A 57,081-nucleotide genomic window follows, 5' to 3' on the forward strand; every position below is an offset into this window, starting at 1 on the left:
CCGGTGGCCTGCGCGGCCGGCCGGCCGGCATCCGCCGCGGCACACCCGGCAACGGTGCGCGCCTGAACCTGATCGAAACGCTGCGTGCGGCCGCGCCCTGGCAGCCGCTGCGCCGCGCCGCCCGCGAGTCTGCGCCGTCGAACTGCCTGGTCGATGTACGGCCGGATGACTTCCGCATCACCCGCTTCGCACAGCGCTCGGAAACCACGACCATCTTCCTGGTCGACGCCTCCGGTTCGTCCGCGCTGAACCGGCTGGCCGAAGCCAAGGGTGCGGTCGAACTGCTGCTGGCGGACTGCTATGTGCGGCGCGACCGCGTGGCCTTGATCGCCTTCCGGGGCAGCGGCGCCGAGGTGCTGCTGCCGCCGACCCGTTCGCTGGTGCGCGCCAAGCGCAGTCTGGCCGGTCTGCCCGGCGGTGGCGGCACGCCGCTGGCCGCCGGCATCGATGCCGGCTGGCTGCTGGCCGATGCGGTGCAGCGCCGTGGCGACACGCCGACGCTGGTGCTGCTGACCGACGGTCGTGCCAATGTGGCGCGCGACGGCGCCGGCGGCCGCGCCCGCGCCGAGGAGGATGCGCGATCGGCCGCGCGCCGGGTGCGCGCCAGCGCCTTCCGCGCGCTGTTCATCGACACGTCGCCGCGGCCGCAGCCGGCGGCACGAGAACTCGCAGCCGACATGGCAGCAATGTACATGCCGCTGTCGGCGGCCGACGCGGTCAGCATTTCGAAGATCGTCCGCGCGATCGCCTGAGCCGGCGACCGGGCGCTACACCCGAGCGCGCTCACCTGTGCTGACCAGTGTCAATCTGACGAGAAATTTATTGTCAATTTAAATTGACATATCTATACTCGATCCACGATGCTGCCGCCCACCGCCCTGTCAGGATTCGCCCCTCCGCACGTCGATTCGCCTATCGATCCGCACGCCGATTGGCACGGCTTTCGCCATTGCCGTTGCATGTCGCAGTGTGCGATCGCCGCGACACTGGCGATCCCTTGCAGTGCGCCGCCGCGTGATCTGCATGGCTGAACCGACGCACGCAGAGGACATGCGGGCCTGTCGCGCATTGCTGCGCAACGGCTCGAAATCCTTCTTCGCGGCATCGCTGCTGCTGCCGCGCGCCGTGCGCGAGCCAGCCTGCTCGCTGTATGCCTTCTGCCGCATCGCCGACGATCTGGTCGATGACAGCCAGGCCGATGAGAACGCGGTCGCGCACCTGCGCTGGCGGGTCGAACAGGCCTGCGCCGGACAGCCGCATCCTGAACCGGCCGACCGCACGCTGGCGCGTGTCGTGGCCCGCTTCAACATTCCTGCATCGCTGCTGCTGGCGCTGATCGAAGGCTTCGAGTGGGACGCGCGTGGCCGTCAGTACATGACGCAGTCCGAACTGTTCGAGTACTGCGCCCGCGTCGCCGGCACGGTCGGCGCGATGATGGCGCTGCTGATGGGCGTGCGCGACCGTGAAATCGCGGCGCGCGCCTGCGATCTGGGTCTGGCGATGCAGCTCACCAACATCGCGCGCGATGTCGGCGAAGACGCCCGGCGCGGCCGGCTCTATCTGCCGCATGACTGGATGGTCGAAGCGGGGCTCGATCCGGCGGGCTGGCTGGCCGAACCGGTGTTCGATGACCGGCTCGCGCAGGTGGTGCGCCGCCTGCTGCAGTGTGCCGACCTGCTGTACGCGCGTGCCGCGCCCGGCATCGAAAAGCTTCCGTCAGGCTGCCGACCGGGCATCCGTGCGGCGCGCAGTGTCTATGCCGAAATCGGCCGCGGTGTCGAACGCCGCGGCTACGACTCCGTGTCGTCGCGCAGCATCGTGTCGCCCTGGCGCAAGAGCGTGCTGCTGGCCGAAGCGCTGAGCGGCGCGCCGACCCTGTCCGCCACGGCGCATTACCACGTGCTCGATGAGGTGTCGGCGCTGGCTGACGCGGTGGCCGCTGCGCCGACCGTCGACATGTCGGCACTGATCGGCATTCCGCGGCGCACGCCGCAGCAGCGCATCGAGTGGCTGATCGACCTGTTCGAGCGGCTCGAGCGCGAAGAACGCAATCGCGGCACGCAGGGCACGCCCAGCTGAATTCCAGCTGAAAACTTCGGCCGACCGCTTGCCACGCTCGCGTCCTGCCGGACACCCTGTCAGCCTTGCCTCCCGTACTTCACCACGCGCCGACCAAGCGAGGTTTTCAGGTTATCGGCGGTGCGCCGCGTCGCAGCTTCCATCCGCTTCGAAGATGTGCCGTGCGGCGAGTGCGGGCGCTTCTTCATGCGCCAGATGACCCAGACCCTCCAGTTCCACCAGACGCGAGCCCGGCACCATGCGGTGCACCCGGCGCGATTCCTCCGGCGACACGGTTTCGTCGCCCCTGCCGACCACCAGCGTCAGCGGTGCGCGCAGCGACGGCAGGTCGCGCACCAGTGGCGCCACATCCCAGTTCGCCATCATGGCCAGTGCGCCGGCGACGTGGGCGGGTGTGCTGACCAGCTTGTGATACAGCGCCACGCCGGCCGGGTCGAGCGCCGATCCGGTGCTGCGGATCAAGCGCTCGACCGCGTCGCGCTGCGTGGCACGCCAGGCGAATGCCTGCGGCGCGAAGGGCAGGGCGGACAGCAGACGTGCTGCCGGCGGGAACAGCAGCCCGGCCAGCCCGGGCAATGGCAGCATCGCGCCATTCNTGCGTGGCACGCCAGGCGAATGCCTGCGGCGCGAAGGGCAGGGCGGACAGCAGACGTGCTGCCGGCGGGAACAGCAGCCCGGCCAGCCCGGGCAATGGCAGCATCGCGCCATTCAGGCTGATCAGCGCGCGTGCCGGCAGCAGCCCGTCGATATTCATGCGCAGCATGATGGCCGCACCGGCCGAATGCCCGGCGACCACTTGTGGCTCCGCTTGCAACGCCGCCAGCAGTCCGCCGAGCGCGCGCGCGATGCCCTGCAACGTCAGCCGGTGCGACGCAGGTGTGCCGCTGAATCCGTGTCCGGGCAGATCGGGCGCGACTACTGTGTAGCGTGTCGCCAGCTCGGGCAGCAACGCACGCCACGAATGCGTTGCCGCGCCGGTGCCATGCAGCAGCAACAGGACCGGTCCGTCGCCGGCCACCTGCACATGCCAGCGCAGCCCGCCCGCCTCGACGAAGCGGCTGGCCGTGCGGTTGGGCCAGTCGCCGCCGTCGCGTGTCCAGTCGAGCGCCCTCATGACGTCGCGGCGGCAGAACCTGTGCCGAGGGGCGGGGTCAGCATCACCGGAAGAGGCACCGCAAGTGAGTGGCCGAAGGAGGGCAGGACATGAGTTCCACGATGCTGAAACTGATCGAAGCGTTGCTGGTGATCGGTGGCGTGCTCGGATTCGCCGTGTATCAACTGGTATCGGTGCGTCGCCAGATCAAGGCGGACCGCGCTCAGGCCGATGCGACCGACGAGGACAACGGCGCCGCGCACTGAGCTTACAGCGCCGCGCACACCCGCGTACCGCTGCGGCGCGGCATGCGGAAGGGCAGCAGGGTCTGCACCCAGCGGCTGCGGAAGCGGTCGAGGTCCAGGCTTTCGTGCATGCTGCCGACCGATTCGCCGAGCAGCTGTGTGCGCACCATCGACCGGGCGTAGAACGGTGTGTCTTCCAGCGTTTGCGCCTGCGGCGACGCATGCTCGCTGCGCGTCGCCCGGTCGACGCGCCACATCGTGGTCGGCAGCGTCTGCTCGGGCGGCGGGTCGAAGGTGCTGAAGCCGCCGTCGGCATCGAAGCGCAGCGCGAGCGACGCGCTCGACGCATCGCGTCGCATCACGTCATAGAGCACGGCCGTGTCGCCGCCGTGCAGGCTGGCGCGCGACCAGTGCCAGCGAACGAAAGCTTCCTCGAGTGATGTTTCGCCGGCGTTGCTGTCGAGATAGCCATCACCCTGCCAGTTCAGCGAGGGCTGATCGAGCTGCACGCTGACCCGTGCGCAGGGCGCGATCGGCGACCACAGGTGCCGCCCTTCGGCATCGAGCGCAAAGGCGTTGCGCGACAGCACCGGTGACTGCACGCGAACCTGTCCACGCAGGCGTTGCGGCAGTGGCGTGGACACTTCATCGAGATCGATCACCAGCGCGTCACCCTCCCAGTGCAGGCGGCTCGGGCCGATCGCCAGTTCGTGGGCCGAACGGCGCAGCGCGCCGACGCCCCGTTCGGTCATCGCCCAGCGCCGGCAGTCGCCGTACAGCGCGACATTGACCGAACAGAAATCCTGCGGATCGGCCCGGCCCGGCGCGCGCCGCCGCGCCGCGGCGTAGTACGGCGAAAACACGCTGCCGACGAAGGCAATGATGGTCAGGCCGTAGCGGCCGTCGTCACTCATCGCATCGACATACCACCATTGATAGCCGCCCGGCGGCACGCGGGCCGAGAAGTCGCGCGCGTTCATCGCCTGGCTGTCGTGGTGCAGGCCCACGGGCCTGTTGCACATCGGCAGCGCTCCGCATCCTGCCCGTTCCGAACCTTGTCATGCGCGTTCACGGAAGCTCCTGTAAATCGTGATTGACGTTGTTGTGTGTAATGTCTACATTACATGACGCTACTACGCGACAAGCAAGCTTGACAGTCGCGACGACAACAACAGGAGACGGACATGGACGGCATGAAGCGTATCGAGCAGGCCCTGAGTGCTGCAGTCGAACAGTCGCTGGAAGCCGCACTGTCGCATGCCGACGGTCCGACCTGCCCGCCGCTGCTGGCATCGGCGATCCGTTATGCCGTGTTTCCGGGGGGTGCGCGCATCCGCCCGCGCCTGTGTCTGGCCGCCGCCTGCGCCTGCGGCGAAGACGACACCTCGGTGGCAGACCACGCCGCCGCCGCCATCGAACTGCTGCACTGTGCTTCGCTGGTGCATGACGATCTGCCCTGCTTCGATGATGCACCGATGCGCCGCGGCAAACCTTCGGTGCACAGTGCCTACGGCGAACGCATCGCAGTGCTGGCCGGCGATGCGCTGATCGTGCTCGCCTTCCAGACCCTGGCGCGTGGGGGGGCGAATGCGCCCTACCGCCTGGTGCCGCTGCTGTCCATCATCGGTCGCGGGGTCGGCGTGCCGTCGGGCATCGTGGCCGGTCAGGCCTGGGAATGCGAGTCGGACGTCAATCTGCGCGAGTACCAGCAGGCCAAGACCGGTTCGCTGTTTGCGTCGGCCACGATGGCGGGTGCCGCGGCTGCCGGCGCGGATCCCGGCCCCTGGCGTGCGCTCGGCGACTGCATGGGTGAAGCGTTCCAGGTCGCCGACGACATCCTCGATGCGGCGTCCGATGCGTCCAAGATCGGCAAGCCGGTCGGTCGCGACGTGGCGCTCGGCCGTCCGAGCGCTGTGCGCGAACTGGGCCTGCACGGTGCGATCCGTCGCCTCAACCTGCTGGTGGCCGAAGCCATCGATTCGGTGCCTGTGTGTTCGGGTGCAGACGGTCTGCGCGCGGTCATCGCGATGGAAGCATCGCGGCTGATTCCGCGCGAACTTGCCGACAGCGTTCTCTGAAGCCGGCCCTGCCCGCTTCCTGACCGCGCACAGACGGAATGAGTACCCCGTTCAGCATGGATTCGTCGGCCTTCGACGGCGAGCGCAAGCCCGGTCTCGCCGATCGCCTGCGCAACGCCGCCGATCGCCTGCTCAGCAGCCCGCGCTTTCATCACTGGGCGTCCGCGTTTCCGCTGACGCGCTGGAAAGCCCGGCGCGAGGCGCGTGCGCTGTTCGATCTGTGTGGCGGCTTCGTCTATTCGCAGATCCTGCTGGCCTGCGTGCGGGTCGACCTGTTCCGGCTGCTGGCCGGCGGACCGTTGGCGGCACATCGGATTGCAACGCGCATCGGCATGTCGGACGAAGCGGCCACCCGTCTGCTCGACGCCGCAGTCGCGCTGCGCCTGGTGGCCCGTCGTTCAGGTGGCCGGTACGGTCTGGGCATGCTGGGCACGGCGATGGTCGCCAACCCGGGCATCGCGGCGATGGTGGAACACCATGGCCGCATCTATCGTGATTTCGAAGATCCGCTGGCGCTGCTGCGCGGCCTGTCGCAGCGCACGGCGCTGTCGCAATACTGGCCGTATGCCGGCAACGAGCAGGCGTCGGCGCTGGAAGGCGAACGCATCCGCGACTACACCGCGCTGATGGCGGCATCGCAGCCGATGGTGGCGTCCGAGGTGCTCGACGCCTATCCGGTCGCCATGCATCGCTGCCTGCTCGACATCGGTGGTGGTGACGGCAGCTTCCTCGCCGCGGCGGCGCAGCGCGCGCCCGATCTGAAACTTCAATTGTTTGATCTGCCGGCGGTCGCCGAGCGCGCACGCATGCGTTTCGATGCGGCCGGTCTTGCCGCGCGTGCCACGGCCTTCGGCGGTTCCTTCCAGTCTGGCGAACTGCCGACCGGTGCCGATCTGATGTCGCTGGTGCGCGTGCTGCACGACCACGACGACGAAGATGTCATGGCGCTGCTGCGGGCTATCCATCGTGCGCTGCCGGACGACGGCGTTCTGCTGATTGCCGAACAGATGTCCGGGGTGCGCGGCGCCGAACCTGTGGGCGATGCCTACTTCGGCTTCTACCTGATGGCGATGGGCCGCGGCCGTCCGCGCTCCGAAGGCCGCCTGACCGAAATGCTGCGTGCCGCCGGTTTCTGCCAGATCGGCCTGATTCCGACCCGTATTCCTTTGCAGACGTGCGTGCTGGTTGCGCGTCCGAAACATTTACAGACATAAATGTAATGATTAGTTGACACTAATCAGAGTAAGCCTAGAATGACACTCAAGGTGACAAGCCGTCGCGACACATGAACGACGGGTCCTCAACGCGGAGGCGCGATGAACAGTATTGCCGTAGTACTGAAGCAGCCGGAGCAGTTGGAGCTGAGCCAGCTCGAACTGACGCCGGCAGGCGATGCCGACGTCGTGGTCGACGTCGAGTGGAGCGGCATCAGTACCGGCACCGAGCGCCTGTTGTGGTCCGGCCGCATGCCGCCGTTCCCCGGCATGGGTTATCCGCTGGTGCCGGGCTACGAATCGGTGGGGCGCGTCAGCGCCGCCGGTGCCATGTCCGGTCTGAATGTCGGTGATCACGTATTCGTGCCGGGTGCACGCTGCTTCGGCGAAGTGCGCGGCCTGTTCGGCGGTGCGGCCTCCCGCCTGGTGGTGCCGGCTGCCCGCACTGTCACGCTGGACGACAGCTTCGGCGAACGCGGCATCCTGCTGGCGCTTGCGGCGACCGGGCAGCATGCGATCGCCGACGGCGATCACCTGCCCGACCTGATCATCGGCCACGGCGTTCTGGGTCGCATGATCGCCCGCCTGACCGTTGCCGCAGGTGGCGACCCGATCGTGTGGGAACGCAATCCGGCACGCGCCGACGGCGCAGAGGGCTATCGCGTCATCGACCCCGCCACCGACGAGCGCCGCAATTACCGCTGCATCTGCGATGTCAGTGGCGACGGCAGCCTGCTCGACGCACTCATTGCCCGGCTGGCCCCGCACGGAGAGATTGTGCTGGCCGGTTTTTACGAAGACGCACTGTCCTTCAACTTCCCGCCGGCCTTCATGCGTGAAGCCCGCCTGCGCATTGCCGCGCAGTGGCAGGAAAGCGATCTGGTGACGGTGCGGGACATGGCAGCCGACGGACGGCTGTCGCTCGAAGGTCTGATTACCCACCGGCAGATTGCGACCGATGCGGATGCGGCTTACCGCACGGCGTTCTCCGATCCGGCCTGCCTGAAAATGATTCTCGACTGGAGATCCATGTCATGAGCGACGCCTGCGGAACATCGTCCGGCACTTCGCCGATCAAGTTCGACCTGAACAAGGTGCTGCGTGCCGAAGCCGCCATCGATCCGGATCCGGTCCCGACCGGTGAAGCGACGAAGACGACGCAGATCATCGCGATCTACGGCAAGGGCGGCATCGGCAAGAGCTTCACGCTCGCCAACCTCAGCTACATGATGGCGCAGCAGGGCAAGAAGGTGTTGCTGATCGGCTGCGACCCGAAGAGCGACACCACCAGCCTGCTGTTCGGTGGCAAGGCCTGCCCGACCATCATCGAAACGAGCAGCAAGAAGAAGCTCGCCGGTGAGGAAGTCAAGATCGGCGATGTCTGCTTCATCCGCGATGGCGTGTTCGCCATGGAACTGGGCGGACCGGAAGTCGGTCGCGGCTGCGGCGGTCGCGGCATCATCCACGGCTTCGAAACGCTCGAAAAGCTGGGCTTCCACGACTGGGGCTTCGACTACGTGCTGCTCGACTTCCTGGGCGACGTGGTGTGCGGCGGCTTCGGACTGCCGATCGCCCGCGACATGTGCCAGAAGGTCATCGTCGTCGCCAGCAACGACCTGCAGAGTCTGTACGTCGCCAACAACGTGTGCAGTGCGGTTGAATACTTCCGCAAGCTCGGTGGCAACGTTGGCGTGGCCGGCGTGGTGATCAACCGCGACGACGGCACCGGCGAGGCGGCGCAATTTGCCGAAGCCGCCGGCATACCGGTACTGGCGACGATTCCGGCCAACGACGACATCCGTCGCAAGAGCGCCAGCTACGAAATCATCGGCCGGCCCGGCTCGCAGTGGGCGCCGCTGTTCGAGGAACTGGCGATGAATGTGGCCGAAGCGCCGCCGGTACGGCCGAAACCGATGACGCAGGACGGCCTGCTGGGACTGTTCGCCGCCGATGTCACGGGGCGTGACTATGTGATGACGCCTGCCACCGTGGCCGACATGCTGGGCAAGGATGAAGTGATCAAGCCCACGCTCGAAGTGGTGTACGACACCGTTTGAGGTGGCCACCATGTCCAACATTTCCGACATCAAGGTCATCAACGCCGATGCGCTGAAAGGCGACGGTCTGGGCTGCCATGCCGGTCGCGACCAGCTGGAGGGCGCGGCCCGCGCTGCCGGCAAGAGCGATGTGCTGGATCAGTATGCAGCGGATTATCCGAAGGGGCCGCATGACCAGCCGCAGTCGATGTGTCCGGCCTTCGGCTCGCTGCGTGTCGGCCTGCGCATGCGCCGCACCGCGACCGTGCTGTCGGGTTCGGCCTGCTGCGTATATGGACTGACGTTCACCTCGCACTTCTACGGTGCGCGTCGCAGTGTGGGTTACGTGCCGTTCAACAGCGAATCGCTGGTGACCGGCAAGCTGTTCGAAGACATCCGCGAAGCGGTGTTCAAGCTGGCGGATCCGGCGCAGTACGACGCGGTGGTGATCATCAACCTGTGCGTGCCGACCGCCAGTGGTGTGCCGTTGCAGCTGCTGCCCAAGGACATCAACGGCGTGCGCATCATCGGCATCGACGTGCCGGGTTTCGGCGTGCCGACCCATGCCGAGGCGAAGGACGTACTGGCCGGCGCGATGCTGCGCTACGCACGCACCGAAGCCGAGCAGGGCCCGGTGCAGGCGCCGCGCAACGGCATCAGCGACAAACCCACGGTCGCCCTGGTGGGCGAAATGTTTCCGGTGGATCCGGTCGGCATCGGTGCAATGCTGGAACCCCTTGGCCTGGCGGCTGGTCCGGTGGTCCCGACGCGAGAGTGGCGCGAGCTGTATGCAGCCCTCGATTGCGCCGTGGTGGCGGGGATCCATCCTTTCTACACCGCGAGTTTCCGTGAATTCGAAACCGCAGGGCGCGCCATCGTCGGTTCGGCGCCGGTCGGACACGACGGCACCGATGCCTGGCTGCAGGCCATCGGCAACGCATGCAATGTCGGACAGGCTCAGATCGATGCGGCCAGAAACCGCTTCCTGCCTGCCATCCGTGGCGCGCTGTCGGCCAATCCGATCAAGGGTCGCATCACGCTCAGCGGCTATGAAGGGTCCGAACTGCTGGTCGCCCGCCTGCTGGTCGAAAGCGGCGCCGACCTGCGCTACGTCGGCACGGCCTGCCCGCAGACGGTGCATAGCGCGGCTGACCTCGACTGGCTGAACGCGCACGGCGTCCATGTGCAGTACCGCGCATCGCTGGAGCAGGATCTGGCGGCAATGCACGAATTCAAGCCCGACCTCGCGATCGGCACGACGCCCATCGTGCAGGCGGCGAAGGAAGCCCGCATTCCGGGTCTTTACTTCACGAACCTGATTTCCGCGCGCCCGCTGATGGGACCGGCCGGTGCCGGCTCGCTGGCGACGGTGGTCAACACCGCCATCGCCAACAAGGCGCGCTTCGACACCATGAGTGACTTCTTCGAAGGCGTCGGCACCGGGCACACCGCCGGTGTCTGGCAGGAATCTCCGAAGGACCATCCCGAGTTCCGCACCGCCTACAGGGCGAAAATGGCCAAGCTGGCCAAGGCGCGCAGCGTGGAGGAGGCCATATGAGGCCGAATCGGAGCCCCTGCGCCAACCATCGGCTGCCCGCCGATTGGGCGATCGCCCTCCTTCGGACGGCCGGGCGGAGGACGACATGCTAGTCCTCGATCACGATCGCGCAGGCGGCTACTGGGGTGCGGTGTATGTGTTCACCGCCGTCAAGGGTCTGCAGGTGGTCATCGATGGTCCGGTCGGTTGCGAAAACCTGCCGGTCACCTCGGTGCTGCACTACACCGACGGCCTGCCGCCGCATGAACTGCCCATCGTGGTGACCGGACTGGCCGAAGAGCAACTCGGGCGCGAAGGCACCGAAGGGGCGATGAAGCGCGCGCACGCGGTGCTCGATCCCGACATGCCGGCCGTGGTGGTCACCGGCTCCATCGCCGAAATGATCGGTGGCGGCGTGACGCCCGAAGGCACGAACATTCAGCGCTTCCTGCCGCGCACCATCGACGAGGACCAGTGGCAGTGCGCGAATCGCGCCATCAACTGGCTCTGGACACAGTACGGCACGAAGAAGATACCGGAGCGCAAGCCGCGCGCCGAGGGCGCAAAGCCGCGGGTGAATATCATCGGGCCGATATACGGCACCTTCAACACGCCGAGTGATCTGGCCGAAATCCGCCGCCTGGTCGAAGGCATCGGCTGCGAAATCAATATGGTGTTCCCGCTCGGGAGTCACCTGGCCGACGTACCGAAGCTGGTCAATGCCGACGTCAATGTCTGCATGTACCGGGAATTCGGTCGCCTGCTGTGCGAAACGCTGGAACGTCCCTACCTGCAGGCGCCGATCGGCCTGCACAGCACAACACTTTTCCTGCGCAAGCTGGGCGAGCTGACCGGTGTCGATCCGGAGCCCTTCATCGAGCGCGAGAAGCACACGACGATCAAGCCGATCTGGGACCTGTGGCGCTCGGTCACCCAGGACTTCTTCGGTACCGCCAGCTTCGCCGTCGTCGCCAACGAAACCTACGCGCGCGGCCTGCGCCACTTCCTAGAGGAAGACATGGGCCTGCCGTGCAACTTCGCGGTGTCGCGCTGCCCCGGGCAGAAGACCGATAACGCGGACGTGCGCCGTCTGGTGCGCGAGAAGACGCCGCTGGTGATGTTCGGCAGTTACAACGAACGCATGTATATGGCCGAATGCGGCGCCCGTGCCAGCTATATCCCGTCGTCCTTCCCGGGTGCCATCATCCGCCGCCACACGGGTACGCCCTTCATGGGCTACGCCGGTGCGACGTATGTCGTGCAGGAAGTGTGCAACGCGCTGTTCGACGCGCTGTTCCACATCCTGCCGCTGGCCACCGACATGGACCGGGTGGATCCGACACCTGCGCGCATCTCGCGCGCCGATACGCGTCCTTGGGACGACGAGGCGCAGCGCCTGCTCGACCAGTACGTGAATGAAAAGCCCTTCCTGGTCCGCATTTCGGCAGCCAAGCGCCTGCGTGACCGGGCGGAAGAAGATGCCCGCCGCGCCGATGAAGCGCGCATCACGGCGGAACGCGTAATGAATGCGCGCCTTGCGCTCGAGCCGACATGAATCCGGCCGGCCGCGAAGGCACAGAGACAGAAAACGAAAATGCGTCCGGTCTGACCGGAACACGATCTTCCGGGGTGCGGCCTGCCCCGAAAGTCCCTGCCGCGCGGGGTTTGCGCGGTGGTAACACGGCCGAAAGGCCCATCAGGAGGTAAATGTTATGGCTGATGCCAACAGCGGATCCCTGTCAGGACTGACAGCTTCCGAGGCGCGGGAATTCCACGCCATTTTCATGACCAGCTTCATCGTCTTCACAGTCATCGCAATCATCGCGCACATCCTCGTGTGGAACTGGCGTCCCTGGTTCCCCGGTTCCGAGGGTTATGCGTCGCTGTTCGAAGGCATCAAGGCGGCGACGTACTCGGTCATTCCCTACATCTACCAGGCATAGGAGCAAGAATATGTGGCGTATATGGATGTTGTTCGATCCGCGCAGATCACTGGTGGCTCTGGCCGTCTTTCTGTTTGTGCTCGCGATCGTGATTCATTTCATTCTTCTCAGTACCGATCGCTTCAACTGGATCGAAGGACCGAGCAAGAAGCCGATGGCTGCGGCAAGTGTCGCAATGCCGGCACCGGTTGCACTGAATCAGGTGCAGTAAAGAGGAAGGCGCAAGTCTGGCGAGGACCGGGCCTGCCCGGCCTCGCTTGTTGCGAAGCCAAGTTTGAAAAGTGGAGGCCCGAAGGCTTCCCAAAAGGGGGTTGGCATGTCCATGCTCAGTTTTGAAAGAAAGTACCGCGTCCGCGGTGGCACGCTGATAGGCGGAGACCTGTTCGATTTCTGGGTAGGCCCCTTCTATGTAGGATTCTTCGGCGTCACCACGATGTTCTTTTCCCTCGTGGGAACGCTGCTCATCGTCTGGAGTGCCTCGCAGGGGCCGACCTGGAATCTGTGGCAGATCAACGTTGCGCCGCCCGACCTGAGTTACGGGCTTGGCATGGCACCGCTGATGGAAGGCGGGCTCTGGCAGTTGATCACGGTGTGCGCAATCGGGGCCTTCGTGTCATGGGCACTCCGGGAAGTCGAGATATGTCGCAAGCTCGGCATCGGTTATCACGTTCCCGTGGCATTCGGTTTCGCGATTCTGGCTTACGTGACCCTGGTCGTCTTCCGGCCCATCCTGATGGGTGCATGGGGGCACGGGTTCCCGTACGGCATCATGAGTCACCTGGACTGGGTTTCGAATACCGGTTACCAGTATCTGCATTTCCATTACAACCCGGCGCACATGCTGGCGGTGAGCTTCTTCTTTGCCACCACCCTCGCACTGTCGCTGCACGGCGCGCTCATCCTGTCCTCGACCAACCCCGCGAAGGGCGAAGTGGTCAAGACGCCGGATCATGAAAACACCTTCTTCCGCGATGCGATCGGCTACTCGATCGGTACGCTCGGTGTGCACCGTCTCGGGCTGTTCCTTGCGCTGTCGGCGGTCTTCTGGAGTGCCGTGTGCATCATCATCAGCGGCCCGTTCTGGACGCGCGGCTGGCCCGAATGGTGGAGCTGGTGGCTCAACCTCCCCGTGTGGCGCTAACAGAAGAAAGAGAGGGTAGAGTCATGGCGGAATACCAGAATATTTTCACCCAGGTCCAGGTGCATGGACCCGCCTTCCCGGGCGTCTCGATCGGTCGCGAAGACCGTGAGCGGATGGGCAAACCCACGGATGTGCATCTGTTCGGCAGGCTCGGCGATGCACAGATCGGCCCGATCTATCTGGGCTGGCTGGGCATCGCATCGATCGTCTGTTTCCTGGTCGCGTTCGAAATCATCGGCCTCAACATGCTGGCGTCGGTGAACTGGAGTCCGATCGAGTTCGTGCGCCAGCTGTTCTGGCTGGGCCTCGAGCCGCCGCCGCCGGAATATGGATTGAAGTTGCCACCGCTCAATCAGGGGGGCTGGTGGCTGATGGCCGGTTTCTTCCTGACGCTGTCGATCATGCTGTGGTGGCTGCGCATGTACCGCCGCGCCAAGGCACTCGGCATGGGTACCCACGTGGCCTGGGCCTTCGCCGCCGCGATCTGGCTTTACCTCGTGCTGGGCTTCATTCGTCCGCTGCTGATGGGTTCCTGGTCGGAGGCGGTGCCGTTCGGCATCTTCCCGCACCTGGACTGGACTGCTGCGTTCTCGATCCGCTACGGCAATCTGTTCTACAACCCGTTCCACATGCTGTCGATCGCCTTCCTCTACGGTTCGGCGCTGCTGTTCGCCATGCACGGTGCAACCATCCTTGCGGTCAGCCGCTTCGGTGGCGAACGCGAAATCGAACAGATCGTCGATCGCGGTACGGCATCGGAACGTGCGGCATTGTTCTGGCGCTGGACGATGGGTTTCAACGCGTCGATGGAATCCATCCACCGCTGGGCCTGGTGGTTCGCAGTGCTGTGTCCGCTGACCGGCGGCATCGGCATCCTGCTCACCGGCACCGTGGTCGACAACTGGTATCTGTGGGCGGTCAAGCACCACGTCGCACCGATGTACCCGGCGGTTTTCGGCACGGTCGTCGATCCCGCAACGCTGCAAGGAGCGCAACAATGATGAAGTCCTATACAGTCATCCGCGTCGCACTGTTGCTGGCGGCCGGCGTGCTGGTGTCGGCGTGCGAAAAGCCGCCGATCACCACCGAGCAGCATGGCTTCCGCGGCACGGCGATGGTCAAGGTCTCCAACCCGCGCATCGTCGCCGAGCAGGCCGGCATCCATGCCGTACCCGCGGCACTGCCCGCAGCACCGCAGGAAGGGCAGAAGGCGTCCGAGGTGTATCAGAACGTCAAGGTGCTGGGCGACGTCAGCGTGGCCGAATTCACCCGCATCATGGTTGCCATGACGCAGTGGGTGGCGCCGGAACAGGGTTGCGGCTACTGCCACAACCTGCAGAATCTGGCCGATGACTCGCTCTACACCAAGGTCGTTGCGCGGCGCATGATCCAGATGACACAGACCATCAACAGCGACTACAAGACGCACGTCGCGGACACCGGCGTCACCTGCTACACCTGCCACCGCGGCATGCCGGTTCCGGCCAATGTGTGGTTCGCACCCGAGCCGCAGAAGCATGCGACACGCATGGTCGGCAGCAAGGGCGGGCAGAACACCCCGGCCGAGTCGGTAGCCTATGCATCGCTGCCCTATGATCCTTTCACTCCGTATCTGAGCAAGGCCAACACGATCGCCGTGAATGCGAAGACCGCGTTGCCGAACGTACGTGTGGGATCGATCCAGGCGACCGAAGACACCTACGCGTTGATGATGCACATGTCGGATGGTCTCGGCGTGAATTGCACCTACTGCCACAACACACGCGCCTTCTCGTCGTGGGAAACCAGCACGCCTCAGCGCGTGACGGCCTGGCACGGCATCCGGATGTCGCGTGAGCTGAACAACGCCTATATGGATCCGCTGACGCAGACCTTCCCGGTCCATCGTCTCGGCGCGCTGGGTGATGTGGCCAAGGTGAATTGCGCGACCTGCCATCAGGGTGCCTACAAGCCGCTGTATGGTGCTTCGATGCTGAAGGACTACATGGCGTTGAGCGCAGCCGGTGCCATGGCGGCAATCCCGGCTGCGGCTGCACCGGAGGCGCCTGCCTCAGAGGCGCCGGTCGAGCCGGCTGCCGAGATGCCGGCAGAGGCGGCGAAGCCGTAAGTTCGGTCGCCGGCCGCGTGCCGGTGGTCGGCAAAGATCGTCCGGCCGCTCCTGCATCACCCCCGCCGTGCCAGACGGCGTTTGCGGGGGCGGATCCGGACCCTCGTTGCACCCTTCGGGCCCTTCGGGGCCCGAAGGCGTTCACGCAGCGCTGTTGCGCGTTTGCTTCGCAAGAGGTGTTGCGCTGCAGCAGGGGTTGTATTGCCTCTGCATGATGACTGCAGGGGTTCGCGGCCGACCACGAACCTGAGAGAATCTGTGGCCGGGGAGCGCGGCCGGGCTGCAACCTTTCCGTTCATTGCTCCCACTAACACGTGGCCTCGCCAGTGCCCGCAGCGCTGCGGCCAGAGCCCATTCCTGAAAACAGAAGGATCCACCGATGAACCACACTTTGAGCTGTCTGGCCGCCGCAATCGCGATCGCGACAGCACTGCCCGCTTCGGCGCAGGAAGCGCCCGCAACTGCCCCTGCGTTCACCGACAAGGTCGCCAGGGTCAACGGCGTGCAGATACCGTCGGAACTCGGTAACGTATTCATCAAGGAACAGGTGGCCCAGGGTGCGCTGGACAGCCCGGATCTGCGCACGCGCGTGCGTGATCATCTGGTTCGCCGCGAGGTGCTGCTGCAGGCGGCGCGTGAAGGCAAGGTCGACAAGGACCCCGCACTTCTGCAGCGCATCGAGTACGCACGCGACGAGATGGTGATCAATGCCTACCTCGACGGATGGTCGAAGGATCATCCGGTCACCGACGCGCAGATCACGGCAGAATATGACCGCGCCGCGGCCAAGATGGGCACCGGCACGGAATACAAGGCGCGGCACATCCTGGTCGATCAGGAAGGCGCGGCAAAATCCATCATCGACAACCTGAACAGCGGCATCGATTTCGGTGCTCTGGTTGTGTATTCGAAGGACACCGGCAGCCAGGAACGTGGCGGCGATCTCGGCTGGGCCGATCCGGCGACCTACGTCAAGGAATTCAGCGACGCGATGACCAAGCTGGAAAAGGGCAAGTACACGACCGAGCCGGTGAAGACGCAGTACGGCTATCACGTCATCCTGCTCGAGGACGTGCGCAAGAAGGGCCCGCCACCGCTCGAACAGGTGAAGGAGCGCATGATCCAGCACCTGCAGCAGCAGGCCGTGCAGGAGCATGTCACCACATTGCTGGGAAAGGCAAAGGTCGAGTAACCAACCGGGCACACCGGACGGGCCGTGCCCGACTGGCTGCCTGCAGGCGGATCAGGGTTTGGCGGCTTCGGCGGTGACGATGCGGTGCGTGTGCACCGCCTTCGAACAATCATGAACCCGCATCACGGCCGGAGCGGATTTGATTTCACGTGACTTCAGGCCCCATTTCCACAGCGCATTGAACGGCAGCGGCAGCACCATGAACCAGTGCTCGATCACCGCCAGTCCGGACATCGTGGCCAGCAGCGTGAAGCACACGGTTGTCGCCTCGCTGTTGCCGGCCGCACCGATCTGCTGGATCAGCAGAACGGTCACGATGGTGCCTGCCGTCACCGAGAACGGAAACAGCAGGTTCATGCGCCGGCGCCGGAAGAAGCTCTTCAGATAGGTCAGGTGCGGCGGCAGGAATTCCTCGCTGAAATTCCGCACGCCGAAATGCAGGTTCAGCTTGGCGCTCAGCCGCATGCCCCACAACAGCATGAAGGTCCAGGTGCCGGTCTGGTTCGGGTCGCCCCAGGTGATCGCGGCGATGGCGATGGCAGCAACCAGTATCGACAGCTCGTGATGGATGATGGCTTCCGTGGCGTGCCAGAAATGAGCCGCCCCGCCGCAGCCTTCCGGGCATCCCTGCTTGCGCGGGCCGGTGATGAACCCCATCAGGAAGGTCATTTCCAGCCAGCCCCATACGATGAGCGCACTGGTGAAGCTGCAGTAGGCCATCGCGACCGATGTTTCGGCCGCGCTGTGGTTCAGCGCGAACAGTGCCGCCACCATCAGCAGGCTGGCTGCCAGCAGGCTGTGGCGGAAGGTGCGCCGCGGCAGACCGTCCAGATAGAGGATGGCGCCGGTGGCGAACCACCACAGGCCGAGTGCAAACAGCGCCGGCGTCATCCAGTCGCTCATCGGTATCACCAGGCTGGTTGCATGCGCACGGACTGGGGAATGTCATTGCGCTTCACCGGGTGCAGGTAGAGCCGGGCAAAGGTACCGAAAGCGGCCACCGCGCACGCGCCGCGCTTGACCAGTCCGATGACGCCGCCCTGTGCCTTGGCGCGCTCGTTGGCCCGGGCCAGCGCGAACAGGCGCTCGAAGCCGGCGCGGAACACGGCGCTGTCGGTGTCCAGCGTCAGCGGAAAGACCTGCTTGGAAATTTCCGACGTGATGCGGAAAACTTCGTAATCGTAGTTGTCCGCATCCAGACCCATGGCCTGATGCAGTTGCGGACGCATGTGATCGCGTACGTACATCGTGGCATACACGGCGAGCAGGAAGAATCTGACCCACAGCAGATTGCCGCCGCGCAGCAGGTGCGGATTGGCGCGCATGATCAGCGCAAACGATTCGCCGTGGCGGAATTCGTCGTTGCACCAGCGCTCGAACCACCGGAAGATCGGGTGGAAGCGCAACTCCGGGTGACGTTCCAGCTGGCGGTAGATCGTGATGTAACGGGCATAGCCGATCTTCTCCGACAGATAGGTCGCGTAGAAGATGTATTTCGGCTTGAAGTAGGTGTACTTCTTCGTGCGCTTCAGGCCGCCCAGATCGACGCCCAGACCGTAATCCTTCAGCGACATGTTCAGGAAGTTGGCATGCCGGGCCTCATCACGCGCCATGTACGACATCAATTCCTTGATGTCCGGATTTTCGATGTTCTTCTTGATTTCGTTGTACAGCACGCAGCCGGAGAACTCAGACGTGATCGAGCTGATCAGGAAATCCATGAACTCCTGGTGCAACTCCGGCGGCAGCTGCCTGATCTGCTCTCCGAAGTCTTCCGTTCGCTGGAAGTGATCGTGATTGTTGTCGCCTTCGTACTCGGCCATCATCACGTCCCATTCCGCGCGAACCGGGCTGACGTCGATGCGTTCCATCGCCGAGAAGTCCGTCGTGTAGAAGCGCGGGCTGAGCATCGTGCTCACGCGCGCCTTGGCGGTGGATTCCTCGGATACGGCAGCTGCGGCTGCGGTGTGGGTGGCGGTAGTCATTGCGGTGCTCCTGAGGCGTGCATTTCGGGCGACCGGGCAACGTCGAGCAGCTTGACGAAGGCGCCGGCATTGGTCGGGCCGAACGAATCGAGGTCGACGCGGCGGCTGGTAGCGGGATCGATCAGGGTCAGTCGGCCATCGGCCCGCCCGATAAGCTGGAAGGCCACATCTGCACCGATGCCCTGACGCTTGCGCTCGCGTGCGAGCCCGCGCAGCGTGCCGCGGATGAAGCCCTGCTCACCGACGATCGACTCGAGCTCAACGCCGCTTCGGGCATCGATGACGGCGATGCTGCCGTCGGGCCTGTCCTCGAAGCGCAGGTCGCGTGTCGCCACGGCGGCGGCATCGGGCACGCTGATGTTCATGCCCGACAGCCTGACCGTGGTGACTGCCAGCAGCACGACCAGCAGCATGGCGCCGATGGCAATGAGCGGGCCGCGTGACAGCGGGTGATTCGAGACAACGTGGGCTTCCATGATCCTGACCTCAGTCGATCGCGAGTTGCGGGGTGTTGCCGCTCAGGCTGCGAGCAGGCTGCGTCGCTTCGCTGCTCGCGGCTTGTACTGGCGACGCGGCCAATACCGCTGAGGCAGAAACTTCGCCGGCAGCGGCCGTCCATGCCGTTTGCAGAACCTGCGCCACATGGGCGGCGTCCGGTACGCAGCACAGCATGGGTTCCGGTTTCGTCACGCGCCACGGGCGGGCATGCGGCCACAGGTGCAGCACCGCGATGCGTTCGCTGCCGGCCAGCGTCAGCGGGATGTTGCCGTGACCGTCCTTGTGCAGCTTGAGGCCGGCCGATTCGATGCGTCGCAGCGGCAGGTTGAACGTGAGGCTGAGAACGATGCCCACGCGCATCACGACGCGCTTGTCGGTGATCGTATAGACCGTGGTGCGCGCCGACAGCCAGGCCAGCAGGGCCAGCGAGCCGAGCGCGAACACCACCAGCGGCAGCAGCATGACGACGGCCATGGCTGCATCGCCGATGCTGCCTTCGCCGGACAGGATGAAACCCGCACGCAGGATCAGGATGGCGGTGAAGTAGCCGGTGAGCGCCGGCAGATGGAAGCGTTCGCGCGCCATGCGCTTCCAGTCCGGTGCGCCCTGCCACAGCACGCGTTCATCCTGCGGCAGCCGTTCCGGCAGCCCGAGCTGAGGTTCGAACTCGTGTTCGTGCCCGGTGTTGGGCACGGCCTTGAGCGTGCTCACAGCCAGGGCTCCTTGCGGCTGGCTTCGGCGTAAAGCGTGCCGCCGCCGTAGTACGCCATGACCTTTTCTTCCTCGAGGAAGGTGATCTGATCCGCCGATGCAAGACTGGGCACGCTGGAGAACTGGTGACCCAGGATGGACGCCACCTTGACCTGGCGGGCGCCGATGCGGCTGAAGTTCATCGGCAGCATCACGCGACGCGTGCCTCCTCCGACCGGTACGTCAAGTTCGAGGTAGCGGAACATCGCTTCCGAGCGGTCGACCCACAGGTCGCGCACCACGCCGCCCACCTTGCCGTCGGCACCGACCACCGGGAGCCCGCGCGGATCGGTGTCCTGATGCGCGACGCCGTAGGCCGTGTCGGCACGCAGCGGTACGATGCGCAGGCGACCGTCATAGGTCACGTCCGGAATGTCGGCCCGGTCTGCATAGGCACCCGGCCCGACGCCATCGAGCATCGGATTGCCGGTCGGATTCAGCGGCGCACCCGGGAACCTGGCACTCGGCACTGCCTTCAGCGTCTGCGGTGACACAGCGAAGTTCGGGGCGGTGACGGTACGGCCATCCTGCAGCTTGTAGGTCTTCGGATCCGGAATCGCCGGGAAGCCCTGGACCTTGATGCTGCCCGAACGATCGGATTCCAGCGGGTAGCCTTCCCGCTTGCTCTCCTGGTGCAGGTAGTAGATCAGGCCGGCGAAAAAGGCCCAGAACACGTAGAGCGTGATCTGCGCGACGTCGATGTATGCAGTGATGGCACCAGTACCCATTTTGATCTCCCTCTTGGAATGACGATTAGCCGGGAAACTCGGCCAGTCCGAACTTCGTGCTGCGTGGTGTGGATGAATGATGCGCAGAGCGGACCAGAGGGCCGATCGCGATCAGGCTTGCGAACAACATGTAAATCTCGCAGTGGTAAACGAAGCTGTAGCCGGTCGCCGGACTGCTCAGCGCTGAACCGAGCGCGCCCGACGTGGCCAGTCCCGACACGACGTCGCGCAGTGCGCCGCCCAGTGCAATCGCCAGACCGGTGCTGGTGGCATGTACCGCACCCCAGGCGCCAAGTGCGAGGCCATTGAGGCCGCCGCTTTCCAGTCCCATCGCGGCCGTCAGCGTACCGACCGAGAACAGCCCGCCGCCGAAGCCGATCAGGGCGACGCCGACGCGGAACAGCGGCACCGAATGCAGCGGTTCGGCGAACACGACGGCCGAAAACGCGATGATGCCGGTCAGTGCGCCAAGCGCCGCCAGCCGGTAGGGATCGAAGCCGCGCGCCAGCACCCGTGCGGCCAGTGCGAAGGCGGCGATCGCGCCGAGCGCCATCATGGCGGTCAGCGACGTGGTGGCGCCGACGCCCATGCCGAGGATTTCGCCGCCGTAGGGTTCGAGAATGATGTCCTGCATGCTGAAGGCCGCGCTGCCCAGACCGACCGCACACAGGTAACGGGTGGCGCGGGCGTGCTGCGAAAAGCTGCGCCAGACGTCGCGGAACGGCAGCCGCGGCGCCTGCTGCGCCTGCGTGCGCATGCCGCGCGGTTCCTGCTTCCACAGCGCGATGACGTTCAGCACCATCGTGAGCATGGCCGAGCCCTGAACTACCTGGATCAGTTTCAGCTGCGTGAAGTCGGCCAGCAACAGGCCGAACACGATGCCGCTGACCACCATTCCGACCAGCAGCATCAGGTACATCATCGCGACCACGCGCGGCCGGTTCGCCGGCGCAGCGAGGTCGGTGGCCAGCGCGAGGCCAGCGGTCTGCGCGGTCTGCATGCCGGCACCGACCATCAGGAAGGCCAGTGCGGCGCCCGCCTGCCCGACCCACGCCGGACCCTGGGTGTCGCCGGACAGCAGGATGAGCGAGAACGGCATGATGGCCAGGCCGCCGAACTGGATCAGCGATCCCATCCAGATATAGGGCACGCGCTTCCAGCCGAGCACCGAACGGTGCGTGTCGGAGCGGTAGCCGATCAAGGCGCGGAAGGGCGCGAACAGCAGCGGCAGCGCCACCATCAGCGCGACCAGCCAGGCCGCCATGCCCATTTCGACGATCATCACGCGGTTCAGCGTGCCGATCAGCAGCACCGTCGCCATGCCGACCGACACCTGGAACAGCGACAGACGCAGCAGGCGCCCGAGCGGCAACTCCGCCGTCGCGACATCGGCGAACGGCAGAAAGCGCGTGCCCACGCCCGTCCACAGCTTTGCAGCGCGGTCGTTGAGCGAGCGGGCGGACAGCGTTTTCATCTGCGGCACAGCTCCAGTGCCTTCGACTTGTAGAAGCCGCTCGATACATGCTGGGAACGGCCGATGGCCATGCAGTCGAGTGCCGGCTCTTCATCGATCAGCCGGTGCAGCAGGGTTTCGCGTACCGGTTCGATCGACGGCGCGCGATCTCCGCGCGGGAAGAACTTGCCGATGAAGCGCATCGCTTCGAGCGCATGCGTGCTCGGCGGGAAGGTGAACTGGATCGAATGTTCGGTACGCGCGGCAAGCCCCGACAGCACGCGCACGGCGTCGCGGGCCTGGTAGTGGATCAGCGAATCCATGGCGACCACGTGGTCGAACCAGCCCAGCGCGGGATCCAGCATGTCGCCCGAACGGAAGTCGATCTCGCCGCCGTTCAGGTCATCCGGCATGCGTTCGCGCGCCAGTTGCACCAGCGTGGGCGACAGGTCGATGGCCACCACGTGTGCGCCGCGCCGTGCCGCCTCGACCGCCAGCGCACCGGTGCCGCAGCCGGCGTCCAGCACCTTGCGGCCACGCAGGTCCTGCGGCAGCCAGTCGAGCAGTGTTGCGCGCATGCGGTCGCGCCCGGCGCGTACCGTTGCCCGCACGCGGCCCACCGGTGCGTCGGAGGTAAGACGCTTCCAGGCGTCGACCGCGGTGCGGTCGAAGTAGGTCTGGATCTGGCCGCGGCGATCTATGTAAGAGCTGTTCATGGTGTCATCGGTCCCGTTCGAGAACTCAGTCAAAACCGAGCAGATCGAAAATGTCGCGGTCCTTCATCGGTTCGGCGATCAGCGGATCGGTGCCGGCCCACAGCGAAGCGGCCAGCCGCAGGTACTCCTGCTGCACTTCGAGCACTTCCGGGCTGTCGTCCATTTCGAACAGCGTCGATTTCTTCAGGCGACTGCGGCGGATCACGTCCAGGTCGCGGAACTGCGCCATGGTTTTCAGGCCGACCCGTTCGTTGAAGCGGTCGATCTGGTCGGTGGCCGCACTGCGGTTCGCGATCACGCCGCCGAGACGCACCTTGTAATTCTTCGATTTGGCCTGGATGGCGGCGACGATGCGGTTCATCGCGAAGATGGAGTCGAAGTCGTTCGCGGTGACGATGAGTGCGCGATCGGCATGCTGCAGCGGGGCGGCGAAACCGCCGCACACCACGTCACCCAGCACGTCGAAGATGACCACGTCGGTGTCTTCGAGCAGGTGATGTTCCTTCAGCAGCTTGACCGTCTGGCCGACCACATAACCGCCGCAGCCGGTGCCCGCCGGCGGGCCGCCTGCCTCGACGCACATCACGCCGTTGTAGCCGGGGAAAACGAAGTCCTCGGTGCGCAGTTCTTCCGAATGGAAGTCGACCGTTTCGAGAATGTCGATCACCGTCGGAACCAGACACTTGGTCAAGGTGAAGGTCGAGTCGTGCTTCGGGTCGCAGCCGATCTGCAGCACGCGCTTGCCGAGTTTGGAAAAGGCGACCGACAGATTGGACGACGTCGTGCTCTTGCCGATGCCACCCTTGCCATACACCGCGAAAACCTTGGCGGTACCAAGTTTCAGCGAAGGGTCGAGGTGGACCTGCACGCTGCCCTCTCCGTCATTGCGCGACGAGCCCGGGTTGCGCGTTTTCAGCGCTGACAGCGGGACGTGGGTGGTGGTGACTGTGTTCACTCTGAGACCTCGGGTGTGTCCGCACGGGCGGACGGGGGGGTAGGGGCTTTCATGCGCTGACGGGCTGGAATACGCCCTCCAGACGGTCTTCCAGTTCTTCGCCGGCGGCCCGCAGTTTGGCCAGCATGGCCGCGTCGGGTTGCCAGTAATCGCGGTCGTGCGCTTCGATCAGGCGGTTTGCGAGTTTGGCGGCGGCGGTCGGATTCAGGCTGGCGAGCCGGTTGCGCATGCCGTCGTCGAGCACGAAGGTCTGTGTCAGTTGCTGATAGACCCACGGGGCAACCTGACCCGTCGTGGCCGACCAGCCCATCGTGTTGGTGATGTGGGTTTCGATCTGGCGCACGCCTTCGTAGCCGTGCGCGAGCATGCCCTCGTACCACTTCGGGTTGAGCATGCGGGTGCGTGTTTCCAGCGCCACCTGTTCCTGCAGCGAGCGCACAGCGCCGTCGCCCTTCGTCTGGTCGCCGATGTAGACCGGCGGCGTATGGCCGTTGCGTGCCACCTTGACCGCCTGCGTGATGCCGCCCAGCGTGTCGAAGTAGTTATCGACCGTGGTGACGCCGAGTTCGACCGAGTCGAGGTTCTGGTAGGTCAGCTGCACATTCGCGAGCGCGCTCTGAAGCAATGCGGTCTGCTGCGATGCGCGACCGGTGCGGCCGTAGGCGAAGCCCTTGCGGCGCGTGTAGGTTTCGGCGATCTCGCCCTCGTCCGACCAGCGGCTGCTTTCCACCAGGTTGTTCACGTTCGAGCCGTAGGCGCCTTCGGCATTGCCATAGACGCGCAGCGCGGCGACCTCCAGCGTGCAGCCGTGTTCCTGCTGATAGGCCAGCGCGTGCCGGCGGATCCAGTTCATCTCGAGTGGTTCGTCGGCGGCGGCTGCGAGCCATGCCGCTTCGGCCAGCAGCTTGATCTGCAGCGGCATCAGGTCACGGAAAATGCCGGACAGCGTGATCACCACATCGACGCGCGGGCGGCCCAGCTCTTCCAGCGGGATCAGCGTGGCACCGGCGATGCGGCCGTAGCTGTCGAAACGCGGCAGCGCACCCATCAGGGCGAGCGCCTGGGCGATCGGCGCACCTTCGTTCTTCAGGTTGTCGCTGCCCCACATGACCATGGCGATCGATTCGGGCAGGGGGAAACCGTCTTCGGTGTAGCGGTCGAGCAGGCGCTGCGCCTGCGCTGCACCGTCTTTCACCGCAAACGCACTCGGAATGCGGAACGGGTCGAAGCCGTGAATGTTGCGGCCGGTCGGCAGCACCGCCGGCGTGCGCAGGATGTCGCCGCCCGGTGCCGGGCGGATGTAGCGACCATCGAGCGCCTGCAGCATGGCGGCCACTTCGGTGTCTTCGGCCAGCTTGCCGTTGATGTCGACCAGTTCGTTGAACAGTTCGACCGTGCTGTCGTCGCGCGGCAGCCCGGCCAGCTTGAGTACCCGGTCGATGCTCAGTCCGGCCACCAGTGCTTCGATCGCAGTGCGTTCCAGCTGCTGTCCGTGCGAGGCATCGGCCATCGACAGCAGCATGTCGACGCGTTCCGCTTCCGACGGTGCACGCCCGGCCACGTGAAGGCCGTGCGGGATGAGCGTGTATTCAAGCTCGAGCACCTGCTCGGCCAGCTTCATCACGCGGGCGTCGGTACCGCCGGCGGGCGAAATGTCCCACAGCGGCTCGGCGGCGGTGAGGTCAAGTGCGGCGGCCTGCGCCTGCAGCACGACCGCGAGGTCGGCGCGCTCCGGCGATGCCGGTTCCATCGTGCGCCAGCGCTCGATGGACGCCTTCAGTTCGTTCAGCCCCTTGTACAGACCGGCCTGCGCGATCGGCGGCGTGAGGTAGCTGATCAGCGTGGCGCCGCAGCGGCGCTTGGCGATCGCGCCTTCCGACGGGTTGTTGGAGGCGTACAGGTAGACGTTCGGCATGTCGCCGATCAGGCGGTCCGGCCAGCAGTTGCCGCCCATGCCGCTCTGCTTGCCCGGCATGAATTCGAGTGCGCCGTGGGTGCCGAAGTGCAGCACGGCGTGCGCCTTGAAGTCTTCGCGCAGGTAGCGGTAGAAGGCGGAAAAGGCATGCGTCGGCGACAGACCCTTTTCGAACAGCAGCCGCATCGGGTCACCTTCGTAACCGAAGGCCGGCTGCACCGCGATCAGGATGTTGCCGAACTGCTTGCCGAGCACCAGGATGGAACTGCCATTGCTCAGCTGCTTGCCGGGCGCCGGGCCCCACTGCGCCTCGATTTCCTTCAGCCACGGTTCGCGCCGCACGTGGTCTTCGGCACTGATGAGCGTATGCACGTTGGCGTCTGCACCGTACTTCGATGCGTTGCCGAACAGCACGCTGTCGCGCAGCGCATCGATGCTGTCGGGCAGGTCGACCTGATACCCCTGCTGCTTCATCCCCGTCAGGGTGTGGAACATCGATTCGAACACCGACAGATAGGCGGCGGTGCCGACACTGCCCGCATTCGGCGGGAAGTTGAAGATGACGATGGCGACCTTGCGGTGGGCGCGTTCGCTGCGCTTGAGCGCCACCAGCTTGTCGACGCGGGCGGCCAGTGTCTGCGCGCGCTCGGGGCAGCTGTGCATGTCCTGCTTGTTGTCCGAAGCGGTGAAGGTGCAGGCGTGATGGCAGCCGCTGCAGGTGACGCCGGGCGCGCCCGGACGGCCGCCGAACACCATCGGGGATGTCGCGCCGTCGAGTTCCGGGATGGCGACCATGATGGTGCTTTCGACCGGCAGCAGGCCGCGATCCGACTCGCCCCACTGATCGAGTGTCTGGAACTCGACCGGATGCGCCGCGACGTACGGCACGTCGAGTTGCGCCAGTATCTCCTCGGCGGCCTTGGCATCGTTGTAAGCGGGACCGCCGACCAGCGAGAAGCCGGTCAGCGACACGACCGCGTCGACGATGCTGTGGCCGTCCTTCAGGAAGAACTGATCGATGGCCGGGCGCGAGTCGAGTCCGGCGGCAAAGGCCGGTACGACGCGCAGGCCGCGCGCTTCGAGCGCGGCGATCACGCCGTCGTAGTGACCGGCATTGCCCGAGAGCAGGTAGGAGCGCAGCACGAGCACGCCGACCGTGCCGCGCAGTTCGCGGCCGATCGGATCGGGCAGCGCGGCGGCTTCGTAGGCGAAGCGACCCGGCATGCGTGGGTGATACACACCGACTTCCGGGTATTCGATCGGCGGCTGCACCTTGATCTTGCCGCGCAGTTCCTTGCGCGGGCCATCGGCGCCGCGGTCGACGACGTGGCGCAACAGGTTCAGCACGTTCTCGTCCGAGCCGCCGAGCCAGTACTGCAGCGTCACGAAGTAGGCGCGCACATCCTGGGCGGTGCCGGGAATGAAGCGCAGCATCTGCGGGATGCGGCGCAGCGTCTTCATCTGGGCCGCACCGCCGGTGGCGGTCTTGCTCTTGTTGCCACGCAGGCGCTTGAGCAGCGCCATCGGGCCGCTGGCCGGCTTGTCCATGTCGAACTGGCCGAGACGGGTCAGCTTCACGACTTCGCTGGCTGATGCCATGCAGATCATGGCATCGCAGTTGTCGCGACGCGCACGCAAGTCGTCGAGGATGGGCAGGAAGTGGTCTTCCAGGAACAGCATGCCGCAGACGATGATGTCTGCGCTGGCGATGTCTGCCCTGACGCGGGCGATCGCCGATTCGTTGCCGGCGTACTCCGACGCGGCGTGCAGGCTCACGGTCAGACCCGGGCATTCTCGCGACAGACGCGGCCGGGCACGTTCGACCGCGCTCGCAAGGTGGGTGTCCATCGTGACGATCACGATGCTGATGGGCTGATGGGTGACCGCCGAAGCCGCGCTCGTATCGACGGCACGCTTTCTCAGCATCGACGGAAGTCCGATGGAGGTCATGCTTCGATCACCCTGTCGTGACGTGCGGCGCGCACGGATTCGGCGGACACGGATTCAGCGTCCATAGTGAGCTTTGGCATCGTAGAGCGTCTCCACCGTGATCGTTGCCAGCCCGTGTTCGCGTGCAAAGGCTTCGGTATTGCGTTTGGCCTTGCCTCGCACGAAGAACGGAATCTTCTTTAGTTCGCGCTCGCCGTCTTCGCTCCAGATCGGCTCGCCTGCGGCAATGACGGGTTCGGGTGTCGCGACGGCAGTCGCCACCGGTTCAGCGGCGGCGACGGCATCGGGTGCTGCAGCGGGCCGTGCATCGCGCGCGACAGCCGGCAGATGGGACGCCGCTGCGTCATCGTGGAATTCGAAGTCATCGCGGAACATCTGCAGCAGATGTTCTTCAAGACCCATCACCAACGGATGGACCCATGTATCGAAAATGACGTTGGCGCCTTCGAAACCGTACACCGGGCTGTAACGCGCCGGGACGTCCTGCACATGGATCGGGATCGAAATCACCGCGCACGCCACGCCGAGTCGCTTTGCGATGTGGCGCTCCATCTGGGTGCCGAGCACCAGCTCAGGCGCGGCGGCGCCGATGGCCTGTTCCACTTCCAGGTAGTCATCGCTGATCAGTGCTTCGACATCGTAGAGTTTCGCGGCATCGCGCACGTCGCGCGCAAATTCGCGGCTGTAGGTGCCCAGGCCGACGACGGTGAAGCCCATTTCTTCCTTGGCGATGCGTGCGGCGGCGATGGCGTGTGTCGCGTCACCGAAGATGAACACGCGCTTGCCGGTGAGGTAGGTCGAATCGACCGAGCGTGCATACCAGGGCATGCGCGACAGCGAGGACGAAAAGCCCGCGACGCCCGGCTGTTCGGACGCCAGCAAGGCCGACGCATCGATGCCCGCCAGTTGTGCGACTTCGGCGATGAAGTCGCGCGTGGCGCCGACCCCCATCGGAATGACGCGGGTGGCCGGCATGCCGAAATTGCGCTGCAGCCACGAAGCCGTGGTGCGCGACACTTCGGGGTAGAGGTCGATGTTGAAATCGGCGTCGGGCAGGCGACGGATATCGTCCGGCGATGCACCGAGCGGTGCGATCACATTGACGTCTATGCCCAGCAGGTCGAGCAGCCGGCGGATTTCCTGCACGTCGTCGCGGCAGCGGAAGCCGAGCACCGTAGGGCCGAGCAGGTTGGCGCGCGGGCGGCGGCCCTCGGCACGCGCCGGACGCGGCGTGCCCGGCGGCGGCACCTGATCAGCGAGCAGCGCGCGGACCACGTGATAGAAGGTTTCGGCTGCGCCCCAGTTCTCTTTCTTCGAGTAGGACGGCAGTTCGAGCGGGATGACCGGGATCGGCAGGTTCATGCCGCAGGCCAGCGAGCCGGACTGATCCTGGATCAGTTCGGCGGTGCAGGACTCGCCGACCAGCAGCGCCTTCGGCTTGAAGCGTTCATACGCTTCGGCCACGGCGGTCTTGACCAGATCGGCGGTACTGCCGCCCAGGTCACGTGCCTGGAAGGTGGTGTAGGTCACCGGCGGGCGGCGGTCCTGACGCTCGATCATCGTGAACAGCAGGTCGGCGTAGGTGTCGCCCTGCGGGGCGTGCAGCACGTAATGCACGTCGCGCATCGAGGTGGCAATCCGCATGGCGCCCACGTGAGGCGGTCCTTCGTAGGTCCACAAGGTCAGTTGCATCGGTTGCTCCTCAGACCGCCAGCCGTTCGCGGCGAGCGAGCGGGCGTACAAACAGTTCGGCAAGATCGGCGGCCTGGTCGTAGCCGTGAATCGGCGAGAACACCAGTTCGATCGACCATTTCGTGGCCAGGCCTTCGGCTTCCAGCGGATTGGCAAGGCCGAGCCCGCATACCGTCAGGTCGGGGCGGGCGGCGCGCACGCGGTCGAGCTGGCGTTCCAGATGCTGACCTTCGCTGAGCACGATGTCCGGCGGCAGCAGGGCCAGTTCCTCGCTGACCATCTGGCGGTCGAGATAAGGCGTGCCGACCTCGACCAGTGCCATGCCCATTTCGCGATTCAGGAAGCGCGCGAGCGGAATTTCGAGTTGTGAATCGGGCAGCATGAACAGGCGCTTGCCGGCCAGCTGGGGGCGGTAGCGTTCGAGCGCTGCACTTGCGCGTTTGATCAGCGGTGCAGTGACGGCATCGAACCGTGCGTCGGGCGTCTGCCAGGCGCGGGCGGCCGCGCGCAGCCATGCCGTCGTGCCTTCGACGCCGAACGGGTAGGGTGCAGCCAGCACGGTCGCGCCGCGCGCAGTGAGCGCGCGCACGGTTTCGCCATTGAACGGCTGTGCCAGCAGCAGCTGCGTGTTCGGGCCGATCGACGGCACGTCTTCTGCGCGTCGACCAGGGAAGAAATTCACCGGACCGATGCCCAGCTGTTCGAACTGCCGGCGGAACTGGTCTTCCACCACGTCCGGCAGGCAACCGACGACCAGCAACTGGCGGGCATCGGTCTGCGGCATGATCGGCACGAAGGCCTTGAGCGCGTTGTCTTCGCCCTGCGTGAAGGTGGTTTCGATGCCCGAGCCCGAGTAGCTGAGCACGCGCACCTGCGGCAGCAGCCGCTCGTTCAGGCGTTCCGCTGCGCGGGCCAGATCAAGCTTGATGACTTCCGACGGGCAGGAGCCGACCAGGAACAGCGCCTTGATTTCCGGCCGGCGTTCCAGCAGCGAAATGCACACCCGGTCGAGTTCGTCGTTGGCGTCGGCGATGCCGGCGAGGTCCCGGTCGGTCAGGATGGCCGTGCCGAAGCGGGGCTCCGCGAAGATCATTACGCCGGCAGCCGACTGCACCAGATGGGCGCAGGTGCGCGAACCGACAACGAGGAAGAAGGCGTCCTGCAGCTTGCGGTGCAGCCAAACGATGCCGGTCAACCCGCAGAACACTTCGCGCTGACCGCGTTCGCGCAGCACCGGCAGGTCGCTGCCGCTCCGCTGGCTGAGTACGACCGGAATATCCTGGAGGTTGCTCATTTGCAGGGCACCAGCTGGTCACCGCCGAAGGCCGTCGCAGACGACTGCTGCAAACGGGCAGCGCGCAGTTTCATGATGAACTGGCCGGCATTGATGACATATGTGAAATAGGCGGCGAGGGCGAGCCACATCAGGCTGTTCGGGCCAAGGCTGTCGGTCGCCAGCGCGATCAGGTACCACGTATGCAGGGCAAGCACCGCAAAGCTGAATACGTCTTCCCAGAAGAAGGGACGGGCGAACAGCCAGACGCCGAACACCTCTTTTTCCCAGATCGATCCGGTGATCATGATCGTGTACAGCAGCACCGTCTTGATCACCACGGAAACCGTTGCCGCCTGCAGCCCCTCGCCCGTCATCAGGAAACGCAGCACCAACACCAGACTGATCAGGAAGGCAATGAACTGCACGGGCGCCAGCACGCCCTGGAGCATGGTCCAGGGCGATGCATCGCGACGGCGGCGTTCTTCTGCCGTGTAAAGCGGAGGCTGCGGTCTGGCCTGCTGCGGGTGCATCGGTGACGTCTCCTTGATCTTTCTTCTTTGACTGAAAATCTAGACGTCTGGAGACATAGTGTCAATATAAATTGACGTACATCATGGTTGACATGCGGAGAGCGCTGCAGCTAAGTTGTCATAACGCGAGATGGATGGTCGCCGCAAAGCGTTGATGGCGCTCAATACTGACAAGTAAACTTGACAGTTGCCCTTGCTGCGAACTATCTCTATAAGCTGGTTGCTCTTGTGATTGGTGCCTTTATGGGCTGCGCGCTGGGGTAAGCGCTGTATGTAGTCATAAAAAGCACGGCCGTTCCTTGCTTCCCAGCAGTGCCGCGGGAAGCCTGAGTCGGAGCCGGCACACACAAACACCAAAGGACGAGAGATGGCCGGAAGAGCGCAGGAAGACGCCGGCAAGGCGCGCACGACAGGAGAGTACTGGTCCGACACGGATGCGCTTCAGCGAAGCCATCCGCAATCAGGCAATCACAACGGCGGGGAGCTGGTGTTCCCGGCCGACGACTGGATGGGTGATCTTGCCCGTACCATCGAAGCCGAGATCATTCCGCGCCTCATGCTCGCGCACGGCGGCGCCGACCCGTCGACACCGCAGGTCACCTGTGAAATGCGGGCGCCGTCGTCACCGGAAGTGGTCGAGTTCGCGAATCTGGTTCTCGCGCAGGACGCGCGCGTCGCGCGCACGTGGGTAGAGGCGGTACGCGCGCGAGGCGCGTCACCCGAAACGATTTTCCTTGAGTTGCTCGCGCCGGCCGCACGGCGACTCGGGGAATTGTGGGAAGCGGATCTGTGTGATTTCACGCAGGTCACCCTCGGTCTGTGGCGGATCCAGCAGGTGGTGCACGAGCTGGGCCCGAGCTTTCGCTCGGACGCTCCGTTCGCGCCGAATGGCCGCCGGGTGTTACTGTCGGCCGCACCGGGTGACCAGCACACGCTGGGCCTGTTGATGGTCGGCGAATTTTTCCGCAACAGCGGCTGGGAAGTCTGTGCCGAAGCATCCGGCCGCAGCCTTGATCTGGTGCTGGCGGCGCAGAACGAGTGGTTTGATGTGCTGGGGTTCTCGGTCGGCAGCGAAGCGCGCATCGAACCGTTGAAGCGGCTGATCGAGGCAGTGCGTCAGGCGTCCCGCAATCGCGACCTCATCGTGATGGTGGGTGGCCCCATCTTTGTCGAACATCCGGAGTGGGTGGAGCTTGTGGGTGCGGACGCGACCGCAAGTGACGCAAAAGACGCTGTGCGGCGCGCTGACGCCATGGTGCCGCTGCGATGTACGCAGGGCTGAACTGGTTTGACGAGGTGAACGATTGGGATCGGAGCAGGAGCGCAGTGAGTTTTCCAGAATCGACGGGAAGTGGGGGGCTGCCAACGTGAAGCCGTTCGAATCGCCCCTACTTTCTTTCGGAGGCGTCGATGCCAACTCCACAGCAAGACTCATCGCCGCCGCGTCGGATCTGGCGCTGGTGGTGGACAAGCAGGGCATCATCCGCGATGTAGCCTTCGGCAACGATGAACTGGTACCCGATGGGTACGAGGGTTGGGTCGGCCGACGCTGGACCGACATCGTGACCGTCGAAAGTCGCGCCAAGGTCGAGGCGCTGCTGATCGATGCTTCGGCCGAGGCCGCCCAGAAGTGGCGCCATGTGAATCACCCGGTGTCCGGCGGCATCGACATGCCGGTGCTGTATTCGGCCATCAAGGTCGGTCATGAAGGCCGGGTTGTCGCTTTCGGCCGCGATCTGCGTTCCCTGTCATCGCTGCAGCAACGGCTGGTCGATGCGCAGCAGTCGATCGAGCGCGACTACGCCAAGCTGCGGCAACTGGAAACCCGCTATCGCCTGCTGTTCCAGATGACATCGGAAGCGGTACTCATTGTCGAGGCCGGCAGTCAGCGCGTCATGGAAGCCAATCCGGCAGCGCTCAGGCTGCTCGGTCCGTCTCCGAAGGGGCTTGTCGGTCGCACCTTTCCGGAAGGTTTCGACGAAGCGGGCATGCAGTCCGTTCAGGACCTTCTGGCCAGTGTCCGGGCGGCCGGTCGCGCTGACGATGTGCGCGTGCGACTCGCGGACGACGGGCGCGAACTGCAGGTTGCCGCATCGCTGGTCAGGCAGGACAACGCCGCGCTTTTCCTCGTGCGCCTGTCGCATCGTGCCGTCGAACACACGACCTCGGGCCTTCATCAGGCGCTGCTGGACGTGATGGAGCACGTGCCGGACGGCTTTGTACTGACGGATGAATCGGGCCGCATCCTGACCGCCAACCACGCCTTTCTCGATCTGTCCCAGCTGGCGTCGGTCGAGCAGGCGCGTGGCGAGCTGCTCGAACGCTGGCTGGGTCGCCCCGGCGTTGACTTCAAGGTGTTGATGGTCAACCTGCGTCAGCACGGCTCGGTCAGGCTTTTTTCCACCCTGGTTCGAGGTGAGCACGGTTCGGATGTGGAAGTCGAAATTTCTGCGGTGTCGGTCCCGCACGGCGAAACGCCTTGTCTCGGCTTCACGGTGCGTGGCATCAGCCGGCGGATTGAGGCCGATCCGCGACTGGGTCGCGAACTGCCCCGGTCGGTCGAACAGCTGACCGGGCTGGTCGGCCGCGTGTCGCTGAAGGAGCTGGTGCGCGAATCGACAGACCTGATCGAGAAACTGTGCATCGAGGCGGCGCTCGAACTGACGCACGACAACCGTGCTTCGGCGGCCGAAATGCTCGGCCTGAGTCGGCAAAGCCTGTACGTGAAACTGCGCCGCTACAGCATCGGCGACCTCAACGCCGAGCACGAAGACACCGAAACGGAAGACTAGGGCCTGCGGATTGCGGGTCGCGGACCCGCGCAGCACGCCCGATCGACACAGACACTCCGGACTTCGTCGCGCCATGAACGTGGCGCGCGCGCGAAAGATGTGGTTCGCGAATGGATGCCGGAAGATCTTGAGTCAATCTTGGCTGACACTGTAGTGTAAGTTTGTCTTGACGCCTTGGAGCGCCGGGCCTACTGTTACTGCATGAGTCGCCCATCCCTTTCCGTAGTCGCCGAATTCCTCAAGCCCATCACCTGGTTTCCGCCGATGTGGGCTTTCGGTTGCGGTGTCGTTGCCTCCGGATTGCCCGCTTCCGAGCGCTGGCAGGTGGTCGTGATCGGCATCCTGCTGGCCGGGCCGCTCGTCTGCGCCACCAGCCAGGCGGTCAACGACTGGTTCGACCGCCACGTCGACGCCATCAACGAACCCAACCGCCCGATACCGTCCGGGCGCATGCCTGGCTACTGGGGGCTCTACATCGCCATCGGCTGGACCGTGCTGTCGTTGATCGTCGCGGCAACACTGGGTGTCTGGGGCTTCGGTGCTGCCGTGATCGGCCTGCTGCTGGCCTGGGCGTACAGCGCGCCGCCGTTCCGCCTCAAACAGAATGGCTGGTGGGGCAATACCGCGTGCGCCATCTGCTACGAGGGGCTGGCCTGGGTCACCGGTGCTGCCGTGATGGCCGGCGGCGCCATGCCGGACATGCGCAGCCTGCTGCTGGCCGGTCTGTACAGCGCGGGTGCCCACGGCATCATGACGCTGAACGATTTCAAGTCGGTCGAGGGCGATACCCGCATGGGCATCGGTTCCCTGCCGGTTAAGCTCGGTGTGGTGAACGCCGGACGCGTCGCCTGTGTGGTCATGGTGGTGCCACAAATGTTCGTCGTTGCCCTGCTTTCCCACTGGGGTGCCATGGGCCACGCGATGGTGGTCGGTCTGCTGCTTGCGATACAGGTGATGCTGATGGTGCGCCTGCTCGACAGCCCGCGCGAACTCGCCCCCTGGTACAACGGAACCGGCATCACGCTGTACGTTGCCGGCATGCTGGTCAGCGCGTTCGCGCTGCGTGCGGTGGCGGAGGTCTGACATGACCCAACTCGGCTGGCTCGGCATCTTTCGTCTCGGTCTGGTCCAGACCGCACTCGGCGCCATTGTGGTGCTGACCACATCGACGCTGAACCGCGTCATGGTGGTCGAACTGGCCCTGCCGGCGATGCTGCCGGGTGTGCTGGTCGCGCTGCATTACATGGTGCAGATGCTGCGTCCGCGCATGGGACACGGCTCCGACGTCGGCGGGCGGCGCACACCCTGGATCATCGGCGGCATGGCGGTGCTCGCTGCGGGCGGCACGCTGGCCGCCGTGGCGACTGCCTGGATGGCGACCGATCAGGTGGCCGGCGTCGTGCTGGCGGTCTTTGCCTTCCTGCTGATCGGTGCCGGCGTCGGCTCGGCCGGAACGTCGCTGCTGGTGCTGCTCGCAAAGAGAGTCGATCCGACCCGTCGTGCCGCCGCGGCAACCGTGGTGTGGATGATGATGATTCTCGGTTTCGCACTGACGGCCGGCATCACCGGAAAACTGCTCGACCCCTTCACAACGCTGCGACTGGTGCAGGTCGTCGCAGCCACTTCGCTGATCGCCTTCTTCGTTGCGCTGCTGGCCGTACGCGGCGTCGAAGGCCGCCCGGATGCATCCTTCGATGCTGCTTCACCCGACCAGACCGCAGCATCTTCCCGAAACCCCGAACTGTCCGGTACCCCCGGAAGCTCCACCCAAAGAACCCCATTTCGCGCTGCGCTCGCCCAGGTCTGGGGTGAGTCGCAAGCGCGTCTTTTTACAATATTCGTATTCGTATCGATGCTCGCCTACAGCGCGCAGGATCTGATACTCGAGCCGTTCGCCGGCACGGTGTTCGGCTACACGCCGGGTGAGTCCACCCAATTGGCCGGGTTGCAGCACGGAGGCGTGTTCGCCGGCATGCTGCTGGTCGCCCTGATGGGCAGCGTGTTCGGCGGTCGGCAGATCGGCTCGCTGAAGGTATGGACGGTGGGCGGCTGCATCGCGTCGGCGCTTGCGCTGTTCGGTCTGGCTGCCGGCGGCTTCATGAGCGGCGACTGGCCGCTGCGCGAAACGGTTTTTGCGCTCGGTGTGGCCAATGGCGCCTTCGCCGTCGCCGCCATCGCTTCGATGATGAGTCTGGCCGGCGCCGGTGGTGCCGGTCGCGAAGGCGTGCGCATGGGTCTGTGGGGGGCTGCGCAGGCGATCGCATTCGGCCTCGGCGGCTTTGCCGGCACGGTGGCGATCGACATCACGCGCGCCTTCATCGACTCTCCGGGTTTTGCCTACGCACTGGTGTTTGCCTGCGAAGGCGTGCTGTTCGTCGTGTCTGCCGTCATGGCGCTGCGTATCGCCGGTGCGCCGGTGCCGCGTGCGGCGCGTGATCCGCTGGTGGCAGATCCGCCATTCATGTCCGGTATCGAAGGGAAGGCTTAGTCATGGCAAGCATGGAAAGTTTTGACGTGGTGGTGGTGGGCGGTGGACCCGCAGGTTCGACCGCAGCGACCGATCTCGCGCGACTGGGTCACACGGTGCTGCTGCTCGATCGCGCCGGGCGCATCAAGCCCTGCGGCGGGGCGATTCCGCCGCGTCTGATCGAGGAGTTTGCAATTCCCGACGAGCAACTCGTCGCCAAGGCGCGATCGGCAAGGATGATTTCGCCGTCAGGGCGCAAAGCCGACATGCCGATCGAGGGTGGGTTTGTCGGCATGGTCGATCGCGAGCAGTTCGACGAATACCTGCGTTGCCGCGCCAGTCTGGCCGGTGCGCATCGCCGCACAGGCACCTTCGACCGGGTCGAGCGCGATGACGACGGCCGGGCTGTCGTTCATTTCCGCAGCGATGAGGCAGAAGGCGGAACGGTGGGGGTGCGTGCCCGCGCCATCATCGGTGCCGACGGCGCATTGTCGGCCGTCGGGCGCCAGTGCGTGCCGGGTGCCGACGAGGTGCCGTGCGTGTACGCGTATCACGAAATCGTCCGTTCGCCGAAGCAGGACTTCGACGGCAGTCGATGCGACGTGTATTACCAGGGCCAGTTGTCACCCGATTTCTACGGCTGGGTCTTTCCGCATGGCGATACGACCAGTATCGGCACCGGCACGGCGACGAAGGGTTTTTCGATCCGTCAGGGCACCACTGCGCTGCGCGAGGCGGCCGGTCTCACCGGAGCGGAAACGATCCGCCGCGAAGGCGCTCCGATTCCGATGAAGCCGCTGCGCAAGTGGGACAACGGCCGCGATGTCGTGCTCGCCGGCGATGCCGCGGGTGTTGTCGCGCCAGCGTCCGGCGAGGGACTGTATTACGCGATGACCGGTGGCCGACTGGCGGCCGAAGCGGTCGACAGCTTTCTCGAAACAGGTGACGCGCGCGCGCTGGCAACGGCTCGCAAGCGATTCATGAAGGCACACGGCCGGGTGTTCATGATTCTCGGCATCATGCAGCGCTTCTGGTACGCCAGCGACAAGCGGCGCGAACGTTTCGTGAGCATCTGTCGCGATCCGGACGTGCAGCACCTGACGTGGCAGGCCTACATGCACAAGAAGCTGGTCAAGGCGAAGCCGATGGCGCATGCGCGCATCTTCTTCAAGGATCTGGCTCACCTGTGCGGCATCGTATCGCCGTGAACACGATTGCCGCCCCGCGCTGGCCGCCGGTGGTTGCGGCCGCTGTGGCGGCATTGCTGGTGGCCGGTCTGGGCGCGGCTGCAACCGATCTGAGCCCGTGGTACGAAGCCTTGCGCAAGCCGGCCTGGCAGCCGCCTGCCTGGCTGTTCGGCCCAGCCTGGACGCTGATTTTCGGTCTTGCCGCGATAGCCGGTGTACTGGGATGGGTGCATGCACCCCATGCCAGCGCGCGGCAGCGGATGCTTTACCTGTTTGCGCTCAATGGCGGGCTCAACGTGTTGTGGAGCGCACTGTTCTTCCATTTCAAGCGGCCGGACTGGGCGCTGTATGAAGTCGGCCTGCTCTGGCTATCCGTGGCATCGCTGGCGCTGCATCTTCGAGCGTCATCACGCATGGCGGCCCGCCTCTTGTTGCCTTACCTCGCGTGGGTGGCATTCGCGGCAGCACTCAACTTTGCAGTGGTCGATCTGAATGCTCCATTCGTGGCAAATTGACCGGTTCAATATCGATGTTTTCGATCGTTCATACACGCTGACATGTATTTTTTGATGAGTTACCGTAGCATGCGAGGATGTGGTGTGAAGAAGTAAGGGGCACCGTCTTGTCGGACATGGCATCAGGCCGCCGGGCAGGCTGCGCAATGGCGCGCGCCGATGCGGAGTACGCTGATGCAGTGTGCGGGTGTTTCTGTGCAGACTTCTGCAACCCGTCGATGTGACATGCAGTGCCCCCCGGTAGGCGCCGGGTTTTGCAATTCAAGCAGGTTCGCACGCTGTGCTTTGCGACTGCGTTCATCCGGTTCTGTACTATGAACAAGCTACCGAACGACCCGGGCGATCTGAGCGCATTCTCGGAGGTCGCCCCCGAACTGGCCGACATGCTGGTGTCGGTCACCAGTGACATCGCACTCGTGCTCGACGACAAGGGTTTCATCCGCAGCGTGGCGCTGGGCGGTGCGGAACCCGTGAGCGCGACCGCCAGCGAGTGGCTGGGCCGCCAGCTGGTGGATACGGTGACGCGCGACACCCGTCGCAAGGTCGAAGAATTGCTGCGCGAAGCCAATGTGGCCGGCGTGTCGCGCACACGTCACATCAATCATCCCTCCGCTGCGGGTGCCGACATTCCGGTTGCCTACACGGCTGTGCGGCTCGGCCAGTCCGGCCCGCTGCTGGTTGCCGGACGCGATCTGCGCGCGGTATCAGTCATGCAGCAACGTCTGGTCGACGCGCAGCAGTCGATGGAACGCGACTACTGGCGCATGCGCCAGGCGGAAACCCGCTATCGACTGCTGTTCCAGATCGCCACCGACGCGGTGCTGATCATCGACGCCGACACCTTGCACGTGATCGACGCCAACCGTGCCGCGGCGCGCATGTTCGGTTGCTCGGTGCAGGACATGCCGGGCCGTCAGGCCACCGACGGCGTCGCGCCGGCGTCGCTCGGCGCGCTGGAAGAACTGCTCGGCACGGTACGCGTGTCGGGTCGCCCGGGCGAAGCCCATGTCACCCTTTCGGGACTCGGCGGCGCCATCCATGTATGGGTATCGCCGTTGCGCGGCGAAGGACAGAGCCTGCTGCTGCTGCGTGCCACGCCCGATGGCAGTTCACCGCTGACCGCACCCGACGACCCGTTGCTGCCGGAGCTGATGCGCCTCACCCCGGACGCCATCGTATTCACCAACGAACAGGGCATGTTGCTGAGCATGAACGCTGCGTTCGCCGAACTGGTGAAGATTTCGGCTGAAAAGGGCATCCAGGGCCGGTCCCTCGGCGATTGGCTGGAACGCGACGGCGGTGGGTTCGCGAATCTTCTCGCCAGCGTATGCCGCTCAGGCGTAAAACGCATGGGTGCGCGCCTGTGGGACGAGAAGGGCATGTCCACGGATATTGAACTGTCGGCCGTCTTGATCCATAACGGAGATTCGAACAGTATCGGTTTCATCATTCGCGCGGTGCAGCCGCGCGGTCCGGGCGCACCGCACCCGGGCAGCGTGCACTGAACACCGCTCAGCCCGCGGTGGCGGGAGATCAGTGTTGAACGATCCGACATTCAGCCCGGCTTTCGGCCAGGCTGACCTGACTAATTGCGAACGCGAGCTCATCCACCTGGCCGGATCGATCCAGCCGCACGGTGTGCTGCTGGTCGTCCGCCGGACGGATGGCATCATCGTCCAGGCAAGCGACAACGTTGCTCACTGGCTGGGCGTGGCCCACGATCAGCTGCTCGGCCGCACGCTCAATGCGCTGGGCGGCTCGCTTGCCAGGCGTGTCGCCGAACTGGCGGGCACGCTTGTTGCGGATGAACTGACCGCCTTTCACTGCGATATCGGTGGCACGGATTCGACTGCCGGCACGGTGTTCGAGGGCATGGCGCATCTCGGTCAGTCGGACACGGTGATCGTCGAACTGGAATCGGCCGAGTCGGATACCGAATCGATCGATGAGGAAGCGCAGGCGTTGCTCGCGTCGTCGGTGCGGCGCTTCAGCGAAGCGCTCAGCATCGCCGCGCTGTCGGATGCCGTGGTTCAGTCGGTGCGCGCCCTGACCGGCTACGACCGCGTAATGGTGTATCGCTTCGACGACGAGGGCCACGGCGAAATTGTCGCCGAGGCACGCGAGGCAAAGCTAGATTCCCTGCTCGGCCATCGCTATCCGGCGACCGACATCCCGCAGCGCGCGCGCGAGCTTTATGTGCGCAACCGGGTACGTGTGCTCGTCGATGCCGGCTACCAGCCGGCAGCCGTGCTTCCGCGCCGCGTGCCGCACACCGGCGAAGAGCTCGACATGTCGAACTGCCATCTGCGCAGCATGTCACCGTTGCACATCCAGTATCTGCAGAACATGGGCGTGTCCGCCACCCTCGTGGTGTCACTCGTGCGCGAGGGCAAGCTGTGGGGATTGATTGCCTGTCATCACTATTCGCCCAGGCATATCCGCTACGCACAGCGTGCGGCGGTCGATCTGCTGGCGGAAGTGGTATCGACCCGGATCGCAGCGATCGAAAACTATGTGCGCACCCAGGTCGACGTACTGGTGCGCAGCCTTGAACTGCGGCTGATCGAAGCCACCTCGACCGAAGGCGACTGGCGCCTCGCCCTGGTGCGCAACCCGCGCACCTTGCTGCAACCGCTTGATGCGAGCGGCGCCGCACTGTTCCACGAAGGTGAGTTGCTGACCGTGGGCGAGGTGCCGTCGACCTTCGAACTGCGTGCGCTGTCGCGCTGGGTCGCGAGCGAAATGCGGCAGTCGCTGTTCAGTTGTGCGTCGGTTGCACGCGCGCATCCGCCGCTGGCCTCGCTGACACCGGTCGTTTGCGGCGTGCTGGCGATCGAACTGTCCTCTTCGGGGCAGGACTTCCTGATGTGGTTCCGGCGCGAACAATCCGCCACCATCATCTGGGCGGGCGATCCGGCCAAACCCGTGGTCGACAACGACCCGCTCACGCTTTCGCCACGCCGCTCGTTTGCTGCCTGGTCGGAAATCGTGCGCGGTACGGGCGCGTCCTGGAGCCGCGCCGATCTCGCGCTCGCGCGCGCCATCGGTACCACACTGCGCGACGTCATCCTGCAGACGCAGGCCGTGAGCCTGCTGATCGCGCAGCATCAGCTCGATCGCTTCCGCGGTGCCGTCGAAACGTCGGACGAGCCGGTGCTGGTGGCGAATGCGCAGGGGCGCGTGTTGTTCCAGAGCGTCGCGTTCGCGGCGCTGTTCAACACCTCACCGCCTCGCGTACGCGCACTCGACGACATGTGCGACCTGTTCGTCGTACCGGCGCAGGTGCGCGAAGTGATCGGCAATCTCATCCGCGAGCGCGATTCCTGGCGTGGCGAGTGGCAACTGCGGGCCGGCGCCGGGCAGACCGTGGCGCTGGGGGTCAGGGCAGATACGATTCCAGGTGCCGGTGGCTCGGTACTGGGCTACATCATCATCTTCACCGACCTGACCGATACCAAGCGCACGGAAGCCGCGCGGCGCCATCTCGAACAGTCGCTCAGCGAAGCAGGACGTGCCGGCATCGGTCTGGATCCGGCGATGCCGCTGCGACGCGAACCTGACGAAGTGGTGGGCGCCATACTTGCCAACGCCAGTGTGGCTGCAATGGAGCTGACCGACACCGCCGCTTCGATTCCCGTGGCGACGCTCATCGAGGAACTGGAAGCTTCCGCGACCCGCGCCGCCGCGCTGTACGGCAAGTTGCGCGCCTTCACACGGGAGCACTGACAGCGGTTGTCGTACGGTGCGAGTCAGCCGGGCAGCGTTGCAGCCAGTTCGTCGAACATCGCGATGTGCCGCCGAAACCCGGCTTGCGCCTCGGCCACCAGTGCATCGACCCGTGCCGCATCCTGCGGCAGCGCGTCGAGTCCGTCGCGGTAGCGACGGATCAGACTGCCCACTTCGCCGTCGAACGCGTAGAAGCGCGTACCCCGGCCATCCTGCAACTGCAGTGCTCCGGACACTACACGCCCGAGCACCTGACCGCCGTGCAGATCACCCAGATGACGAACGTAGGAGTGTGCGGCGAGCAGTGCCGGCTGTTCCACCGACAACGCTTTCAGGCGGGCGGCGTATTCGACCGCCGCAGCGGTGGGCATGATGTCGTCTGACCAGCAGCTGCCATGCAGCGCGCACAGGTCGTCGTGCAGTGCCTTGGTGCGCGGCAGTTCCGGCAGGCACAGCGGCGCGATGTCCGGTCGTCGGGCATGCAGCGCCAGCCCGCTTTCGAGTGCGTCGTACAGCAGGTGAAGGCTGCGCAACAGGCTGCAATAGGCGTGTGTCTCGATGCGGCCCTGCAGCAGCCGGGCCATCAGGCCGCTGCGTTCGGCGTGCCGATGCAGCGGTGCGGTATCGGTACGCAATCGAACTGCGAGACCGGCGGTGACAGAGGCTCCATGCATCCGGAAATGATAACGTGCGCGGCCGGCACAGTTGCGGAGGAAAAATGGCGGAGTGGATGTCCGATGGACGATTGATCGATCTGATCGTGGTGCTCGTGCTGATCGAGTGGCTGGCGTTCGCCGCCTGGCATCGTCGCAGCGGGAAGGGCTTGTCGGGCGGAAAGCTGCTGCCCAATCTCGCAGCCGGGCTGTGCCTGATGCTGGCGCTGCGCGCGGCATTGACCGACGCATCGTGGATGTGGGTTGCGCTGTTCGTCGCGCTGTCGGGCGTCGCGCATGTCGCCGATCTGTGGTGCCGCTGGCCACGCCGGCCGGTCTGACCCGCGGGGAGCGCTGGCGGGTGCGACGGCCGGCGGGCGCCGGGCCGTCGCGGTCGGCTTACTCCTTGCCGACCTGCCAGGCTTCGACCGCCTGCGACACGATGGCGCCGCTCTCGCTATCGACTTCCAGCTTCACTTCCTTGCCGTCGGCGGTCTTGATGTCGAATTCGTAGGACGCCTTGCCGTCCGGTTCGATTTCGTACTCGACTTCGACGACCTCGCCCGGCACCTTCTTCAGCGCGGTTTCGCGCGCTTGCGCTTCGGTCACCTTGGCGCCCGAAAACTTCGCATGGTCCTTGGTCACTTCCTCTTCGATTTCAACGACCTTGCCGGTCTTGCCACTGCATTCGACATCCCACGCCTTGCCATCGGCGGTTTCGATATCGAACTCGTAGACGTGGCCTTCGCCTTCTTCCTTCTTCAACTCGACCTTGACGATATTGCCTTCCTTGGCCTTCAGGGCTGCCTTCATGCATTTTTCAAAGCCGGCAGCGGTTTTCGGCGTGTCGGCGGCCTGGGTGATGCCGGCAAAAGCCAGCAGGGCGACGGCGAGTGCAGTCAGTTTCATGAAATTCTCCTGAAGGATGGGAAAAGCCGGTCAGCATGTTGCGCTGCGACAACCGAAGTTTACCCAAGGCCGGGAGGAATTCCCGGAGTGGTTGTGAAAACGGGAGTTTCTCCCGGCCTAATCGGGAGAAATTCCCTGTATCAATGCGGCTGATGTGGTGCATCAGGCGCTGTTGCAAAGCAGCAATCAGTCCCGATCTCGACCGTTGCCCTTGCCGTGCGGCCCCTTGTCGGGCTTGCCGCCACGGCGATCGTCATCGTGGTCATGACGATCGCCATGCCGGTCGTCGTGGTGCGACGGGCCACCGCGACTGCGTTCCCGTTCCTGGTAGCGCGGCACATAGACCGTGTTGTACCAGCTGTCCTGCACGAAATAGACCGGCCGGCCGCAGGCATCGTAGCGACCGCAGTGCTTGCGCCAGTTCTTTGCATGACCCGGCGGGACATGCAGGTAGACGGGCGGTGCAGCCACCGGTCCGCGCACTATGAGCCGGGGTTCCGCATAGATCAGGCGCGGTCTCGGAAAATCGCCGATATCGATATGGCCGTAGAAGCCCGGCTGTCCGATCGTGACGGAAACGCCAACATCGGTCGCCAGGGCGGATGAGGCCGACGCGGCGAGCGCGGCAGCAAGCAATAGAGTCTTCATGGTGTATGGGTCCTGTAGTGATCGTGCTCTGTTAACGATCGTGCGGGCGCAACGGCCGTCCGGCTTTTGTTGTTCACCTGCTTCAATTCGTAACCGGAGCGCGGCATGCGGTCTTCGCACTGCGGTGCACAGTGTGTTGCGGGCGCTCGCCGCAGGATGTAGGACAGGAAGAGGACCCCGCGAGGCGCGCACTGACGCTGCAATCCGCAACACTTGGACACCTTTGCGCCAATATGTGTATCCAGGGCAAGTGTTGAATTTGTCGCTCATTGCTTCATGCGCGAAGTCCTTACTCTCGGTCCATGCAGATTACGGATCAGAGGCCTTCATGAAACAACCGCTCATCAACACCCTTCGCACCTCGCTGGCCGTCGCGCTGATGGCTGCACTGCCGGCACAGGCGGCACCCATTCTGGTCACCGGCTGGGCGTCACCCGGGCCGACGGCTGTGGTCCGGATTTCCAACACCGAGCCGGTCATCGATGCGCGGGTGTATGCCGGCGCGTTCGCGACGACCGAAAGCGGCAGCAACACGTTCGCGTCGTGGTGCATCGACATCTTCCAGCGCACACAGATCGGTACCACGGTGACCAATTTTTCACAGGTCACCGGTGAAGCGTACTTCGGCACCCAGACCGCGCGTTTCGACCAGCTCGGTCAGCTGGCGACGCTGGCCTACGCCGATGCGCTGAGCAGCGCCACCCACGCAGCAGCCTTCCAGCTCGCGATATGGGAAATCACCAACGAATCCAGCGGTACGCTCAATGTTGGCGGCGGCAGCTTCAGGGCCTCCAATGCCAATGGCGCCATGGTGCTCGCACAAAGCTGGCTCGATGCATTGCCCGACGAGTCGCTCTACGGCTTCAACGTGTGGGCGAGTAGCACCCACCAGGATCTGGTGGTTTTCGCAGCGCTTCCACCGCGACTGCCGCAGCCCGCGCAGGGCGTTCCCGAACCGGGCAGTCTGGCGCTGGCCGCGCTGGGCTTCGGTGCGCTGTTCGCCGCGCGCCGTCGCAAGACTTTCAGCGCTGCCGTCTGAGGCTGAACTGCGCCAGTGCGCGGGCGGTGTGTGAGTGTTCCAGGTGCGCTGCCTGCGCGACTAGCGCTTCCGGTGAGCCGGCGGTCACCACCTGACCGCCGCCGCCGCCGCCTTCCGGACCGAGGTCGATGATCCAGTCGGCTTCGGCCATCAGGTCGAGATCGTGTTCGATCACCACCACGCTGTGGCCGGCATCGACCAGCCGGTGCAGCACCCTGATCAGCTTTGCGATGTCGGCCATGTGCAGGCCGGTCGTCGGTTCGTCCAGCACATAGAGCGTGTGCGGATTGCCGCGCCCGCGACGCGCGTTCGTCGGGTCTGTCGCGTCGGCGGGTGATTTGGCCAGCTCGGTGACCAGTTTCATGCGCTGCGCCTCGCCGCCGGACAGCGCCGGACTGTGCTGACCCAGCGTCAGATAGCCCAGCCCCACTTCCTGCATCAGCCTGAGCGTCGCCGACAACGTGCGGTGCGCGGCAAAGAATTCCACCGCTTCGTCGACACTCATCGCCAGCACATCGGATATCGACTTGCCGCGCCAGATGACGGCGCGCGTTTCGTTGTTGAAGCGCGCGCCGCCGCAGGCTTCGCACGGCACCCGCACGTCGGGCAGGAAGGACATTTCGATCTGTCTCAGGCCCTGGCCTTCGCACAGCGTGCACCGGCCGGGGCCGGTGTTGAATGAAAAGCGCGCGGCGGTGAAGCCGCGTTCTCGCGCATCCTGCGTTTCGGCGTAGATCTTGCGGATGCCATCCCAGAAGCCGATGTAGGTGGCCGGGCAGGAGCGCGGCGTCTTGCCGATCGGCGTCTGGTCGACCTCGAGCACGCGTCCGAGCGCCCCCCAGCCTTCGATGTCCGCGCAGCCAATGCATTCGCCGTCGTGGCCGGCCAGCTTCGCCGCGACGTTGTCGCGCAGCACGTCGCGCGCCAGCGACGACTTGCCGGAACCCGATACGCCGGTCATCACGACCAGCCGGCCGAGCGGAATACGTACATCCATGCCTTTGAGGTTGTGCAGCCTTGCCGCGCGCACCACGAGTGAGGGGGTGTCATCAGTCACCGGGCGCCGCGGCACGAAACTGTGCGGCAGCGGGCGCGCGAGGTACTGGCCGGTGATCGACTTCGGCTGCCGCGCCAGCACCGACGCGTGGCCCTGCGCGATCACTTCGCCACCCAGCCGGCCGGCGCCGGGGCCGAGATCGATCACGTGGTCGGCACGCAGGATGGTGTCTTCGTCGTGTTCGACCACCAGCAGGGTATTGCCCTTGTCGCGCAGCTTCACCAGCGTGTCGAGCAGCACCTGGTTGTCGCGCGGATGCAGGCCGATGGTCGGCTCATCCAGCACGTAACACACGCCGCGCAGGTTCGAGCCCAATTGCGCGGCGAGCCGGATGCGCTGCGCCTCGCCGCCGGACAGCGTCGGTGCCGCTCGGTCCAGCGACAGATAGCCCAGGCCGACTTCACTCAGGAAATGCAGCCGGCTGTTCAGTTCGCTGACCACGTCACGCGCAATGTCGGCGTCTCGTCCCGCCAGCGTCCACGTGCCGATCGCAGTCGACAGCGTGCTGACGGGCTGCGCCGTGAGCTGCGCGATCGACTGGCCGAACAGCTTCACATGGCGCGCCACCGGATTCAGCCGTTCGCCGTCGCAGGCCGGACAGACTTCCGGCTCGTCCTGCTGCCACTCGTTCCAGGTCGCTTCTTCGCCAGTTTGATCGGCATCGAAACCGGTCAGTTTCAGACCGGTTCCCATGCACTTCGCACACCAGCCGTGCTTCGAATTGAACGAGAACAGCCGTGGGTCGAGCTCCGCGAAACCGGTGCCGCAGCTCGGGCAGGCGCGCTGGGTCGAATATACCTCGACCGTCGGCGCCGGCGCGTCCGGCTGGCCGAGCCGGTCGAGCGGCGCGATCAGGTGCAGCACGCCCTTGCCGTGTTCGAGCGACTGGCGCACGGCATCGCGCAAGGTCTTTTCGTCGCGCTCGCTGACCACGAAATCGCGGATCGGCAACTCGATCGTGTGTTCCTTGAAGCGGTCCAGCCGCGGCCAGGGTGAGGTCGGCAGGAATTCGCCGTCCACCCGCAGATGCGTGTGGCCGTGCGACTTCGCCCAGCGCGCCAGTTCGGTGTAATAACCCTTGCGGCTGATCACCAGCGGCGCCAGCAGGCCGATGTGCTGGCCGCGCCGCTCGCGCAGGATGCGCGCCACCATGGCGTCCTCGGTCTGCGGCGCGATCGCACAGCCGCAGTCCGGGCAGTGCTGCACGCCGAGCTTCACGTACATGAGGCGCAGGAAGTGGTAGATCTCGGTCTGCGTCGCCACCGTGCTCTTGCGCCCGCCGCGGCTGGTGCGCTGGGCGATCGCAACGGCCGGCGGAATGCCGAACACGCCGTCGACGTCCGGCTTGCTTTCCGGCTGCACGAACTGACGCGCGTAGGCATTCAGCGATTCGAGGTAGCGACGCTGGCCTTCGCCGAAAACGATGTCGAAGGCCAGCGTGGACTTGCCCGAGCCGGACACGCCGGTCACCACGGTGAAGCGGTCGCGCGGGATGTCGACCTCGATGTTCTTCAGGTTGTGCTCGCGCGCGCGGTGCACCACGATGCTGTGTGCGGCACGGGCGCGCAGCGCGCTGTGTGCGGCATCGGTGGGCTCGATGGCCGGCATCTCGCGCAGGCCCGGGCCGAAGGTGTCGGTGATGCGGTAGTCGGCGAGCGCCCGCCCGGTGTGCGAGGCGGCGCAGGCGACGATCTGCGCTGGCGTGCCTTCGAATACGAGCTGACCGCCGTCCTCGCCGGCTTCCGGGCCGAGGTCGATCAGCCAGTCGGCGGCGGCGATTACGTCCAGATTGTGTTCGATCACCAGCACCGTATGACCGGCGTCCAGCAGTTTCGAGAAGGCGCCGAGCAGTCGCGCGATGTCATCGAAGTGCAGGCCGGTGGTCGGCTCGTCGAGCAGGAAGATCTTGCTGCCGGCGGCCCTGTTCTTCTTCGTCGTGGCGGCCTCGGCGAGGAAGCCGGCCAGCTTGAGCCGCTGCGCCTCACCGCCGGACAGCGTCGGCACCGGCTGGCCCAGCGTCACGTAGTCGAGGCCGACATCGACCAGCGCCTGCAGGCCGGCCATCGCGCTGTCCGCGTATCGACGCAGTTTGGGTTCAAGGTCGGCGAGGTCGCGCAACCAGTCCAGCGCATCGCGCACCGTCATCGCCAGCAGGTCGGAAATGCTGCGGCCATCGAGCGTGACTTCGCGCACTTCGGCGCGGTAGCGCGTGCCGTTGCAGTCGGCGCAGCGCAGATAGACGTCCGACAGGAACTGCATTTCGACGTGTTCGAAACCGGTGCCGCCACAGGTCGCGCAGCGCCCCTTGCCGGCGTTGAACGAAAAGGTGCCGGCGGTGTAGCCGCGTTGCTTTGCCTCGGCCTGCAGTGCGAACAGTTCGCGCATCGGGTCGAACGCACCGACGTGCGTGACCGGATTCGAGCGCGCGCTCTTGCCGATGGCGGACTGGTCCACCATCACCACGTCGACAATCTGCCCGACCCCTTCCAGCGCGTCGTGCTCGCCCGCGCTTTCGGTCGGGCGACCGAAATGCTTCAGCAGCGCCGGATACAGCACGTCCTGGATCAGCGTCGACTTGCCCGAACCGGATACGCCGGTCACGGCGACCAGATGGCCGAGCGGAATCGCGATGTCTATCCGTTTCAGGTTGTGCGCGCGAGCGCCCACCAGCTTCAGTTCCGGACCGCCTGTCTTCACCGCCCGCCGGGTGGCGAGCGCGGCATCGACCGTGCGGCGGCCGGCAAGGTAGTCGGCGGTCAGCGTGTCGGCGGTCGCGATGCCGGCCGGCGGGCCGTCGAACACGACTTGGCCGCCGCGCGAACCCGCGCCCGGGCCGATGTCCAGCAGGCGGTCGGCGTGGCGCATGATCTGCGGATCGTGCTCGACCACCACCAGCGTGTTGCCGGCGTCCTTCAGTCGCCGCATCACGCCGATCACGCGTTCCATGTCGCGCGGGTGCAGGCCGATCGACGGCTCGTCGAGCACGAACAGCGTATTCACCAGCGAAGTGCCGAGTGCCGTCGTGAGGTTGATGCGCTGCACCTCGCCGCCGGACAGCGTGCGCGACTGGCGATCGAGATTCAGGTAGCCGAGGCCCACAGTGCAAAGATAGCCCAGTCGGGTGCGGATTTCCGCCAGCAGCTCGGCCGTTGCGGTGTCGAGCGGCGGCGGCAGCTGCAGCGCATCCATCATCGCGCGCAGCCGGGAGGCCGGCCATTGCATCACGTCGTGGATGCCGTGCCCTTCGATCTTCCACAGCGCGGCATCGGGCTTGAGCCGGCTGCCGTCGCAGGCGGTGCACGGGGTGTAGGCGCGGTAGCGCGACAGCAGCACCCGGATGTGCATCTTGTAGGCCTTGGTTTCCAGCCACTCGAAGAAGTGGCGCACGCCGTACCAGGTGCCCGGCCAGGACTTCTGCCAGGTCTTCCATTTCGCATCGCCTTCGAGCACCCAGTGGCGGTGTTCAGCGCTCAGTTCGGCAAATGGCACGTCCATCGGAACGCCATGCTTCGCCGCCATCTTCTCCAGGTCGGTCTGGCATTCGCTGTACGACTCGGTCTGCCACGGCTTGATCGCGCCACCGGCGAGCGTCTTGCGCTCGTCCGGAACGACCAGTCCGAAGTCGATGCCGATGACGCGCCCGAAACCGCGGCAGGTTTCGCAGGCGCCGAGCGGCGAGTTGAACGAGAAGTGCGCCGGCAGCGCCGGGCTGTAGGCGATGTCGCAGTCGGCGCAGTGCAGGCGGTTGGAAAACGCCCAGCGCGCGGCGGTGGCGCCTTCGGCATCGAGCACCTGGACGTGCATGACGCCCTGACCGAGTCGCAGCGCGGCTTCGACTGCCTCGGCCACGCGCGCACCTTCGGCGCTGGCCGCGCGAAAGCGGTCCTGCACCACCTGCAGCGTGCTGCCGTCGCGCGCGTGGATGCGCGTGTAGCCCTGACGTTCCAGCCAGCCCTGGATTTCGGCATCGCTGAAATTGTCCGGTACGGTGACCGGCGCCGTGACGACCAGGCGCGGGTCGCCCGCGTCGGCGGCGCGGGCATTGATCTGCCGCGCGATGTCGTCGGCCGACTGTTCATGCACCGGCTGGCCGCAGCCGCGGCAGTGCAATGTGGCGGTACGCGCGAACAGCAGCTTCAGGTGATCGTTCAGTTCGGTCATCGTGCCGACCGTCGAACGCGATGTGCGCACCTGGTTGCTCTGGTCGATGGCGATGGCCGGTGGCACGCCGGAGATCGAATCGACCTGCGGCGCGTCCATGCGATCGAGGAATTGCCGCGCGTACGGGGAAAAGGTTTCGACATAGCGCCGCTGGCCTTCGGCATACAGCGTGTCGAACACCAGCGAGGACTTGCCGGAACCGGACACGCCGGTCACGACGGTCAGCAGGCCGAGCGGGAAATCGACATCGATGTTCTTCAGGTTGTTCTGCCGCACGCCACGCAGGCGGATGGCGTCGTTCGGCGCGAGGCCGGCAGGTCGATAGCTTGGGTGCGTCACGGGCGGGCGGTCTGGCGGAAGAGATTTCAAGGTTGAAGGGTATCAGCGCTCGCGGCAGGGCAGCCGCCGCGCGTTTGCGTCAGGCGTTCACGGACGAAGGAAAGCCGGCAGTTCTGCCGCGTTGCCCTTCCAGAATGGCGTGTTCCGGGTCGCTTCAATGTCGGCGTCCAGCCATTCGACCGGAATGGCGTAGCGCTTTTCGCCCGGCGTGCCGGAGATGAAGGCGAGCAGGCCGATCAGTTCGCCTTCGTTGTTGAACAGTCCGCCGCCGCTGTCGCCGACCACGAAGGGCACGCTGGTTTCGATCACCGCGCCGCCGTCCATCGGGTGCACTTCGTTCACCTCGCCGATCATCAGCCGGACATCGTTGCCGTAGGCGCCGCTGAACGCAAGCAGGCGGTCACCGGCCTTCAGGTCGGTACTGCGTGCGAGTTTCGCCGCCGGGGCAGCAAGGCCGGGCGCGCCCAGTACGCACAGGTCGCGTGCGCGGTCCTGCCGGGCGAGGGTGGCCGGCGAGGCGACGTACTTGTAGCTCACCTTGATTTCGGTTGCACCCTCGACAACGTGACAGGCGGTCGCCACGCGTTCACCCGGCAGCACGACGCCGCTGCCGACCGACACGGATCCGTCGGGCTGAGTGGCCAATATGCGCATCGTGGTCTGGATGGCCGTGGCGATGCCCTGGGCGAAAACTCCCGTGCTGCATGTCAGGCAGACGACAAGGGTGATCAGAATCTTCATGGCAACTCCACAGGGTTCGGTGTGTCTCGGACTTGAGGCGCTGCGCTTGGTTGCACCGGGGTGGCATTCTGTACGGTACAGAATGGTATGGTCAGAGCGGATTTCAGTTCGGGAGAGCAGGCATGCGGGTGTCGATAAATGTCCAGATTCTGGTTGGCGCGGCGGCCGGCGTGGCGCTCGGTGTGCTGCTGGGCGCGCTGCCGGTGGATGCGGCGCTGCGGGTTCAGGGGCTGTATGTCGCGTCGCTCGTCGGCGGACTGTTCATCGCATTGCTCAAGATGGTGCTGGTGCCGCTGGTGTTCTCGTCCATCGTGGTCGGCATTGCCGGCCTGCGCAGGCAGCAGAACATGCAGCGCGTGTGGGTGACCACCTTGCTGTTCTATGTGTCCACACTCGCCATTGCAGTGTTGCTCGGGTTGCTGGCGGCCAATATCTTCCGGCCCGGCGCCGATATGCAGGTCGAGATGTTCGCCGATGCGATGGCGGCCTTCGAAGCCAAACGCCTTCCGTTTCCGGAATTCCTGACGCAATTCGTCACCGGAATGTTCCAGAATCCGTTCGCTTCGCTGGCCCAGGGCGCGATCGTACCGCTGGTCGTGTTTGCATTGATCCTCGGCGTGGTGCTGGTGCAGGGCGGCGAGCGCTACGCGACGATCAACCGGCTGATGGAAGAACTGCTCGACCTGTCACTGAAGCTCGTCGGCTGGGTGATGGTGCTGGCTCCGTACGGAGTCGCTGCGCTGCTCGCACGCCTGATCGCCACACAGGATGTCGCCCTGCTCGGCACCATGCTCACGTTCGTGCTGGTCGTGCTCGGCACCACGCTGTTCCACGGCGTTGTCGTGCTACCCGGCCTGCTGTGGCTGATCGCCCGCGTCAGCCCGCTGGCGTTGTGGCGCGGCGGTCGCGAATCGCTGATCACCGCCTTTGCGACCAGCTCCAGCGCGGCGACCATGCCGATCACGCTGCGGGTGGTGGAGAAGAATTTCGGGGTGCGACCTGCCACGGCGGGGTTTGTGGTGCCGGTGGGCACCACGATGAATATGGATGGTACGGCGCTCTATGAAGCTGCGGCGGCGCTGTTCATCGCGAATCTGGTCGGCATCGAACTGAGTCTGGGCCAGCAGATCGTCGTGTGCTTCATGTCTATGCTGGCCGCCGTCGGTGCGCCCGGCATTCCGAGCGCCGGCATGGTGACGATGGCAATGGTGCTGCAGTCGGTCGGACTGCCGGTCGAGGCGATCGCCATCCTGCTTCCGATCGACCGCCTGCTCGATGCGGTGCGCACGACAGTGAATGTCGAAGGCGACATCGTCGGCAGCATTGTCGTCGAGGCCCTCAACCCGCCGACGGCCGATGCAACGGCCATGGCGCAGCAGCAAACCCTGCCGACCCGGACCTGAGCGCATTTCGATGGACACGCCCCCCGCCCCCGAAGCCCGGGTCGATGCCCCGACATCGCGCCTGCGCATCGACCCGACGCTGCAGTTCATGCTGATGATCGGTGTCGCGGTGCTTGCCGCTGCACTTGCCTACGCGCTGAGCAGTCCGCGCAATCCGCTCGCCTGGCAGTGGGGCGTGCTGGCCGGCCTCGCCGGCTTCGGCGCGACCGCGATCGGTGCAGCGCCTGCGCTTGGCCTTCGTTCGCTCGGTCAGCGGGGAGAGGACATCCTGCTCGGCTTTGGCGCCGGCATGATGCTGGCGGCTTCGTCGTTTTCGCTCATCCTGCCCGGGCTGGACGCGGGCGAGTCGCTGACCGGCTCGCGCGCCCTGGGCGCAGCAGTCGTCGTGACCGGCATGGCGATCGGCGTCTGGCTGATGATGGTGCTTGACGCGCTGACGCCGCATGAGCATGCGCATTGCGGCACGTGCGGGCCGGAAACCCGCATGGGACGCGTGTGGCTGTTCGTCAATGCGATCGCACTGCACAACCTGCCGGAAGGCATGGCGATGGGCGTGTCTTTTGCCCAGGCCGACATGTCGGTCGGGCTCCCGCTGTCGACCGCCATCGCGATTCAGGATATTCCGGAGGGGTTGGCCGTCGCGGTCGCGCTGCGCGGCGTGGGCATGTCGCCTTGGAAGGCGGTCGGCATTGCGGCATTGAGCGGCTTCATGGAACCGCTCGGAGCGCTGATCGGACTGGGTCTGTCGAGCAGCTTCGAGTTGTTCTATCCGGGCGGCCTCGGGCTGGCGGCCGGCGCGATGATTTTCGTCGTGTCACACGAGGTGATACCGGAAACCCATCGCAACGGCCATCAACGGGCCGCCACGCTGGGGCTGATGGCGGGCTTCATGGTCATGATGGTGCTTGACACGACGCTGGGCTGACCCCCTGCCGGCTCACTGCACCGTGCACGAGGCGTCGGCGTCGCTGCCCAGACCGGTGCTGCCGCCCAGCCCGCCCGGCCCGGGACGCGCCGCGGTGGACGACGGCAAGGCCTTGTCCAGCCCGGGGTTTTCCGACAGCGTTGACGGCGCGCTGTCCTTGCTCGACACGACACCGGCCTGACCGACGTCGAAGGTTTTGGATCCGGCATCGTTCTTCACTTCGATGCTGCCTTCCTCGACGTCGAACACCAGCGCCGGTTCGCCCGGCTTGCGGTCCTTGGCTTCTTCCAGCGCCTTGATGCAGGCCGGATCTTCCTTTTCGGCCTCGTCGCACAGCAGCATGCCGAAGCGCGTGCCGCGGATGCCGATGGTCGCGGTGACCGTGCTGGCGCGGTAGCCCTCGCGGTTGCGCTTGCCGATCAATCCGGTCACGGCACGCAGGCCGCCCTTGAGCAGGCTGTAAAGCAGGCTGTCCTTTTCCGGTTTGGCTTCGTCGAAGGCGAAACCATCGATCTTCACCTTGCTGCGCGGGCGCAGTGCCAGTGAGGAACCGTCACCGAATTCGATGCGCGCCACGGTGCTCTTTTCGGTCGTGATCACGTCACCGTTGTAGATCGACGAATCGCGTCCGAGAATGCGCGTCTTGTTGTCGGGCGTCTGCACGTACATCGTGCCCGACACGTAGCTGACGCGACCTGCGGTGGGCACCGGTGTGGCCAGTGGGTCTTCGGCCTGGGCCAGCGGCATCACGATGAGTGCCGCGGCGAGCGTGCTGAGGTGACGTGCGTAATACATGACAGGACTCCTTATCTGCACTGCAGACGGCTGGCGCTGAATTCGCGCAGCGGCTGTTCGAATGACGGACCCGAGGCGGTGACGATTTCGCTCAGTGCGTCGATACCTGCGATGTTCACGATCGGCGCCGGCGTGAAGCTCGGGGTGGAAGGCAGTGCGATGCGCGGCGGCTGGAAAATTTCCGGCAGCAGCGTGGTGGTGATCACCTGCACTTCGGGTTGCGTGACGGCCGGCGCTGATGCCACCGCGAATATCACGTTGATCTGCGCCGTTCCACTGCCCAGACTGAGCGTGAAGCGCGCCGAGTCGTTGCCATTGAAGCCGGCGTTCGCCGTGTATTGCCACGCCGACTGCTGGCCGTCCAGCACACCATTGTTCGGACCGCTGGACAGCACCGCACCGCTGCGCAGACTGAACAGCAGCGGCGTGCCCCCGGTGGCGGCAAAAGTCTGGTTGATGACCGGCGCCGACGTGGGCGAGAAGCTCAGTGTGCCGTTGCCGCCGATGCGGTTGAAGATGTCGGGGGGCAGGTCGCCGCCCAGTTCCATCGTCGCGTTGTCGCCGATGACGAACAGACCGCCGCCGCCGATGCCGCCGGTCAGGCCTAGATTGCCCGCACTGGCCTGCACGTTGCCGTCATTGACAAGGCGTACAGCGACGTTCGAAGTGCCGCCGCCCAGTGTGCCTTCCAGCGTGCCGCGGTTGACCAGGCTGCCGGTGCCGCCGACGCTGGTGTTGCTGCCCAGTCCGAGCGAAGCCCCGTCACTGACGATGAGTTGCGAACCGCCGTTCAGCGCCAGCTGGGTACCGGTATCGAGCAGGCCGGAACCGCCTACGTTCAGCACGGCGCCGTTCAGTGCCAGGCTGCTGCCATCGAGCACCGTGTCGCCACGCACCACGATGACGCGTCCATTGCCGCCGATCGAACCGGCCGTCCAGGTCAGGTCGTCGGTCACCGTCAGCGTGCCGTTGCCGCCGATGTTGCCGGCGACACGCAGGTCGCCGAAGGTGGCGTTGCTGTTGAAATTGACCAGTGTGTTGCCACTGACGCGTGTCTCGCCGCTGACGTTGTAGCCGCCGTTGATGTTGAACACGCCGCCCGAGAAGGCGGTGAACTCGACGTCACCCGGACCGGTGATCGACGAGCCGGGCCCGAAGTCGCGGAAGGCGTCTCGGAAGCGCAGCGTGGCGCCTGAATCGATCGAATACGCGCCGCTGTCGGCACCCGGTCCGGCCGCGTCGGTATCGTGCGCCAATACTGACAGTGTGCCGCTCTCGACAGCGACCGAACCATTGTTGGCGAAGATCATGCCGCCGCCGCTGCCGAACTCGAATGTCGCACCGCTATCGACGATGACGCTGCCGTTGTTGTTCAGCGAGCTGGTGGTCAGATTGCCGGCACTGCCGGACAGCACGTTCAGCGTGCCGTTGTTGGTGAACACGTTGCCGCTCATCGTGCCGCCGGCGTAGTTCAGGACGCCGTTGTTGAGCAGCGCGTTACCGAAGTTGAGGTTGCCGCCATTGAGGTTGAGCGTGCCGCCCGGCTGCACGGTGGTCGGTGCATTGAGTACGCCACCGGTCAGCGTCAGCGCGTTCGCGTTGCCGATGGTCAGGCCGGCCACCGTGACGGTCGGTATCGCGTTCAGTACGACGTTCGAGCCACCCGCGAGAGTGATGAACACGAGGTCATTCACACCGGGCAGAACATCGCCGGTCCAGTTTGCTGCATCGGTCCACAACTGGCTGCCTGCACCGCCGTCCCAGCAGATGCCGGTGGTGCAGGCGGTGTAGCCCAGGCTCAGCGAGCTGCCGAGCGTGCGTGTCGTGAAACCGGTCGGTGCCAGCAGCTGGAGTGCGCCCGCGTCGAGCGCGCCACTTGCGGTCACCACGGGCAGCTGCATGCCTTCGACCGGTACCGCTGCGCCGAGCGACTGCACCTCGAGTACGCCATCCAGGAGCGTATCCCCGCGCACATCGAGCACGTCGAACTGGTTGGTCGAGGTGCCCGCAAATTCCGCTTCGATGCGCCCCGCGGCGGTCTGCGTGACGTTGCCGAGTACGGTCAGACGGCCGATCTGGTCGTCGCCACCCGGGCGCACGACGCCGGTGTTGGTCAGCGTGCCGCCATCGACATCCAGCGTCCCGCTGCCTTCGATCACGCCGGTGTTGGTCAGTGCCGAGGCGGTGGTGATGGTGGCGCCTGCGGCTATGTGCATGACGCCGCTTACGGTACCGAGCGACGCAAGCTGCAGCGTGCCGGTTTCGCCGCGGTAGCTGCCGCCCTGATCCGAGAGCCGCGCCTGATTGGCGAAGCCGCTGCTGCCGGCGCCGCCGGTCTTGGCCAGCGTGCCGGAATTGTTGAATATGCCGCCATTGCCGGAGTTTTCGGAAATGACGTTGTCGCCGGTGAAGTTGAAGCGGCCGGTGTTGTTGAACACGGTGCCGTCGTTGATCAGTAGTTCGCGGCTGTTGCCGCCGGCGACTGCGTAATTGACGATGCCGGCGTTGTTCAGAGTGATGCCGCTCAGTGTGTGGAACCCGCCGCCTGCGCTGTCGTTGATGTTGAGCGTACTGGTGGCGAGCACGTTGAGTGCGCCGGTGTCACCGGCAT

At 65.3% G+C, this 57,081-nt stretch carries 48 protein-coding genes and 1 pseudogene; 27 read left to right on the forward strand and 22 right to left on the reverse strand.

Features of this window, described 5'->3' with window-relative positions; genetic code table 11:
• Positions 1-752, forward strand: a 752-nt coding sequence (locus tag NMQ16_RS17645; RefSeq protein WP_257082275.1) for a VWA domain-containing protein, incomplete at its 5' end; no start/stop codon positions are given.
• Positions 753-1,023: 271 nt separating this feature from the next.
• On the forward strand, positions 1,024-2,079 hold the full coding sequence (locus NMQ16_RS17650) for a phytoene/squalene synthase family protein (protein WP_257082276.1): 1,056 nt from the start codon (positions 1,024-1,026) through the stop codon (positions 2,077-2,079).
• Between the two features lie 111 nt (positions 2,080-2,190).
• Here NMQ16_RS17650 and NMQ16_RS17655 read toward each other — a convergent pair whose 3' ends face one another.
• Positions 2,191-2,664: an alpha/beta fold hydrolase gene (locus NMQ16_RS17655; RefSeq protein ID WP_257082277.1), complete on the reverse strand. Its 474-nt coding sequence runs from the start codon at positions 2,662-2,664 to the stop codon at positions 2,191-2,193.
• Positions 2,665-2,686: 22 nt separating this feature from the next.
• A pseudogene (gene bchO, locus NMQ16_RS17660) lies at positions 2,687-3,193 on the reverse strand (alpha/beta fold hydrolase BchO); the annotation flags it as partial.
• 89 nt (positions 3,194-3,282) lie between these two features.
• Here bchO and NMQ16_RS17665 point away from each other — a divergent pair.
• Positions 3,283-3,438: a hypothetical protein gene (locus NMQ16_RS17665; protein ID WP_257082278.1), complete on the forward strand. Its 156-nt coding sequence runs from the start codon at positions 3,283-3,285 to the stop codon at positions 3,436-3,438.
• A gap of 2 nt (positions 3,439-3,440) precedes the next feature.
• On the opposite strand, the gene NMQ16_RS17670 is transcribed toward NMQ16_RS17665, so the two are convergent.
• Positions 3,441-4,439 (reverse strand): carotenoid 1,2-hydratase, encoded by a 999-nt coding sequence (locus tag NMQ16_RS17670; protein WP_257082279.1) that lies wholly within the window; start codon positions 4,437-4,439, stop codon positions 3,441-3,443.
• A gap of 162 nt (positions 4,440-4,601) precedes the next feature.
• Between NMQ16_RS17670 and NMQ16_RS17675 the strand changes: the two genes are divergently transcribed.
• The 12 genes from NMQ16_RS17675 (at position 4,602) to NMQ16_RS17730 (ending at position 16,665) form a co-directional block, all read left to right on the forward strand.
• The gene (locus tag NMQ16_RS17675; protein WP_069039362.1) at positions 4,602-5,495 is read left to right on the forward strand and encodes a polyprenyl synthetase family protein; all 894 of its coding nucleotides are present in this window, start codon (positions 4,602-4,604) and stop codon (positions 5,493-5,495) included.
• A 38-nt stretch (positions 5,496-5,533) separates the two neighbouring features.
• On the forward strand, positions 5,534-6,709 hold the full coding sequence (locus tag NMQ16_RS17680) for an acetylserotonin O-methyltransferase (RefSeq protein WP_257082280.1): 1,176 nt from the start codon (positions 5,534-5,536) through the stop codon (positions 6,707-6,709).
• A gap of 102 nt (positions 6,710-6,811) precedes the next feature.
• Complete coding sequence (gene bchC, locus NMQ16_RS17685) at positions 6,812-7,747, forward strand: chlorophyll synthesis pathway protein BchC (protein WP_257082281.1); 936 nt, start codon at positions 6,812-6,814, stop codon at positions 7,745-7,747.
• Positions 7,744-8,766 (forward strand): chlorophyllide a reductase iron protein subunit X, encoded by a 1,023-nt coding sequence (locus NMQ16_RS17690; RefSeq protein ID WP_190295015.1) that lies wholly within the window; start codon positions 7,744-7,746, stop codon positions 8,764-8,766. Before bchC ends, NMQ16_RS17690 begins: the two co-directional genes overlap by 4 nt.
• Positions 8,767-8,776: 10 nt before the next feature.
• Entirely contained in the window at positions 8,777-10,303 is a 1,527-nt protein-coding gene (gene bchY, locus NMQ16_RS17695; protein WP_257082282.1) for a chlorophyllide a reductase subunit Y, read from the forward strand.
• 85 nt (positions 10,304-10,388) lie between these two features.
• Positions 10,389-11,837 carry a chlorophyllide a reductase subunit Z gene (gene bchZ / locus NMQ16_RS17700; protein WP_257082283.1) on the forward strand — a complete coding sequence of 483 codons (1,449 nt, stop codon included), beginning with the start codon at positions 10,389-10,391 and terminating at the stop codon, positions 11,835-11,837.
• A 157-nt stretch (positions 11,838-11,994) separates the two neighbouring features.
• Positions 11,995-12,225, forward strand: a complete 231-nt coding sequence (gene pufB, locus NMQ16_RS17705; RefSeq protein WP_257082284.1) for a light-harvesting antenna LH1, beta subunit — start codon at positions 11,995-11,997, stop codon at positions 12,223-12,225.
• A 10-nt stretch (positions 12,226-12,235) separates the two neighbouring features.
• Entirely contained in the window at positions 12,236-12,436 is a 201-nt protein-coding gene (gene pufA, locus NMQ16_RS17710) for a light-harvesting antenna LH1, alpha subunit (RefSeq protein WP_069039366.1), read from the forward strand.
• A 111-nt stretch (positions 12,437-12,547) separates the two neighbouring features.
• Positions 12,548-13,366, forward strand: coding sequence for a photosynthetic reaction center subunit L (gene pufL, locus NMQ16_RS17715; RefSeq protein WP_223300116.1), 819 nt, complete (start codon positions 12,548-12,550; stop codon positions 13,364-13,366).
• A gap of 23 nt (positions 13,367-13,389) precedes the next feature.
• Positions 13,390-14,367, forward strand: coding sequence for a photosynthetic reaction center subunit M (pufM, locus tag NMQ16_RS17720; RefSeq protein ID WP_257082286.1), 978 nt, complete (start codon positions 13,390-13,392; stop codon positions 14,365-14,367).
• Positions 14,367-15,473: a photosynthetic reaction center cytochrome PufC gene (gene pufC / locus NMQ16_RS17725; protein WP_257082288.1), complete on the forward strand. Its 1,107-nt coding sequence runs from the start codon at positions 14,367-14,369 to the stop codon at positions 15,471-15,473. The genes pufM and pufC overlap by 1 nt, the downstream gene beginning before the upstream one ends.
• A gap of 379 nt (positions 15,474-15,852) precedes the next feature.
• Positions 15,853-16,665 (forward strand): peptidylprolyl isomerase, encoded by an 813-nt coding sequence (locus NMQ16_RS17730; RefSeq protein ID WP_257082289.1) that lies wholly within the window; start codon positions 15,853-15,855, stop codon positions 16,663-16,665.
• A gap of 51 nt (positions 16,666-16,716) precedes the next feature.
• Here NMQ16_RS17730 and puhE read toward each other — a convergent pair whose 3' ends face one another.
• From puhE to bchF, 12 genes are all read right to left on the reverse strand, one after another.
• Positions 16,717-17,568: a putative photosynthetic complex assembly protein PuhE gene (puhE, locus tag NMQ16_RS17735; protein ID WP_257082290.1), complete on the reverse strand. Its 852-nt coding sequence runs from the start codon at positions 17,566-17,568 to the stop codon at positions 16,717-16,719.
• Between the two features lie 5 nt (positions 17,569-17,573).
• A complete protein-coding gene (gene acsF / locus NMQ16_RS17740; RefSeq protein ID WP_257082291.1) occupies positions 17,574-18,650 on the reverse strand; it encodes a magnesium-protoporphyrin IX monomethyl ester (oxidative) cyclase in 1,077 nt (358 codons plus the stop codon).
• Positions 18,647-19,126, reverse strand: coding sequence for a photosynthetic complex assembly protein PuhC (gene puhC / locus NMQ16_RS17745; protein ID WP_257082292.1), 480 nt, complete (start codon positions 19,124-19,126; stop codon positions 18,647-18,649). The genes acsF and puhC overlap by 4 nt, the downstream gene beginning before the upstream one ends.
• Positions 19,127-19,136: 10 nt before the next feature.
• Positions 19,137-19,859 (reverse strand): photosynthetic complex putative assembly protein PuhB, encoded by a 723-nt coding sequence (gene puhB / locus NMQ16_RS17750; protein ID WP_257082293.1) that lies wholly within the window; start codon positions 19,857-19,859, stop codon positions 19,137-19,139.
• Complete coding sequence (puhA, locus tag NMQ16_RS17755; protein ID WP_257082294.1) at positions 19,856-20,626, reverse strand: photosynthetic reaction center subunit H; 771 nt, start codon at positions 20,624-20,626, stop codon at positions 19,856-19,858. Before puhA ends, puhB begins: the two co-directional genes overlap by 4 nt.
• Positions 20,627-20,651: 25 nt before the next feature.
• A complete protein-coding gene (locus NMQ16_RS17760; RefSeq protein WP_257082295.1) occupies positions 20,652-22,100 on the reverse strand; it encodes a BCD family MFS transporter in 1,449 nt (482 codons plus the stop codon).
• Complete coding sequence (bchM, locus tag NMQ16_RS17765; RefSeq protein WP_257082296.1) at positions 22,097-22,795, reverse strand: magnesium protoporphyrin IX methyltransferase; 699 nt, start codon at positions 22,793-22,795, stop codon at positions 22,097-22,099. The genes NMQ16_RS17760 and bchM overlap by 4 nt, the downstream gene beginning before the upstream one ends.
• Before the next feature lie 25 nt (positions 22,796-22,820).
• A complete protein-coding gene (bchL, locus tag NMQ16_RS17770; RefSeq protein ID WP_069040649.1) occupies positions 22,821-23,720 on the reverse strand; it encodes a ferredoxin:protochlorophyllide reductase (ATP-dependent) iron-sulfur ATP-binding protein in 900 nt (299 codons plus the stop codon).
• 79 nt (positions 23,721-23,799) lie between these two features.
• Positions 23,800-27,591, reverse strand: a complete 3,792-nt coding sequence (locus tag NMQ16_RS17775) for a magnesium chelatase subunit H (RefSeq protein ID WP_257082297.1) — start codon at positions 27,589-27,591, stop codon at positions 23,800-23,802.
• A gap of 78 nt (positions 27,592-27,669) precedes the next feature.
• Positions 27,670-29,307 (reverse strand): ferredoxin:protochlorophyllide reductase (ATP-dependent) subunit B, encoded by a 1,638-nt coding sequence (gene bchB / locus NMQ16_RS17780; protein ID WP_257082298.1) that lies wholly within the window; start codon positions 29,305-29,307, stop codon positions 27,670-27,672.
• Positions 29,308-29,317: 10 nt separating this feature from the next.
• On the reverse strand, positions 29,318-30,601 hold the full coding sequence (locus NMQ16_RS17785; protein WP_257082299.1) for a ferredoxin:protochlorophyllide reductase (ATP-dependent) subunit N: 1,284 nt from the start codon (positions 30,599-30,601) through the stop codon (positions 29,318-29,320).
• A complete protein-coding gene (gene bchF / locus NMQ16_RS17790; RefSeq protein WP_257082300.1) occupies positions 30,598-31,113 on the reverse strand; it encodes a 2-vinyl bacteriochlorophyllide hydratase in 516 nt (171 codons plus the stop codon). The genes NMQ16_RS17785 and bchF overlap by 4 nt, the downstream gene beginning before the upstream one ends.
• Positions 31,114-31,480: 367 nt before the next feature.
• Here bchF and NMQ16_RS17795 point away from each other — a divergent pair, with 367 nt between their 5' ends.
• The 8 genes from NMQ16_RS17795 to NMQ16_RS17830 all read left to right on the forward strand — a co-directional run bounded on the left by NMQ16_RS17795 (position 31,481) and on the right by NMQ16_RS17830 (position 41,800).
• Positions 31,481-32,395 (forward strand): B12-binding domain-containing protein, encoded by a 915-nt coding sequence (locus tag NMQ16_RS17795; protein WP_257082303.1) that lies wholly within the window; start codon positions 31,481-31,483, stop codon positions 32,393-32,395.
• Between the two features lie 85 nt (positions 32,396-32,480).
• Positions 32,481-33,905, forward strand: a complete 1,425-nt coding sequence (gene ppsR / locus NMQ16_RS17800) for a transcriptional regulator PpsR (protein ID WP_257082304.1) — start codon at positions 32,481-32,483, stop codon at positions 33,903-33,905.
• Between the two features lie 201 nt (positions 33,906-34,106).
• Positions 34,107-34,988 carry a chlorophyll synthase ChlG gene (gene chlG, locus NMQ16_RS17805; RefSeq protein ID WP_257082305.1) on the forward strand — a complete coding sequence of 294 codons (882 nt, stop codon included), beginning with the start codon at positions 34,107-34,109 and terminating at the stop codon, positions 34,986-34,988.
• 1 nt (position 34,989) lies between these two features.
• The gene (locus NMQ16_RS17810) at positions 34,990-36,393 is read left to right on the forward strand and encodes a BCD family MFS transporter (RefSeq protein WP_257082307.1); all 1,404 of its coding nucleotides are present in this window, start codon (positions 34,990-34,992) and stop codon (positions 36,391-36,393) included.
• A gap of 2 nt (positions 36,394-36,395) precedes the next feature.
• Positions 36,396-37,580 carry a geranylgeranyl diphosphate reductase gene (locus NMQ16_RS17815; protein WP_257082308.1) on the forward strand — a complete coding sequence of 395 codons (1,185 nt, stop codon included), beginning with the start codon at positions 36,396-36,398 and terminating at the stop codon, positions 37,578-37,580.
• Positions 37,577-38,074 (forward strand): TspO/MBR family protein, encoded by a 498-nt coding sequence (locus tag NMQ16_RS17820; protein WP_257082309.1) that lies wholly within the window; start codon positions 37,577-37,579, stop codon positions 38,072-38,074. Before NMQ16_RS17815 ends, NMQ16_RS17820 begins: the two co-directional genes overlap by 4 nt.
• A gap of 314 nt (positions 38,075-38,388) precedes the next feature.
• Positions 38,389-39,579, forward strand: a complete 1,191-nt coding sequence (gene ppsR, locus NMQ16_RS17825; protein ID WP_257082311.1) for a transcriptional regulator PpsR — start codon at positions 38,389-38,391, stop codon at positions 39,577-39,579.
• 34 nt (positions 39,580-39,613) lie between these two features.
• The gene (locus NMQ16_RS17830; protein ID WP_306441908.1) at positions 39,614-41,800 is read left to right on the forward strand and encodes a GAF domain-containing protein; all 2,187 of its coding nucleotides are present in this window, start codon (positions 39,614-39,616) and stop codon (positions 41,798-41,800) included.
• A 23-nt stretch (positions 41,801-41,823) separates the two neighbouring features.
• Here NMQ16_RS17830 and NMQ16_RS17835 read toward each other — a convergent pair whose 3' ends face one another.
• On the reverse strand, positions 41,824-42,435 hold the full coding sequence (locus tag NMQ16_RS17835; RefSeq protein WP_257082313.1) for a heme oxygenase (biliverdin-producing): 612 nt from the start codon (positions 42,433-42,435) through the stop codon (positions 41,824-41,826).
• A gap of 95 nt (positions 42,436-42,530) precedes the next feature.
• Here NMQ16_RS17835 and NMQ16_RS17840 point away from each other — a divergent pair, with 95 nt between their 5' ends.
• Entirely contained in the window at positions 42,531-42,794 is a 264-nt protein-coding gene (locus NMQ16_RS17840; RefSeq protein WP_257082314.1) for a hypothetical protein, read from the forward strand.
• Positions 42,795-42,852: 58 nt separating this feature from the next.
• Here NMQ16_RS17840 and NMQ16_RS17845 read toward each other — a convergent pair whose 3' ends face one another.
• Entirely contained in the window at positions 42,853-43,362 is a 510-nt protein-coding gene (locus NMQ16_RS17845; RefSeq protein ID WP_257082315.1) for a PepSY domain-containing protein, read from the reverse strand.
• A 186-nt stretch (positions 43,363-43,548) separates the two neighbouring features.
• Positions 43,549-44,010: a hypothetical protein gene (locus tag NMQ16_RS17850; RefSeq protein WP_257082316.1), complete on the reverse strand. Its 462-nt coding sequence runs from the start codon at positions 44,008-44,010 to the stop codon at positions 43,549-43,551.
• Positions 44,011-44,338: 328 nt separating this feature from the next.
• Here NMQ16_RS17850 and NMQ16_RS17855 point away from each other — a divergent pair, with 328 nt between their 5' ends.
• Complete coding sequence (locus NMQ16_RS17855) at positions 44,339-45,049, forward strand: PEP-CTERM sorting domain-containing protein (protein ID WP_257082317.1); 711 nt, start codon at positions 44,339-44,341, stop codon at positions 45,047-45,049.
• On the opposite strand, the gene uvrA is transcribed toward NMQ16_RS17855, so the two are convergent.
• Both uvrA and NMQ16_RS17865 read right to left on the reverse strand, forming a co-directional pair.
• Positions 45,033-50,606, reverse strand: coding sequence for an excinuclease ABC subunit UvrA (gene uvrA, locus NMQ16_RS17860; protein ID WP_257082318.1), 5,574 nt, complete (start codon positions 50,604-50,606; stop codon positions 45,033-45,035). The genes NMQ16_RS17855 and uvrA overlap by 17 nt on opposite strands.
• A gap of 87 nt (positions 50,607-50,693) precedes the next feature.
• Complete coding sequence (locus NMQ16_RS17865) at positions 50,694-51,347, reverse strand: serine protease (RefSeq protein WP_257082320.1); 654 nt, start codon at positions 51,345-51,347, stop codon at positions 50,694-50,696.
• Between the two features lie 122 nt (positions 51,348-51,469).
• Here NMQ16_RS17865 and NMQ16_RS17870 point away from each other — a divergent pair, with 122 nt between their 5' ends.
• Both NMQ16_RS17870 and NMQ16_RS17875 read left to right on the forward strand, forming a co-directional pair.
• A complete protein-coding gene (locus NMQ16_RS17870; protein WP_257082321.1) occupies positions 51,470-52,750 on the forward strand; it encodes a dicarboxylate/amino acid:cation symporter in 1,281 nt (426 codons plus the stop codon).
• Positions 52,751-52,760: 10 nt separating this feature from the next.
• Positions 52,761-53,675: a ZIP family metal transporter gene (locus tag NMQ16_RS17875; RefSeq protein WP_257082322.1), complete on the forward strand. Its 915-nt coding sequence runs from the start codon at positions 52,761-52,763 to the stop codon at positions 53,673-53,675.
• A 12-nt stretch (positions 53,676-53,687) separates the two neighbouring features.
• On the opposite strand, the gene NMQ16_RS17880 is transcribed toward NMQ16_RS17875, so the two are convergent.
• Positions 53,688-54,470, reverse strand: a complete 783-nt coding sequence (locus NMQ16_RS17880) for a FecR domain-containing protein (protein ID WP_257082323.1) — start codon at positions 54,468-54,470, stop codon at positions 53,688-53,690.
• Positions 54,471-54,481: 11 nt separating this feature from the next.
• A partial coding sequence (locus tag NMQ16_RS17885; RefSeq protein WP_257082324.1) for a hypothetical protein occupies positions 54,482-57,081 on the reverse strand: 2,600 nt, incomplete at its 5' end.

Source organism: Methyloversatilis sp. XJ19-49, assembly GCF_024580145.1.
In the GTDB taxonomy this organism is placed as follows: domain Bacteria; phylum Pseudomonadota; class Gammaproteobacteria; order Burkholderiales; family Rhodocyclaceae; genus Methyloversatilis.

Excerpts from the sequence above, each read along its gene's own strand:
- bchZ (WP_257082283.1), top strand. The coding sequence starts at position 10,389 with ATGCTAGTCCTCGATCACGATCGCGCAGGCGGCTACTGGGGTGCGGTG.
- NMQ16_RS17760 (WP_257082295.1), bottom strand. The coding sequence starts at position 22,100 with ATGAAAACGCTGTCCGCCCGCTCGCTCAACGACCGCGCTGCAAAGCTG.
- NMQ16_RS17810 (WP_257082307.1), top strand. The coding sequence starts at position 34,990 with ATGACCCAACTCGGCTGGCTCGGCATCTTTCGTCTCGGTCTGGTCCAG.
- NMQ16_RS17840 (WP_257082314.1), top strand. The coding sequence starts at position 42,531 with ATGTCCGATGGACGATTGATCGATCTGATCGTGGTGCTCGTGCTGATC.
- bchC (WP_257082281.1), top strand. The coding sequence starts at position 6,812 with ATGAACAGTATTGCCGTAGTACTGAAGCAGCCGGAGCAGTTGGAGCTG.
- NMQ16_RS17795 (WP_257082303.1), top strand. The coding sequence starts at position 31,481 with ATGGCCGGAAGAGCGCAGGAAGACGCCGGCAAGGCGCGCACGACAGGA.
- puhA (WP_257082294.1), bottom strand. The coding sequence starts at position 20,626 with ATGGGTACTGGTGCCATCACTGCATACATCGACGTCGCGCAGATCACG.
- NMQ16_RS17875 (WP_257082322.1), top strand. The coding sequence starts at position 52,761 with ATGGACACGCCCCCCGCCCCCGAAGCCCGGGTCGATGCCCCGACATCG.
- pufC (WP_257082288.1), top strand. The coding sequence starts at position 14,367 with ATGAAGTCCTATACAGTCATCCGCGTCGCACTGTTGCTGGCGGCCGGC.
- pufB (WP_257082284.1), top strand. The coding sequence starts at position 11,995 with ATGGCTGATGCCAACAGCGGATCCCTGTCAGGACTGACAGCTTCCGAG.
- puhE (WP_257082290.1), bottom strand. The coding sequence starts at position 17,568 with ATGAGCGACTGGATGACGCCGGCGCTGTTTGCACTCGGCCTGTGGTGG.
- NMQ16_RS17655 (WP_257082277.1), bottom strand. The coding sequence starts at position 2,664 with ATGCTGCCATTGCCCGGGCTGGCCGGGCTGCTGTTCCCGCCGGCAGCA.
- NMQ16_RS17730 (WP_257082289.1), top strand. The coding sequence starts at position 15,853 with ATGAACCACACTTTGAGCTGTCTGGCCGCCGCAATCGCGATCGCGACA.
- chlG (WP_257082305.1), top strand. The coding sequence starts at position 34,107 with ATGAGTCGCCCATCCCTTTCCGTAGTCGCCGAATTCCTCAAGCCCATC.
- NMQ16_RS17855 (WP_257082317.1), top strand. The coding sequence starts at position 44,339 with ATGAAACAACCGCTCATCAACACCCTTCGCACCTCGCTGGCCGTCGCG.
- NMQ16_RS17690 (WP_190295015.1), top strand. The coding sequence starts at position 7,744 with ATGAGCGACGCCTGCGGAACATCGTCCGGCACTTCGCCGATCAAGTTC.
- NMQ16_RS17670 (WP_257082279.1), bottom strand. The coding sequence starts at position 4,439 with ATGTGCAACAGGCCCGTGGGCCTGCACCACGACAGCCAGGCGATGAAC.
- NMQ16_RS17680 (WP_257082280.1), top strand. The coding sequence starts at position 5,534 with ATGAGTACCCCGTTCAGCATGGATTCGTCGGCCTTCGACGGCGAGCGC.
- bchY (WP_257082282.1), top strand. The coding sequence starts at position 8,777 with ATGTCCAACATTTCCGACATCAAGGTCATCAACGCCGATGCGCTGAAA.
- ppsR (WP_257082311.1), top strand. The coding sequence starts at position 38,389 with ATGAACAAGCTACCGAACGACCCGGGCGATCTGAGCGCATTCTCGGAG.
- NMQ16_RS17815 (WP_257082308.1), top strand. The coding sequence starts at position 36,396 with ATGGCAAGCATGGAAAGTTTTGACGTGGTGGTGGTGGGCGGTGGACCC.
- NMQ16_RS17865 (WP_257082320.1), bottom strand. The coding sequence starts at position 51,347 with ATGAAGATTCTGATCACCCTTGTCGTCTGCCTGACATGCAGCACGGGA.
- NMQ16_RS17665 (WP_257082278.1), top strand. The coding sequence starts at position 3,283 with ATGAGTTCCACGATGCTGAAACTGATCGAAGCGTTGCTGGTGATCGGT.
- bchB (WP_257082298.1), bottom strand. The coding sequence starts at position 29,307 with ATGCAACTGACCTTGTGGACCTACGAAGGACCGCCTCACGTGGGCGCC.
- puhC (WP_257082292.1), bottom strand. The coding sequence starts at position 19,126 with ATGGAAGCCCACGTTGTCTCGAATCACCCGCTGTCACGCGGCCCGCTC.
- NMQ16_RS17845 (WP_257082315.1), bottom strand. The coding sequence starts at position 43,362 with ATGAAACTGACTGCACTCGCCGTCGCCCTGCTGGCTTTTGCCGGCATC.
- bchM (WP_257082296.1), bottom strand. The coding sequence starts at position 22,795 with ATGAACAGCTCTTACATAGATCGCCGCGGCCAGATCCAGACCTACTTC.
- pufA (WP_069039366.1), top strand. The coding sequence starts at position 12,236 with ATGTGGCGTATATGGATGTTGTTCGATCCGCGCAGATCACTGGTGGCT.
- NMQ16_RS17850 (WP_257082316.1), bottom strand. The coding sequence starts at position 44,010 with ATGAAGACTCTATTGCTTGCTGCCGCGCTCGCCGCGTCGGCCTCATCC.
- NMQ16_RS17785 (WP_257082299.1), bottom strand. The coding sequence starts at position 30,601 with ATGAGCAACCTCCAGGATATTCCGGTCGTACTCAGCCAGCGGAGCGGC.
- acsF (WP_257082291.1), bottom strand. The coding sequence starts at position 18,650 with ATGACTACCGCCACCCACACCGCAGCCGCAGCTGCCGTATCCGAGGAA.
- NMQ16_RS17870 (WP_257082321.1), top strand. The coding sequence starts at position 51,470 with ATGCGGGTGTCGATAAATGTCCAGATTCTGGTTGGCGCGGCGGCCGGC.
- NMQ16_RS17650 (WP_257082276.1), top strand. The coding sequence starts at position 1,024 with ATGGCTGAACCGACGCACGCAGAGGACATGCGGGCCTGTCGCGCATTG.
- pufL (WP_223300116.1), top strand. The coding sequence starts at position 12,548 with ATGCTCAGTTTTGAAAGAAAGTACCGCGTCCGCGGTGGCACGCTGATA.
- NMQ16_RS17775 (WP_257082297.1), bottom strand. The coding sequence starts at position 27,591 with ATGCTGAGAAAGCGTGCCGTCGATACGAGCGCGGCTTCGGCGGTCACC.
- NMQ16_RS17675 (WP_069039362.1), top strand. The coding sequence starts at position 4,602 with ATGGACGGCATGAAGCGTATCGAGCAGGCCCTGAGTGCTGCAGTCGAA.
- pufM (WP_257082286.1), top strand. The coding sequence starts at position 13,390 with ATGGCGGAATACCAGAATATTTTCACCCAGGTCCAGGTGCATGGACCC.
- bchF (WP_257082300.1), bottom strand. The coding sequence starts at position 31,113 with ATGCACCCGCAGCAGGCCAGACCGCAGCCTCCGCTTTACACGGCAGAA.
- NMQ16_RS17880 (WP_257082323.1), bottom strand. The coding sequence starts at position 54,470 with ATGTATTACGCACGTCACCTCAGCACGCTCGCCGCGGCACTCATCGTG.